The 53,957-nt window shown below is 68.1% G+C and carries 57 protein-coding genes, 7 pseudogenes and 1 riboswitch (2 of these 65 running past the window's edge); of the genes and pseudogenes, 37 read left to right on the top strand and 27 right to left on the bottom strand.

Annotated elements, in window-relative coordinates:
• The 18 genes from ACWPN7_RS33515 to ACWPN7_RS33600 form a co-directional block, all read left to right on the top strand.
• Window positions 1–528, top strand: the 3' portion of a protein-coding gene (locus tag ACWPN7_RS33515) for a replication initiator protein A (protein WP_247891425.1). 489 nt of this gene lie to the left of the window's left edge; only the last 528 of its 1,017 coding nucleotides appear in the window; the start codon falls outside the window, past its left edge; it ends in the stop codon at window positions 526–528.
• A complete protein-coding gene (gene parA, locus ACWPN7_RS33520) occupies window positions 525–1,163 on the top strand; it encodes a ParA family partition ATPase (protein WP_200474821.1) in 639 nt (212 codons plus the stop codon). The genes ACWPN7_RS33515 and parA overlap by 4 nt, the downstream gene beginning before the upstream one ends.
• A complete protein-coding gene (locus ACWPN7_RS33525) occupies window positions 1,160–1,393 on the top strand; it encodes a chromosome partitioning protein ParB (RefSeq protein WP_200474822.1) in 234 nt (77 codons plus the stop codon). The genes parA and ACWPN7_RS33525 overlap by 4 nt, the downstream gene beginning before the upstream one ends.
• On the top strand, window positions 1,390–2,043 hold the full coding sequence (locus ACWPN7_RS33530; RefSeq protein WP_200474823.1) for an AAA family ATPase: 654 nt from the start codon (window positions 1,390–1,392) through the stop codon (window positions 2,041–2,043). Before ACWPN7_RS33525 ends, ACWPN7_RS33530 begins: the two co-directional genes overlap by 4 nt.
• A gap of 357 nt (window positions 2,044–2,400) precedes the next feature.
• Entirely contained in the window at window positions 2,401–3,141 is a 741-nt protein-coding gene (locus ACWPN7_RS33535) for a hypothetical protein (protein WP_200474824.1), read from the top strand.
• Window positions 3,138–3,485, top strand: coding sequence for a hypothetical protein (locus ACWPN7_RS33540; protein WP_137106469.1), 348 nt, complete (start codon window positions 3,138–3,140; stop codon window positions 3,483–3,485). Before ACWPN7_RS33535 ends, ACWPN7_RS33540 begins: the two co-directional genes overlap by 4 nt.
• Window positions 3,486–3,496: 11 nt before the next feature.
• The gene (locus ACWPN7_RS33545) at window positions 3,497–4,975 is read left to right on the top strand and encodes a type IV secretory system conjugative DNA transfer family protein (RefSeq protein WP_137106468.1); all 1,479 of its coding nucleotides are present in this window, start codon (window positions 3,497–3,499) and stop codon (window positions 4,973–4,975) included.
• Between the two features lie 16 nt (window positions 4,976–4,991).
• Window positions 4,992–5,336 (top strand): hypothetical protein, encoded by a 345-nt coding sequence (locus ACWPN7_RS33550; protein WP_137106467.1) that lies wholly within the window; start codon window positions 4,992–4,994, stop codon window positions 5,334–5,336.
• Window positions 5,333–6,370, top strand: coding sequence for a CpaF/VirB11 family protein (locus ACWPN7_RS33555; RefSeq protein WP_200474825.1), 1,038 nt, complete (start codon window positions 5,333–5,335; stop codon window positions 6,368–6,370). The genes ACWPN7_RS33550 and ACWPN7_RS33555 overlap by 4 nt, the downstream gene beginning before the upstream one ends.
• Complete coding sequence (locus ACWPN7_RS33560; protein ID WP_194910860.1) at window positions 6,354–6,644, top strand: hypothetical protein; 291 nt, start codon at window positions 6,354–6,356, stop codon at window positions 6,642–6,644. Before ACWPN7_RS33555 ends, ACWPN7_RS33560 begins: the two co-directional genes overlap by 17 nt.
• A 3-nt stretch (window positions 6,645–6,647) precedes the next feature.
• Window positions 6,648–6,980, top strand: a complete 333-nt coding sequence (locus tag ACWPN7_RS33565; RefSeq protein WP_194910862.1) for a VirB3 family type IV secretion system protein — start codon at window positions 6,648–6,650, stop codon at window positions 6,978–6,980.
• 3 nt (window positions 6,981–6,983) lie between these two features.
• Window positions 6,984–9,455, top strand: coding sequence for a conjugal transfer protein TrbE (locus ACWPN7_RS33570; RefSeq protein WP_200474826.1), 2,472 nt, complete (start codon window positions 6,984–6,986; stop codon window positions 9,453–9,455).
• Window positions 9,452–10,357: a hypothetical protein gene (locus tag ACWPN7_RS33575; protein WP_200474827.1), complete on the top strand. Its 906-nt coding sequence runs from the start codon at window positions 9,452–9,454 to the stop codon at window positions 10,355–10,357. Before ACWPN7_RS33570 ends, ACWPN7_RS33575 begins: the two co-directional genes overlap by 4 nt.
• A gap of 3 nt (window positions 10,358–10,360) precedes the next feature.
• Window positions 10,361–10,555 (top strand): hypothetical protein, encoded by a 195-nt coding sequence (locus ACWPN7_RS33580; RefSeq protein WP_200474828.1) that lies wholly within the window; start codon window positions 10,361–10,363, stop codon window positions 10,553–10,555.
• A 6-nt stretch (window positions 10,556–10,561) separates the two neighbouring features.
• A complete protein-coding gene (locus ACWPN7_RS33585; RefSeq protein ID WP_200474829.1) occupies window positions 10,562–11,869 on the top strand; it encodes a type IV secretion system protein in 1,308 nt (435 codons plus the stop codon).
• Between the two features lie 6 nt (window positions 11,870–11,875).
• Entirely contained in the window at window positions 11,876–12,646 is a 771-nt protein-coding gene (locus ACWPN7_RS33590) for a hypothetical protein (protein ID WP_200474830.1), read from the top strand.
• A complete protein-coding gene (locus ACWPN7_RS33595; protein ID WP_200474831.1) occupies window positions 12,643–13,602 on the top strand; it encodes a TrbG/VirB9 family P-type conjugative transfer protein in 960 nt (319 codons plus the stop codon). Before ACWPN7_RS33590 ends, ACWPN7_RS33595 begins: the two co-directional genes overlap by 4 nt.
• Window positions 13,599–14,603 carry a TrbI/VirB10 family protein gene (locus ACWPN7_RS33600; RefSeq protein WP_137106459.1) on the top strand — a complete coding sequence of 335 codons (1,005 nt, stop codon included), beginning with the start codon at window positions 13,599–13,601 and terminating at the stop codon, window positions 14,601–14,603. The genes ACWPN7_RS33595 and ACWPN7_RS33600 overlap by 4 nt, the downstream gene beginning before the upstream one ends.
• A gap of 65 nt (window positions 14,604–14,668) precedes the next feature.
• On the opposite strand, the gene ACWPN7_RS33605 is transcribed toward ACWPN7_RS33600, so the two are convergent.
• The 4 genes from ACWPN7_RS33605 to ACWPN7_RS33620 form a co-directional block, all read right to left on the bottom strand.
• A complete protein-coding gene (locus tag ACWPN7_RS33605; protein WP_200474832.1) occupies window positions 14,669–15,154 on the bottom strand; it encodes a hypothetical protein in 486 nt (161 codons plus the stop codon).
• Window positions 15,155–15,614: 460 nt separating this feature from the next.
• Complete coding sequence (locus tag ACWPN7_RS33610) at window positions 15,615–16,376, bottom strand: nickel/cobalt transporter (RefSeq protein ID WP_175429847.1); 762 nt, start codon at window positions 16,374–16,376, stop codon at window positions 15,615–15,617.
• A gap of 197 nt (window positions 16,377–16,573) precedes the next feature.
• The gene (locus ACWPN7_RS33615; protein WP_200474834.1) at window positions 16,574–17,161 is read right to left on the bottom strand and encodes a DUF1007 family protein; all 588 of its coding nucleotides are present in this window, start codon (window positions 17,159–17,161) and stop codon (window positions 16,574–16,576) included.
• Window positions 17,158–17,442 carry a hypothetical protein gene (locus tag ACWPN7_RS33620; RefSeq protein ID WP_137106456.1) on the bottom strand — a complete coding sequence of 95 codons (285 nt, stop codon included), beginning with the start codon at window positions 17,440–17,442 and terminating at the stop codon, window positions 17,158–17,160. The genes ACWPN7_RS33615 and ACWPN7_RS33620 overlap by 4 nt, the downstream gene beginning before the upstream one ends.
• 162 nt (window positions 17,443–17,604) lie before the next feature.
• Here ACWPN7_RS33620 and ACWPN7_RS33625 point away from each other — a divergent pair, with 162 nt between their 5' ends.
• Complete coding sequence (locus ACWPN7_RS33625) at window positions 17,605–17,829, top strand: hypothetical protein (protein WP_194910888.1); 225 nt, start codon at window positions 17,605–17,607, stop codon at window positions 17,827–17,829.
• Window positions 17,826–18,128 (top strand): hypothetical protein, encoded by a 303-nt coding sequence (locus ACWPN7_RS33630; protein ID WP_200474835.1) that lies wholly within the window; start codon window positions 17,826–17,828, stop codon window positions 18,126–18,128. Before ACWPN7_RS33625 ends, ACWPN7_RS33630 begins: the two co-directional genes overlap by 4 nt.
• 48 nt (window positions 18,129–18,176) lie before the next feature.
• Here ACWPN7_RS33630 and ACWPN7_RS33635 read toward each other — a convergent pair whose 3' ends face one another.
• From ACWPN7_RS33635 to ACWPN7_RS33650, 4 genes are all read right to left on the bottom strand, one after another.
• Complete coding sequence (locus ACWPN7_RS33635) at window positions 18,177–19,097, bottom strand: metal ABC transporter solute-binding protein, Zn/Mn family (RefSeq protein WP_194910892.1); 921 nt, start codon at window positions 19,095–19,097, stop codon at window positions 18,177–18,179.
• A gap of 31 nt (window positions 19,098–19,128) precedes the next feature.
• Window positions 19,129–20,013: a metal ABC transporter permease gene (locus tag ACWPN7_RS33640; protein WP_194910893.1), complete on the bottom strand. Its 885-nt coding sequence runs from the start codon at window positions 20,011–20,013 to the stop codon at window positions 19,129–19,131.
• On the bottom strand, window positions 20,010–20,804 hold the full coding sequence (locus ACWPN7_RS33645; RefSeq protein ID WP_211112682.1) for a metal ABC transporter ATP-binding protein: 795 nt from the start codon (window positions 20,802–20,804) through the stop codon (window positions 20,010–20,012). Before ACWPN7_RS33645 ends, ACWPN7_RS33640 begins: the two co-directional genes overlap by 4 nt.
• A gap of 114 nt (window positions 20,805–20,918) precedes the next feature.
• The gene (locus ACWPN7_RS33650) at window positions 20,919–21,614 is read right to left on the bottom strand and encodes a DUF1826 domain-containing protein (protein WP_247891426.1); all 696 of its coding nucleotides are present in this window, start codon (window positions 21,612–21,614) and stop codon (window positions 20,919–20,921) included.
• 332 nt (window positions 21,615–21,946) lie between these two features.
• Here ACWPN7_RS33650 and ACWPN7_RS33655 point away from each other — a divergent pair, with 332 nt between their 5' ends.
• Complete coding sequence (locus ACWPN7_RS33655; RefSeq protein ID WP_200777155.1) at window positions 21,947–23,023, top strand: IS5 family transposase; 1,077 nt, start codon at window positions 21,947–21,949, stop codon at window positions 23,021–23,023.
• A gap of 95 nt (window positions 23,024–23,118) precedes the next feature.
• On the opposite strand, the gene ACWPN7_RS33660 is transcribed toward ACWPN7_RS33655, so the two are convergent.
• Genes ACWPN7_RS33660 through folE form a run of 3 tightly spaced genes read right to left on the bottom strand, consistent with a single transcriptional unit; the run spans window position 23,119 to window position 26,032 of the window.
• A complete protein-coding gene (locus ACWPN7_RS33660; protein ID WP_200776704.1) occupies window positions 23,119–23,625 on the bottom strand; it encodes an LbetaH domain-containing protein in 507 nt (168 codons plus the stop codon).
• Window positions 23,622–25,397, bottom strand: a complete 1,776-nt coding sequence (gene zigA, locus ACWPN7_RS33665) for a zinc metallochaperone GTPase ZigA (protein ID WP_459197894.1) — start codon at window positions 25,395–25,397, stop codon at window positions 23,622–23,624. The genes ACWPN7_RS33660 and zigA overlap by 4 nt, the downstream gene beginning before the upstream one ends.
• Window positions 25,394–26,032 carry a GTP cyclohydrolase I FolE gene (folE, locus tag ACWPN7_RS33670; RefSeq protein ID WP_200776706.1) on the bottom strand — a complete coding sequence of 213 codons (639 nt, stop codon included), beginning with the start codon at window positions 26,030–26,032 and terminating at the stop codon, window positions 25,394–25,396. Before folE ends, zigA begins: the two co-directional genes overlap by 4 nt.
• 450 nt (window positions 26,033–26,482) lie before the next feature.
• Between folE and thrS the strand changes: the two are divergent.
• Both thrS and ACWPN7_RS33680 read left to right on the top strand, forming a co-directional pair.
• Window positions 26,483–27,919, top strand: a pseudogene (thrS, locus tag ACWPN7_RS33675) (threonine--tRNA ligase); the annotation flags it as partial.
• A gap of 118 nt (window positions 27,920–28,037) precedes the next feature.
• Window positions 28,038–29,153: a DUF2149 domain-containing protein gene (locus tag ACWPN7_RS33680; protein ID WP_492273738.1), complete on the top strand. Its 1,116-nt coding sequence runs from the start codon at window positions 28,038–28,040 to the stop codon at window positions 29,151–29,153.
• A 107-nt stretch (window positions 29,154–29,260) separates the two neighbouring features.
• A riboswitch (cobalamin riboswitch) is annotated at window positions 29,261–29,478 on the top strand.
• 80 nt (window positions 29,479–29,558) lie between these two features.
• Here ACWPN7_RS33680 and ACWPN7_RS33685 read toward each other — a convergent pair.
• Together ACWPN7_RS33685 and ACWPN7_RS33690 are read right to left on the bottom strand one after the other, a co-directional pair.
• Window positions 29,559–30,526 (bottom strand): annotated as a pseudogene (locus ACWPN7_RS33685) (IS5 family transposase).
• 295 nt (window positions 30,527–30,821) lie between these two features.
• A complete protein-coding gene (locus tag ACWPN7_RS33690) occupies window positions 30,822–31,250 on the bottom strand; it encodes a LexA family protein (protein ID WP_247892024.1) in 429 nt (142 codons plus the stop codon).
• A gap of 423 nt (window positions 31,251–31,673) precedes the next feature.
• Here ACWPN7_RS33690 and ACWPN7_RS33695 point away from each other — a divergent pair, with 423 nt between their 5' ends.
• Window positions 31,674–32,180: a DUF6790 family protein gene (locus ACWPN7_RS33695; protein WP_200777089.1), complete on the top strand. Its 507-nt coding sequence runs from the start codon at window positions 31,674–31,676 to the stop codon at window positions 32,178–32,180.
• Between the two features lie 124 nt (window positions 32,181–32,304).
• Here the strand turns inward: ACWPN7_RS33695 and ACWPN7_RS33700 are convergent, their stop codons facing one another.
• Window positions 32,305–32,538 carry a hypothetical protein gene (locus tag ACWPN7_RS33700; RefSeq protein WP_200777088.1) on the bottom strand — a complete coding sequence of 78 codons (234 nt, stop codon included), beginning with the start codon at window positions 32,536–32,538 and terminating at the stop codon, window positions 32,305–32,307.
• 585 nt (window positions 32,539–33,123) lie between these two features.
• A complete protein-coding gene (locus ACWPN7_RS33705; RefSeq protein WP_349621329.1) occupies window positions 33,124–33,414 on the bottom strand; it encodes a hypothetical protein in 291 nt (96 codons plus the stop codon).
• Between the two features lie 331 nt (window positions 33,415–33,745).
• Here ACWPN7_RS33705 and ACWPN7_RS33710 point away from each other — a divergent pair.
• Window positions 33,746–34,312, top strand: a pseudogene (locus ACWPN7_RS33710) (IS6 family transposase).
• Between the two features lie 262 nt (window positions 34,313–34,574).
• Here ACWPN7_RS33710 and ACWPN7_RS33715 read toward each other — a convergent pair.
• Complete coding sequence (locus ACWPN7_RS33715) at window positions 34,575–35,465, bottom strand: LysR family transcriptional regulator (RefSeq protein WP_200475174.1); 891 nt, start codon at window positions 35,463–35,465, stop codon at window positions 34,575–34,577.
• A 183-nt stretch (window positions 35,466–35,648) separates the two neighbouring features.
• Between ACWPN7_RS33715 and ACWPN7_RS33720 the strand changes: the two genes are divergently transcribed.
• From ACWPN7_RS33720 to ACWPN7_RS33740, 5 genes are all read left to right on the top strand, one after another.
• A complete protein-coding gene (locus ACWPN7_RS33720; RefSeq protein ID WP_200475175.1) occupies window positions 35,649–36,680 on the top strand; it encodes an alcohol dehydrogenase catalytic domain-containing protein in 1,032 nt (343 codons plus the stop codon).
• A complete protein-coding gene (locus ACWPN7_RS33725) occupies window positions 36,667–37,353 on the top strand; it encodes a cupin domain-containing protein (RefSeq protein ID WP_200475176.1) in 687 nt (228 codons plus the stop codon). The genes ACWPN7_RS33720 and ACWPN7_RS33725 overlap by 14 nt, the downstream gene beginning before the upstream one ends.
• A gap of 13 nt (window positions 37,354–37,366) precedes the next feature.
• Window positions 37,367–38,482: a flavin monoamine oxidase family protein gene (locus tag ACWPN7_RS33730; protein ID WP_200475177.1), complete on the top strand. Its 1,116-nt coding sequence runs from the start codon at window positions 37,367–37,369 to the stop codon at window positions 38,480–38,482.
• Window positions 38,479–39,324: a VOC family protein gene (locus tag ACWPN7_RS33735; protein WP_200475178.1), complete on the top strand. Its 846-nt coding sequence runs from the start codon at window positions 38,479–38,481 to the stop codon at window positions 39,322–39,324. Before ACWPN7_RS33730 ends, ACWPN7_RS33735 begins: the two co-directional genes overlap by 4 nt.
• A gap of 147 nt (window positions 39,325–39,471) precedes the next feature.
• The gene (locus ACWPN7_RS33740) at window positions 39,472–40,701 is read left to right on the top strand and encodes an MFS transporter (protein WP_200475179.1); all 1,230 of its coding nucleotides are present in this window, start codon (window positions 39,472–39,474) and stop codon (window positions 40,699–40,701) included.
• 62 nt (window positions 40,702–40,763) lie between these two features.
• On the opposite strand, the gene ACWPN7_RS33745 is transcribed toward ACWPN7_RS33740, so the two are convergent.
• From ACWPN7_RS33745 to ACWPN7_RS33765, 5 genes and pseudogenes are all read right to left on the bottom strand, one after another.
• Complete coding sequence (locus tag ACWPN7_RS33745; RefSeq protein WP_200475180.1) at window positions 40,764–41,147, bottom strand: DUF3024 domain-containing protein; 384 nt, start codon at window positions 41,145–41,147, stop codon at window positions 40,764–40,766.
• Window positions 41,144–41,332: pseudogene (locus ACWPN7_RS33750) on the bottom strand (transposase domain-containing protein); the annotation flags it as partial. The gene ACWPN7_RS33745 and the pseudogene ACWPN7_RS33750, both read right to left, overlap by 4 nt.
• Window positions 41,296–41,799: pseudogene (locus ACWPN7_RS33755) on the bottom strand (ISL3-like element ISAzs13 family transposase); the annotation flags it as partial. The pseudogenes ACWPN7_RS33755 and ACWPN7_RS33750, both read right to left, overlap by 37 nt.
• Window positions 41,798–43,045, bottom strand: a complete 1,248-nt coding sequence (locus tag ACWPN7_RS33760) for a Zn-dependent hydrolase (RefSeq protein WP_307832581.1) — start codon at window positions 43,043–43,045, stop codon at window positions 41,798–41,800. The pseudogene ACWPN7_RS33755 and the gene ACWPN7_RS33760, both read right to left, overlap by 2 nt.
• Window positions 43,042–44,265, bottom strand: a complete 1,224-nt coding sequence (locus ACWPN7_RS33765) for a diaminopropionate ammonia-lyase (RefSeq protein WP_137106425.1) — start codon at window positions 44,263–44,265, stop codon at window positions 43,042–43,044. Before ACWPN7_RS33765 ends, ACWPN7_RS33760 begins: the two co-directional genes overlap by 4 nt.
• A 108-nt stretch (window positions 44,266–44,373) precedes the next feature.
• Between ACWPN7_RS33765 and ACWPN7_RS33770 the strand changes: the two genes are divergently transcribed.
• Complete coding sequence (locus tag ACWPN7_RS33770) at window positions 44,374–44,865, top strand: Lrp/AsnC family transcriptional regulator (protein WP_137106424.1); 492 nt, start codon at window positions 44,374–44,376, stop codon at window positions 44,863–44,865.
• Between the two features lie 118 nt (window positions 44,866–44,983).
• Here the strand turns inward: ACWPN7_RS33770 and ACWPN7_RS33775 are convergent, their stop codons facing one another.
• Together ACWPN7_RS33775 and ACWPN7_RS33780 are read right to left on the bottom strand one after the other, a co-directional pair.
• Entirely contained in the window at window positions 44,984–45,193 is a 210-nt protein-coding gene (locus tag ACWPN7_RS33775; RefSeq protein ID WP_137106423.1) for a hypothetical protein, read from the bottom strand.
• Window positions 45,194–45,433 carry a hypothetical protein gene (locus tag ACWPN7_RS33780; protein WP_200475181.1) on the bottom strand — a complete coding sequence of 80 codons (240 nt, stop codon included), beginning with the start codon at window positions 45,431–45,433 and terminating at the stop codon, window positions 45,194–45,196.
• Window positions 45,434–45,635: 202 nt separating this feature from the next.
• Here ACWPN7_RS33780 and acuR point away from each other — a divergent pair, with 202 nt between their 5' ends.
• The 4 genes and pseudogenes from acuR to ACWPN7_RS33800 all read left to right on the top strand — a co-directional run.
• Window positions 45,636–46,277, top strand: a complete 642-nt coding sequence (gene acuR, locus ACWPN7_RS33785; protein WP_137106421.1) for an acrylate utilization transcriptional regulator AcuR — start codon at window positions 45,636–45,638, stop codon at window positions 46,275–46,277.
• Window positions 46,278–46,310: 33 nt separating this feature from the next.
• Window positions 46,311–47,303 carry an acrylyl-CoA reductase (NADPH) gene (gene acuI, locus ACWPN7_RS33790; protein ID WP_200475182.1) on the top strand — a complete coding sequence of 331 codons (993 nt, stop codon included), beginning with the start codon at window positions 46,311–46,313 and terminating at the stop codon, window positions 47,301–47,303.
• A gap of 198 nt (window positions 47,304–47,501) precedes the next feature.
• Entirely contained in the window at window positions 47,502–48,080 is a 579-nt protein-coding gene (locus tag ACWPN7_RS33795) for a peroxidase-related enzyme (protein ID WP_200475183.1), read from the top strand.
• Window positions 48,081–48,605: 525 nt separating this feature from the next.
• Window positions 48,606–48,800 (top strand): annotated as a pseudogene (locus ACWPN7_RS33800) (IS5/IS1182 family transposase); the annotation flags it as partial.
• Window positions 48,801–48,948: 148 nt separating this feature from the next.
• Here ACWPN7_RS33800 and ACWPN7_RS33805 read toward each other — a convergent pair.
• Window positions 48,949–49,749 (bottom strand): AraC family transcriptional regulator, encoded by an 801-nt coding sequence (locus ACWPN7_RS33805; protein ID WP_137106418.1) that lies wholly within the window; start codon window positions 49,747–49,749, stop codon window positions 48,949–48,951.
• A gap of 124 nt (window positions 49,750–49,873) precedes the next feature.
• Between ACWPN7_RS33805 and ACWPN7_RS33810 the strand changes: the two genes are divergently transcribed.
• Window positions 49,874–50,740 (top strand): alpha/beta hydrolase, encoded by an 867-nt coding sequence (locus tag ACWPN7_RS33810; RefSeq protein ID WP_200475185.1) that lies wholly within the window; start codon window positions 49,874–49,876, stop codon window positions 50,738–50,740.
• Between the two features lie 83 nt (window positions 50,741–50,823).
• On the opposite strand, the gene ACWPN7_RS33815 is transcribed toward ACWPN7_RS33810, so the two are convergent.
• From ACWPN7_RS33815 to ACWPN7_RS33825, 3 genes are all read right to left on the bottom strand, one after another.
• Window positions 50,824–52,116, bottom strand: coding sequence for an adenylosuccinate synthase (locus tag ACWPN7_RS33815; protein ID WP_200475186.1), 1,293 nt, complete (start codon window positions 52,114–52,116; stop codon window positions 50,824–50,826).
• Window positions 52,117–52,226: 110 nt separating this feature from the next.
• A complete protein-coding gene (locus ACWPN7_RS33820) occupies window positions 52,227–52,856 on the bottom strand; it encodes a pyridoxamine 5'-phosphate oxidase family protein (protein ID WP_200475187.1) in 630 nt (209 codons plus the stop codon).
• A 15-nt stretch (window positions 52,857–52,871) separates the two neighbouring features.
• A complete protein-coding gene (locus ACWPN7_RS33825) occupies window positions 52,872–53,324 on the bottom strand; it encodes a RidA family protein (RefSeq protein WP_137106415.1) in 453 nt (150 codons plus the stop codon).
• A 246-nt stretch (window positions 53,325–53,570) separates the two neighbouring features.
• On the opposite strand from ACWPN7_RS33825, the pseudogene ACWPN7_RS33830 reads away from it, so the two are divergent.
• Window positions 53,571–53,957 (top strand): annotated as a pseudogene (locus tag ACWPN7_RS33830) (MFS transporter); its annotated part runs 1,029 nt beyond the window's last position; the annotation flags it as partial.

Raw genomic sequence — 53,957 nt, forward strand, 5'->3', positions numbered from 1 at the left:
CGGCAGGTGCTGACGCTCGACCCCGGCTACTTCGCCCTGACCGGCGGGGTGGCGCGCTGGCTGTACCGGCTGGTGCGCAAGATGGGCGGCCGGCAGCGCGGCGGCGGCGCCATCGGGTTGCACCGCCTGCACGCCCGCAGCGGCAGTCCGGTGCGCCCGGCCGAGTTCGCCCGCCACATCCGGCGGATCGCCGCGTCCGGTCTGCCGGGCTACCGGCTGTCCATCGAGCGGGGCGGTGGTGAGGAGCGCCTGCTGTTCTCCCGAGCGCGACCCTTGGCGAACCTGTCCACAGCCCCCTGTGAGCAACCTGTGAATGATGTTGGGACATCGAAACTATCTAAAAACGGGATATCACTATACCGACTCGCGGGAGAACGCCACCCCGACTCGGAGTCAAACCCTTGCCCCGCCTCACCGATTCGCTCCTATAACTTATATAACTTAAACAATAACAGACTCTTGGCGGCTGACTCCACGAATCCTCTCCCTGTGGATAAGTCCCCCGGAGCGGGGAGGGCGCCGCGATGATCGTGGCCTTCCTCAACCAGAAGGGGGGTGTCGGCAAGACGACCCTCGCCCTCCACCTCGCCGGCGAGCTGACCCGGCGTGGGCACCGGGTGCTGCTGGTCGACGCCGACCCCCAGGGCTCGGCGCTCGACTGGGCCGAGCAGCGCAACCGCGAGGGGCTGCCCCGGCTGTTCGCCATGGTCGGGCTGGCGCGCGAGACCCTGCACCGCGAGGTGCCCGACCTCGCCTCCGGGGTCGAGCACGTGGTCATCGACGGGCCGCCGCGGGTGACGGCGCTGGCGCGCTCGGCGATCCTGACCGCCCAGCGGGTGCTGATCCCGGTGCAGCCCAGCCCGTTCGACGCCTGGGCCTCGGCCGAGCTGCTGCGCCTGCTCGACGAGGCGCGCGGCTGGAAACCGGACCTGATCGCCCGTTTCCTGCTCAACCGCTGCATCGCCCGCACCCGGCTGCTGGCCGATGCCCGCCGCGAGCTGGCCGGGGTGGTGCCGCCGGCGATGGCGGCGTCGGTCGGCCAGCGCGTCGTCTTCGCCCGCTGCGTGCGGTCCGGCCGGCTGGCCTTCGAGAGCGAGCCAGGCTCCACGGCGGCGCGTGAGATCGCGGCCCTGGCCGCCGAGCTGCTGGAGACCGGGCCGTGAGCGGGGAGCGGATCGGCTTCGGCGCGCGTCCTGGCGCGCCCGACGCCTGGGTGCGCCGGGGCGAGGGCGGGCCGGCCAAGGCGGAGGTCTACACCGCGCGGCTGACGGTGGACATCACGCCGGAGCTGCGCGGGCGGATCAGGATCGCCGCCTTCCGCCGGGGTGTCACCATGGCGGCGCTATTGCGCGAGCTGCTGGAAGCCCGCTTCGCCGGGGAGGAGGGGGCATGATCGCCGCCCTGGTCAACCTGACGCCGGGGGTGGGCCGCACGACGCTGGCGGTCAACCTGGCCGGCGAGCTGGCCCTGCAAGGCAAGCGGGTGGCGCTGATGGACGTGGACGGCGCCTCGGGCGTTCGGGACTGGGCGGGGATGCGGCGGCGCAACGACCTGCCGGCCCTGTTCGACACCGTCACGATCACCAGCGCCCAGCTGCGCTGCGGGTTGTGGGGGCTGGGCACCAGCTTCGATCACGTGGTCATCGACACCCCGGCCCGTTCGCCGGCGGCGGTGCGGGCGGCCCTGCTGGCGGCGGAGACCGTGCTGGTGCCGACGCCGCCGGACCGGGAGGCGGTGGTGCGCTGTGCCGCCACGATGCAACTGGTCATCGAGGCGCTGGCGGTGGAGCCGGCGATGACAGCGGCGCTGGTGCTGACCCGGGCGCCGGAAGGACTGGTGGTGGACCCAGGCACCGAGGCGGGGGTGCTGGGGCTGCTCCTGCCGGTGTCGGCGGCGGTGGTGCGGCAGCGGTTGGCGTTCGCGACGAGCTGCAACACCGGGCTGCTGGTGCCGGAGCTGGAGATGGCCGGGCGGGCCGAGGTCGACATCCGCTGTCTCGTCTCCGAGGTCTTCGGCCTGGGATCGGTCCCGGTGGCAGGCTGATCGGGCAGGGCGGCGGCCTGCTTTTTTTCCGGAGCCAAGCCGATCGCACAATGGCGTGCAAAGACAGGAAATCGGACAAGGTTTCCAAGCTTCGGCGGACTTCTGTGAGTGCGTGCGGAAGAAGAGAAGTCAACGGTCAGCAAGATAAAGGGGCGGTTCGCCGTTGTTCGTGGTCGTTGTTTTCCATAAGATTTTCCTGTGTACGCGCTCTCTGAGGCGAACATTGGCGAACATGTCCATCGAAGTCCCGATAATCCCTTTGAATTCTTGTCAGATAGTGGTTTTCGACGCATCGTCGGCCCGGTTTTGTCTTCCGGCCGGCCTAGGGCCGGTCCCGGTTTGCGGAGGAGTACCGGCATGCGGTGGCGTGGGTCGATCTTCGACGGCCTCTCGGCCGACGACGGCTTCAAGGCCCGCATGAAGGCGCTGGCCGACCGTGGCCGGGCGCTCGCCCGCGGCTATGTCCGCCGCCCCGAGCGCCGGGTCAGGATGCGGGCCGCGCCGGCCAGTCCGAACGCCTACGCCCGTCCGGTCAACGTCAAGCTGCTCTACCATGACCGCGCCCGCGGTGCCTTCCCGAACTCGGTCGCCGTGCTGGCCAACTACCTCGCCAAGGACGGCCCGCTGTTCGACCGCGACCGCCTCGGCATCGACAAGGGGGAGGTCGCAGCATCCTGGTCGGACGACCGCCGCGTCTTCCACGTCATCGTCAGCCCCAACGACGGCCACCGCATCGACGACATGGTGGCCTACGGCCGCGAGGTCATGACCGCCTGGGAGCGGCGGGTGGGGGAACTCGAGTGGGTCGCCGCAGTCGAGCGCAAGCCCGACATGGCCCACCCGGACGGCAACCAGCACCTGCACGTGATGATCCGCGGCGTCCAGGACGACCGCGACCTCTACTTCGAGCGCGATGTCGTCACCCACTGGTTCCGTCACGACGCGGTGGAGGTCACCACCCGGACGCTGGGGTGGATGGACGAGCGCGAGCGGCAGGCCTACGAGCGCCAGCTCATCGACATGCAGCGCCTGCGCGAGGAACGCGGCCGTGAGATCGGGCGTGACGGCCTGGACGACCTCGGAGGGCGCGAGCTGTGACGCGCTCCCTGCTCCTCACCCTGCTCGGTGGCGGTGCCGTGTGGCTGCTGACGGTGGCGGTCGTCACCGAGCTGGTTGGCTGGCTGTTCGGCTGGCCGGCCGTCTTCGGCGGGCTGCGCATTGGCACCGTCGCGCTCTATTGGCCCGGCGAGTTCCTGGCTTGGCGGAGCCTGCTGGCCCCCGGCCACCGCTGGATCGTCACCGTCGCCGTTCTGGTCTGCACCGCTGCCGCCCTGGCGCTGGTGGTGCGCGCCGGCCTCGCCCTGCGCGGCGACCGCGGTCCCCGCTTCGGCGCCGGCCGCTGGGCCGACGGCGCCGACGTCCGCCGCAGCGGCCTGTTGTGAAGGAGACGGCGATGACGGACTCCTGCATCGTCCTCGGCGCCTGGAACGGCCGCCCCTTGCGCGAGCGCACCCTGCAGCCGGTGCTGGCAATCGGCCCCACCGGCTCGGGCAAGACCACCACCACGGTGCTGCCCACCCTGTTCGCCGGCTGGCGTGAGAGCGCTGTCGTCTGGGACTTCAAGGGCGCCATGGCCGGCGACAGCGGGGCGGCGCGCGAGCGCTTCGGCGACGTCATCGTGCTCGACCTCGCCCGGCCCGGCGGTCCCCGCTACAACCCGCTGATGGCGGTGCGCCCCGGCCCGCATCTGGTGCCGGACTGCCAGCACGCCGCCCGCATCCTCACCGAGGGCGAGAAGGAGGGGCACTGGCGCAACGCCGCCTTCTCCTACCTCACCGGCGTCTTCGTCTATCTCCTCACCGCGGCGGCCGACGGGGAGAAGTCGCTGGCCGGGGCGCGCCGGCACATCCTGCTCGGCGACGACGGGCTGACGCTGATGCTGGCCGAGGGCGTTCACCCGACCGCGCAGCGCGCCGCCCAGGAGCTGTGGGACAAGAGCGTCGCCGCCGATGCCGAGCCGGACGAGGACGGCAAGAAGGACCCGCCGGCCCGCAAGGGCGGCCGGGGCGGGGCGGTCGACAAGAGCCTGCATTACCGCAAGTCCGTCTACGTCACCGCCTCGGTGCTGCTCGCCGAGTTCGAGGACAGCGTGCTGGAGGCGCAGACCGCCGCCAGCGACTTCTCGATTGCCGACCTCGTGGCCGGAGAGCGGCCGGTGACGCTCTACATCGTCGCCCGGCCGATGGACGCGCGGCGCCTGCGCCGGGTCTTCACCCTGATCCTCACCCAGATGATCGACTTCCTCACCGTCGACCGATCTCTCGCCGACGACGGGCGGGCGCGGCGCTGGAAGCTGCTGGTGGCGCTCGACGAGTTCCTCCAGTTCCGCATGCCCGAGGCCGCGGAATGGATCCGCTACGTCCGCGAGTACGGCATCCGCCTGCTGCTGCTCGCCCAGAGCCTGGGCGAGGTCGAGGAGCGCTACGGCAAGGGACTGACCGCCAACACCCGCCTCGTCGTCTTCCGCCCGAACTCCTCGGACGAGGCCGAGCGGATCAGCCGAATGGTCGGCGAGGCCATCGAGGAGGTGCCGACACGCTCGACCTCCAAGGGCCTGCTCGACCTGTTCCCCACCGTCAGCCGCGGGGTGCGGGTGGACCGCCGCCCGGTGCTGCCGATGCACGCGGCGCTGGAGATGGACGGCAACGACCTGATCGTCTTCGGCTACGGCAAGCCGATCCGCGCCACCCGCCTGCACCCGTACGCCGATCCGGCCTGGAAACCCTTCTACGGCCCGCCGGCCCGTGGCTGGACACCCCGGCCCGAGGCCAACCGCTGGTTCGGCGTCCCGGGCGGGCAGGGGGCTGGACCGGACGTCCCCGCGAAGCCGCCGCGCCCCGTCCGCCCGTCCCGCCGCAAGACCATCATGTGAAGGGAGCCGCTCCACCATGAGCCACGACGCCGACACCCCGGGCAAGCTGCGCCACATCTCCGCCCGCATCCCCGAGGCCCTGGCCCGGCAGATCGAGATCGTCCAGGAGCGCCACCGGCTGCGCCACTTCGCCGAGGCCGTCGCCCTGGTGGTCGACCGCGGCCTGTCGGCGCTGGCCCGCGCCCGCGTCGAGGAGGACCAGATCGAGGCCACCATCCTGCGCATCGAGGACATGATGGTGACGCAGCTTGCCCTGCTCAACGTCGGCCTGGAGGTGGACGACGAGGCGGTGGCCGAGACCCGGGCGGCGATCCTGGAGGAGTGGAAGCGTCGCGGCCGCCGGCCGGGAGGGACGCCATGACCGAACTGGTGGTCATCGACGAGCCGGCACGGCGCGAGATGCTGCTGCTGGCCCTGCGCCGGCTGATGGATGGGCTGTTCGGCGACCTGCTGTCGCGCGAGGACGTCGCCAACGTCCTGGTGCTGCCGCCGTTGCGCGGGCGGGGCACCTGCCGGGTGCTGGTCAAGAACGGCCCGTCGCCGGAGTTCGTGCGCGACGCCGATCCCGATCAGGTCCGTCGTTTCCTCGCCTACGTCGCCGGCTTCCAGCGCAAGGAGCTGCGCCGCGACCGGCCGACCCTCGACGTCACCCTGCCGGAGACCGGCGAGCGCATCCACGCCGACATCGAACCGGTCACCACCGGCCCGGCCTGCTCGATCCGCAAGCCTTACCGTGGCCGCATCACGCTCGACGACTGGGTGGCCTCCGGTGCCGCGACAACACTCCAGGCGTGTCTGATCCGCCGCCTGATCGACGGGCGCCGCACCGTGGTGATCGCCGGCGACGTGGACACCGGCAAGACCACGCTGCTGCGCGCCTGCCTGGAGGAAACCGCCTTCCTCACCGGGCTGCCGGCGGTGTTGCAGGACCCCTACGAGTTCGAGCCGCCGTGCCCGCACGCCTACGCCATGGTCGCCGACCCCTGGGCCGACCCGCCGGTCACCCTGGAGACGCTGGTCGCCAACGCCCTGCGCGTGCCGATGACGCATCTGGTGCTGGGTGAGGTGCGCCGGGCCGAGGCGCGGCAGATGGTGGTCGGCTGGACCACCGGGCACCCGGGGCTGTGCACCGTGCACGCCGGTTCGGCCTGGGACGCGCTCGACCGCATCGCCCAGATGGTCGGCCTCGGTGGCGTCGCCATGGACGCCTTGCAGATGCGCTGGATCGCCAAGGCGGTGCACGCGGTGGTGCACCTCGCCCGCGACCACACAGGTCGGCGCTTCGTCAACGAGATCGTCCAGGTCGAACGCTTCGACCCGGACCGGGGATTCGTCCTCCGCCCGCTGGGGGTGGGGGAACTTGACGGTGGAGGTGTGCATGCAGAGCAACGGTAACGCGCGCCGGGGACTGGCCCTGGCGCTGGTGCTGGCGTGGACGGCGATGCCGGCGCACGCCCAGGTGATCGCCAACCTCGGGGCGGAGCTGCTGTCCTGGCAGGCGGTGTTCGACACCAACTTCGTGCCAATCGCCGTCACCGCCGGACTGCTGCTGGCGCTGGTCGCGGCGATGTTCTCCCGCATCGCCGGGGTGGTGGTGTTCGTCTTCACCGTGGCCGGTGCCGCCGCCTATGGGGCGCGCGACGCCATCATCGCGCTGGCGGGGGGCTGAGTCGTGGAGACCCCGCTGCCGCCGCCCTCCGTTCCCGACGGCTGGGAGAAGCCGGTCCGCCGCACCTCGGTGCGGCCGACCAAGATGCCGCTCGGCGTGCCCATGGAGCTGCTGGCCATCGCCGTCTGGCTGGCAGCGGAGCTGTGGCTGGCGCTGGGCGCCATCCCCCAGGCGGTGGCGGGGTTCCTGCTCGTCTTCCTGACGGCGCGCTATCTGACCCGTCGCGATCCCTGGTGGCTGGAGATCGTCCGCCAGAACGCCTCGGCCTGGCTGCTGCGGGCGCTGCGCACCCGCGGCCGCTCGCTGTCCCTCTCGTCCTACCGCGCCCCGAGGTGAGGCATGCTCGACCTGACCGCCTTCGATGACGGCTTCGATTCCCTGTCGCGGCACCTGCCGTGGGACTGCTTCGTCTGGCCCGGCGTGGTGCTGTTGGAGGAGGACGGCGCGCTGATGGCCGTGGTCGAGTACGGCGGGCGCGACCAGGACGGCCAGGACCCGGCCGAGCGGATGCAGACGGCGCTCGCCGCCGGCAACGTCCTCTTCCCCTTCACCGGCGGCTGGACCTTCCATTTCGAGGTGCAGCGCCGGACCGTTGCCGGCTATCCCCGCAGCACGGGCACACACCCGGTCTCCGAACTGATCGACCGGGAGCGGCGTGACCGCCTCGACGACGCCGGCCGGCAGCTCCGCACCCGCACCTTCGTGGCGATCACCTACACGCCGTCCCGGCCCACCACCCGCACCGTGGCGTCCTGGTTCACCCGCAACCCGCCGGAGCGCGCCAAGCCGGACGTCATGCGCGACCACGTCGAGCCGTTTCGCCAGCTCGTGCTCCAGTTCGCCTCCCTGCTCGGCCGCGCCGTCGGCTGGGCGCGCATGCTGGACGACGACAGCGTGCAGACCCTGCTGCACAACTGCGTCTCGCCGCTGTACCAGGGCCACGTCATCGCCCCCGACATTCCCGGCTTCCCGATCAAGGCCAACCTCGTGGATGTCGGCTTCAAGCCCGGCTCGTTCCCGGCCTGGAGCAACGGCGGGGCCGAGTGGCCGGTTCGCCTGATCGGCATCGGCGGCTATCCCAAGACCAGCCACCCCGGCCTGCTCAACGTGCTGGACACGCTGCCGTTCGAGTTCCGCTGGTCGGTGCGCTTCGAGGCGATGGACCACGTCCAGGCGCGCGGCGTCTTCGCCGCCCTGTGGCGCAAGCACGACGACACCTCCTACGACTGGCGCTCCGTTCTGCTGCGCGCGGTCGGCGGCTACGCCGCCCTGCGCCACGACCCGGTCGGCGTCATGGAGGCGCTGGAGGCCGAGGCCGCCCGCCTGGAGGCCGAGCAGGCCGGCACCAGCTCCGGCTGGATGACGCCCACCGCCGTGCTGTGGGGCCGTTCGGTCGAGGAGGTGGAGGAGCGCCGCGACGAACTGGTCAAGGCGCTGCGCACGCTGGGCTTCACCGTGATCGAGGAGACCTGGGGGGCCGAGCGGGCGTGGTACGGCACGCTGCCCGGCCACGTGCGCCCCAATCCCCGCAAGGTGCCGCTGACCCAGGTCCAGCTTGCCGACTTCCTGATCCTGTCGTCGGCCTGGGGCGGGCCGGAGCGCAACCCGCACCTCAAATGCGATCCCCTTATGCAGGTGGAGGCCGAGGGCGGCACCCCGCTGATGCTCGACATCCACCAGGGCCAGGACGGCGCGGCGCTGGTGCTCGGCCCGCCGCGCACCGGCAAGTCCACCGTGCTCGCCTTCATGGGCCACCAGTTCCTTGCCCGTGCGGCCGGTGCCCGTGTGGTGTGGATCGACGTGGACGCCACCGAGAGCACGTCGCTGGTGGCGACCTGGGCGGCCGGCGGCGAGTTCCTGTCCATGGGCTCCGGCGATGGCGCGCTCAATGACCTCGCCTTGCAGCCGCTGGCCGACGTCGACACCCCCAACGGTTTCGCCTGGGGCCACGGCTTCGTCATGGATCTGCTGCGCCTCCAGGGCGTGCTGGCGCCGGGCAACCTGTCGGCGGCGCAAGCCGGCGACGCGGTGGACGCGGCGCTGCACCTGCTGGCCGTCTCGCCACCAAGCGAGCGCACGCTGTCGCACCTCGCCCACCTGGTGCAGGACAACATCATCCGCATCGCGCTGGAGCCCTACTGCCGCGGCGGTCCCTACGGCGACCTCGTCGATGCGGCGGAGGACCGCTTCCTCGGCTCCGCCTGGACCACGGTGGACATCGGCGCGCTGATCGACCGCGGCCCCGGCGCCGCCCCGGTGATCAAGGCGCTGTTCCGCCGCTTCTATCGGCTGTTCGAGGACGGCCGGCCGACCCTGTTCCTGGTGGACGAGGCGTTCAAGGCCTTGAAGCACCAGCCGGCCGAACTGGACGAGCTGCGCCGGCGCGGGCCGAAGAAGAACGTCGCCCTTGTGCTCGCCACCCACCAGCTCGACGACATCGAGGGCTCGGCCATCGCGGCGATGCTGAAGACCATCCAGGTCCTGGTGCTGCTGGCCGACCCCAACGCCGCCAAGCGGAGCATCCTGCGCGACTGGGGGCTGAACGCCACCCAGGCCGGCCAGGTCGCCCGCGCCATGCCGCGCCGCGACGTCTTCTTCAAGACCCCCGAGGGAAACCGGCTCGGCCAGCTCACCCTCGATCCCGCCGCGCTCGCCGTCTGCGGCTGCGGCGGGGCGGCCCACAAGCGCCGCGCCTTCGAGCTGAGGACCGAGGTTGGGCCGCAGCGCTTCGCGGCCGAGTGGCTGCGCTGTCACGGCTTGGCCGAGGCCGCCGACACCCTGGAGACGCTTCATGAAGGAGAAACCCCATGAGGACCAGCACCCTGCGCGCCGCCACGGCGGCGCTCGCCCTCACGGTCGGCCTGACCGCCGGCCCGCCTCCGGCCCACGCCTTCCTGGGCGGGCTGCTCAACAGCTTCTTCGGCGGTGGTGGCGGAGGCGGCTGCTTCTCCGAGGAGGGCGACGGGCTGTTCGGCACCGCGCTGTCCGCCGTCGCCGGCTACGTCACCGGCGGCCCGGTCGGCGCCGCCGTGGGAGCCGGCTCCAGCCTGACGGGGAACGGCGGCACCCAGGCGCCCGGCTGCCCGATCGTGGAGAGCCGGCCGCGCATCGTCGAGGAGATGGTGCAGCGCCAGGAGGTCGAGATCATCGCCCAGACCGCGCACATGCTGACCCAGATCGACAACATGATCCGCATGCGTGCCCTGGCCGACCTCGACACCCGCGTCGAAGTGGCCGTCCGGCTCGGCGACGCCCGCTGGGCGGCCGGCTTGGTGGACCGGGTGCTGTGGAGCCTGGATGGCGTCGGGCAGCAGTTCGCCGACCTCTACCCCGACAACTTGCCTGAGGGGATGAGCGCCGCGGCCCTGGCGGAGCATCAGGCCGAGCAGGCGCGCCTCGCCCGCGACGCCAGCCGGGCCAGCAAGCTGGTCTCGGCCGACGTCATGACCGGCATCGAGGACTACCCGGCCCGCGCCCGGGCGCTGATGGCGGCGCTGAAGGCCTGCGACGGCCAGACCTGTGCCATCGACGCCGGCACCCAGGCGACGCTGCTCAACGCCGAGGTCGCCGGCCAGTTCCTGATGATGCAGGCCGTCCACCACCGGGCGGCGGAGGCCCAGCTCGACTACGAGCAGGCCGCCGTCGAGCGCGCCCGCCAGCACACGCGCATCAACTGGCAGGGCCTCGACACCTACGGCGCTCCGGGGAGCTGAGCCATGACGATGCGCGGCATTCTCCTCGCCCTCAGCGCCATGCTGTTCGTCAGCATCATCGGCGCCGTGGCCCTGGTGTTCTACGTCCGGTCCGACGCGGGAGCCTCGGCCCTGCAGCGGCTGGAGCGCAGCAACCCGGCCTGGGAGGGCATCGGCCGGTATGAGCGGCCGGTGCCGGCCCGCCCCGTGCGGGAGTGACCGGCCATGGACGTCAGCGCCCTCTCGGTCGTCCTGCACCAGCTCACCGCCGCCGTGGTCACCGGCCTTGGCCTGCTCGGGCCGGACGTGCAGACCGCCCTGCGCCTGCTGATGATGCTGTCCTACACACTGGCGCTGCTGCTCTGGCTGTTCGAGGGCAAGGCGGCGGTGCACGGACCCTTCCTGCGCATGCTGCTGAAGTTCGCCGCCATCGGCGCGCTGGTCGAGTGGTTCCCCGCCGGCTCGGCGGCGCTGATGCAGGCGGCGGCGCAGCAGGGGCTCAACCTCGTGCCCGGCGGCGGCTTCGCCCTCGACGATCCCGGCTACATCGCTCACCTCGGCATCCAGGCGGTGATCCCGCTGATGCAGCGCGTCAAGGAGATGCTCGGGCCGGTCGATTTCTTCCTGAACTTCGTCGAGATCGTCATCTTCCTGCTCGCCGCCCTGGTGGTGATCGTCAGTTTCTGCATCCTGGCCATCCAGGTCTTCCTCGCCTTCCTGGAATACCGCCTGCTGTCGCTGGCCGCTTATCTCGCCATCCCCTTCGCCGTGCTCGGGCCGACCAGCTTCGTGGCCGAGCGCGCTATCGGCTACATCGCAGCCACCGCGCTCAAGCTGCTGGTGCTCGGCTGCATCATCGCCATGTGCAGCGCGACGCTGCTGGCGCTCACCTTCACCGGCACGCCGACGCTGGCCCAGGCGTTCGGGGTGGCGGTGCTGGCAGCGGCGATCTTCGTGCTGGCGATCAAGGCGCCGCGCGCCGCCGCCGGGCTGGTCAACGGCGGCCCGGTGATGGACGGCATGACGGCGCTGGCGGCCCTGTGGACCGCCGGCTGGCTCGGCATGCGCACCATGGCCAGTGCAGCCGCCGCCACCACCGGGGCGCCCGGCAGCCTCGCCGTCGGCGCCTCGGCGCTGTGGAGCGGCCTACGCCATGCCGCCAGCGGCGCAACCGCGTCCGTCGGCAGCACCCGCGGTTCGAGCACCGGCGGCTGCGGCAGTGATTCTGCCGGCGCCTCGGCCGGGCGCCGCTACCCGGCCGGCCGCTTCGGTGGAGCCCGGGTCTCATCCCCGCGCGGCAGCGGCTGGGACCAGCCGATGACCGACGCCCAGCGCGGTGAACTCGACCGCCTTGCGGCCGGCCGGACCTACGACCTGACCCTCACCCGCGGGCAGGCCAGCCGGCTCATCGAACGCTGGGGCGGTGAGGATTCGTGGCTGCGCCGCCCCGCCTCCAACGCCACTGAGCGGCCGCCGGACCCGCCGGGCAAACCATCCGGCCCGGACCGTCCGGCCGGCGACAAGGGAGACTGATCCGTCATGAAGGAGCGCGTCGTCAACGTCTACGACCCGCCGTCGGCGGCCGTGCCCGACAGTGCGAAGTACCTCGCCGCCATGACCTACCGCGCCAGCCGCGAGGCCAAGGCGCTGCGGCTGAAACGCTGGACCTTCGCCCTGGCCGTGCTCGGCCTGTCCTGGGGCTCGCTGATGACCTGGGACAACCTGCGCATCGCCGCCCAATTGGTGGAGATTGCCAAGTACAAGCCCGTGTACCGGGTGGAGCAGGAGATGGACGGCCACCAGCGCCTCGTGCTGCTCGACAACACCATCACCGTGACCAAGGGCGCCCGGGTCAACGCCGTCCAGTGGTTCGTGCGCTGGCAGCGGCAGATCGGCACCGACCCGGTGGTGCTCGCCAAGGACCGCGCCGCCGCCCGCGCCCGGCTGACCGGCGGGGCCGAGCGCAAGTGGGACGCCCTGCTGGCGGCCGACCTCGCCCCGGCCGAGGGCTGGACCCGCGACGTCGCCGACATCCGCGTTCAGGAGCGTGAGGCCGACCCGAAGACCGGCACCTCGGCCTTCTACGTGGTGTGGACCGAGATAGTGTACCGGGACTTCAAGCCGCGCTCCAAGGCGATGATGAGCGCCGCCGTGGTCACGGTGGACGGCCCCTCGCGCGATGGTGCGCTCGACGGCGTGTCGATCTCCGGCTTCTCCGAGCCCAGCGGCACGCCGCTGAAGGCCGAGACCAAGGAGCCGCCCAAAGCCCACCCCATCCCCCGATCCGAGACGATGGAGCCCCAGCCATGAGACTCCCGGTTTCCCTGCTGGCGCTGCCCCTGCTCGCCGCCTGCGCCACCGAGCCGCCCTCGGCGCCGGCCGCCGGTCCCGTCACTCCGCAGCGCCCCTACACCCTGGCCGACCTGCACATCCCGCCAACGGCGATGGAGCGGGAGCCGAGGGAGAAGGCGTCGCCGCGTCCATCGCGGGCGCAGACGCGCAGTTGGGTCGGGCAGGCGAACGAGGCCGCCCTCGACCTGCCGACGCTGACCTGCTTCAAGGGCAAGAGCTGCGAGTACTGGTACCAGCCCGACCTGCAATACCTCGTCTATATGGCGGAGGGGAACCAAACGCTGGTCTGCCTCAAGCCCGGCGAGGTGGTGCGCGACATCGTGGCGCCGGGTGCCCAGGTGTGGATCCCGCACCAACCCTACAGCTTTGGCAAAGGGCCGCAGCGCATCGAGTGCATCGCCTTCATGCCGCGCCGCGCCGGCCTCAACCAGCAGATCTCCCTGTTCACCAGCGAGCGCAAGTACGACCTAAACGTCGAGACCCACAGGCGCACCCACCACGTCGAGGTGCGCTGGCGCTACCCCGAGGACTATCTCGCCACCCTGAACGGTCAGGCCAGGGCTGTTTCGGTCGCAACGGGAGGCGACCGGTGGGACCGCACCACCGAGCTGGCCTACCGGGATCGGCGCTGCACCTACACGCTCGACGGCGACACGCCGGAGTGGCGGCCGGTACCCACCGCGGACGGCCAACCGCCGGTGTGCGACGACGGCGAGGTGACAGTGATCAACTTCACCCCCGGCGCGCTCGGCGCCTACGGGGCGCCGATCCTCTGGCGCATCGGCGCCGACGGCACCCGTATCCCCGTCCAGTATGGCCGGATGAACGCCACCTACCGCGTCGCTGGCATCCACGACCACCTGCTGCTGGCGATTGGCATGCAGGAGGTGCACATCCGGAGGACCCGCCCGTGACATCGGTCAACGACACCCCGCCGCCGCTGCCGCCCGATCCGCTGACCCGTCACCGGGTGATCACCTCCGGTCCGCACGTCGTCCGCATCCTGCTGGTGGCGGCTGCCGTGATCGGGCTGGGGCTGGCCGCCTACATGCTGGGCCGCAGCCAGGGAGGGGGAAGCTTGCCGAAGCTGTCGGTCGCGCTCGGCCCGACCCAGCCGGAGCTGCGGCTGCCCAGCTACGAGGACATGGCGCCCAAACCGGCGCCAGCCCCGCCACCGGCACCCCGCATCGAGAAGAAGGAACCGCCTCCGCCAGCACGGCCGCAGGCCAAGGCCCCGCCGAAGGAGGACGAGCTGCGCAAGAAGGCGATGGAGGCCGGCGTCGGCGGCTGGAGCCGCAAGGAGGAGGGCACGACCGTTGCCGCCGCCCAGGCCGGGACGTCTGACTTCGTCGCCGCCGGCTCCGACTGCCTCGTGCCGCCGGGCACGCCGATCCCCTTGCTCACGGTGAACCGGGTGGTGACCGAGCGTGGCGGAATCGTCACCGCGCACGTGACGCAGGACGTCTGGGATGCCGGCTTCTCTTGCCTAGCGGTGCCCGGCGGCTCCGTGGTGACGCTGGATGTGGGCAGCGGGGTCACCAGGGGGCAGACGCGCATCGAGGTGGCCAACCCGGTGATCACCCGGCCCTGGCCGCGCAACGACACGGTGCGCGTGGCGGCGGTCGGAGCAGACGTCACCGGTGCGGCGGGGCTGGCTGGGTCGGTGGAGGTGCCGTGGCTCCAGACCGGACTGCTGATTGCCGCCAGCACGGCGGTGGATGTTGCGGCGGCGGCGCTGACCGGGGGCGGCAGCCTGATCGGCGGCATCCTCGGACACAGCATCGACCGCCCGCTCGACAAAGCGGCCAAGGATCTGCTCGGCCGGGCGCCTGTCATCACGCTCGACGCCGGAGAGCCGGTGCTGTTGCTGTTGCGGGGCGGCCTGAAGGCCGACGACTTCGACCGGGCTCGCTGAGCGACCGTACTACCACTGGCAACGGTGGCTCATGTCTGGATGCGACACCTCCTTGGCGGCTTCGACTACCACCATCGCTTTGGGTAGGCGACAGGGATCGCTTCCTCGCGCGGAGGATCGACGATACCGACGAGAGCCAGCATGGTGTAGCCACTTTCGACGTCCGCAAAGTTCAGGCGATCCGCCGCGGGGCGGGCTCGCCGATAGGCGAGCGCGAACAAGCGCAATCCCTGGGCACCAGTGTCCGTGGCCATGCGGCGCCAGTGGTCGATGTCGAGCGGACGCCCGCCGCTATGGGTCAGTTCCAGCGAGCACATGTCAAGGATGCTTTCGGGGGCACCTTTGACCACGATCCATGACGAGCCGTCCGCGTCGCGGTGACCCTCACCCGCATCGGCCGGCAGTTGGAACGCCAGGGCGTTCTCACCAAAACCGGGGCGCGGACCTGGGCGCGGTCGAGCGTCAAGGCGCTGCTCGACCGCGCCCGCGAGCAAGGTCTGCTCGATCAGGAGGACGGTCCCGCGGTGCCGTAGTGCGGTCACATCGGCCACAACGATCCGGTCCCTTGCGCGGCGAGAATCCGGCGCATGGCATCGGCTTCGGAGTTGAGCCAGGGCAGCACGTTCCCGTCCATCCAGTCGGTCAGAACCGATCGGGCCCGTTCCAGCACAACCGCCGCAGCCCGCATGCGGCGGAGCTTGAACCAGGGCGGCAACGCTTCGTAGGGGCAGCGCCTCACCGATCGGCAGCGCCAGCTCTACCTGCTGGAGCTGACCCGCACGGCGGAGGAATGGCTGCCCGCCGTGCGGCGCCTCCGGCCGGCGCGCTCCTGGGTGGCGGTGACCCGCGCCGTCCGCACTTCCGTCGCCGAGGGTCTGTACGAGGGCGGCGGCATCCAGGGTGGATACCGCCACCACTGGGGGCCGCCACCGCCGCCGTGGCAACGCCTCTGCATGGGTTTATCCCTGCGACCGCAGCGGCAACGATGGCGGGCACGCCTTGGTCAACTCCCTACCCGATGCCCAAAGTCAGCAGTGAGAGCGTCGCTCCGACCAGCGTGATCAGAGCGGCACCGACCAGCGCCAGTCCGCGCTGCGCCACGGCCAGAGCGCGCGGCCTCTCCATCAGCAGACTTTCCAGCCCATGCCGCGCCCCGATGCCGATCAGGCTGGAGGCCGATGTGGTGAGCGCGACGCCCACCCCCATTGCCAGGACCGCCAGAAGGCCGGCCGGCACGATGTCGTTGGCAAGCGCGAACAGCAGGACCAGCACCGCACCCGAACAGGGTCGCGCGCCGACCGCAAGGCTCGTCAGCGTGAAGCCGGTGTTTTCCCGTCGCAACCCGACGAGGCCGTTTCCAGGGCTGCTTCCATGGCGGCGGCAGGGCGTCACGGCGTGATCGTGGGTGCAGCCGATCTTACCGCGCGCCGCGCGGACCAGCAGGAGAAATCCGATTCCGGTCATCAGGGCATAGCTGCCCAACTCCAGATACCAGGCCCCCGCCATGGCGCTGGCGCGGGTCATGCCGAGCAGCACAACCGGAACGCCGACCAGCAGAATGGCCGCCAGTGCCTGAGCCAGCGCCGCCATCGACGCCATCTGGATACCCCGCATCAGCCGGGCCCGCCGGGTCAGGAAATAGGAGGTGACAACCAGCTTTCCATGTCCCGGGCCAAGCGCGTGCAGAACACCGTAACCGAAGGCGATCAGGCACAGCCAAGCTCCGGCAGCCACCGATCCCTGGTCGCGGATGTCGCTGAGCACCCCCGTCATTTGCCGATTCAGATCGGCCTGAGCGGCGTTGAGGGTCTGTAACGCCCCGCGCAACGGTTCCGGCAAAGCTCCGACGGGTAGGGTGGTCCCCTCGGATGGAGGGGCAAGTCTCCCGGCCAGAGGATTCGCGCCGGCGGTTGTGCCGGCGGCCAGCCATATGGCGAGCGCTGCGGCAAGGAAGAGAAGCCTTATACGTGTCATCCGATGGTGCAGGACAGTCCGGCGACGCCGACGGGGCCGGTGATTTCGGTGTCGCGCTGGAAGCGCCGGGTCTTGCAAGTGTGGCGCGGCGGCTTGCCCCGGATCTCGGGCGGTCCGGCCAAGGTGTATTCGATGAAGTATTCGGGATCGAAGCCGATCAGGTCGAGCGTGCCGGCCGTCATCGGCTTGGGCAGCGGAACCAGGAAGGTGAAGACCAGCGCTCCCCGGTCGACCCGCGCCATGAAACCCGTCGCCTTCACCGGATTCATCAGGACGCCGTCAACACTGACGTCGGTGAAAAAGCGATAGTCCGCCAGAAAGCGGAAAACATCGTCATACAGCCCCTTCACTCCTTGGGGCGACAACTGCTTTTCACCCTTCTTCATGTAATCGGGCAGCATGGCCTGGCTGTAGAATTCGTCGAACCGCCACGTGACGTCGATCGCTTCGAGCGCACGGTCGATGAACTGCAGGCCGAAGCCGACCTCCACGAAAACGTGGGGGTGCGCCTGCACACCGCCGGACGCCGCCGTCAAGCCGGTGGCCAGCGTCAAGGCGATGCCGAACCGACGCGCTGCGCTCAAAAGGAGGTGGGTCCGGTCCCCGGCGGCACTAGCAGGCATCCACAGGTCGGGCAGGCCGTCCGTTGCAGGACGCCGATCAGGCGGGCATCGGGTAAGCTCATGCCGAGCGCCTGTTCCACCGCCGCGATCTGGCGCTTGTGGTCAAGGGACGCGCCGCAGGCGGTGTCCAGCACGGCACCGTAATCCGACCAGGGCCGGGCCGTGATCGCCTGCGCCGCCGTGCCCGGCAGAAGCCAAGTCCCGGCTGCCGCCAAGCCGCACAGCACGCTCCGGCGCCGCATGGGGGAATGCATTCCGGCATCCATATTCCGCTCTCCGCCCGCGATGTTTCGGACCGTCACCGGATGCTACGACAGGGCGCCAGGGAGCTGCAAGACGAGTCGCATCGATGAAAAGATATGTTATATCATAACATATCTAGGGCCATCCGATGGAGATGAGGAATGAGCGAGGCCGATGACGGGCTTGCGGAACTGGAGGATGCGCTGGCGCTGGTGCGGGGCTTGTGGAGTCAACAGGACGTGTCCGAACGCACCGTGGCCTGGGCGATGATGATCGAGGCGGTGGATCGTCTTGTCGCCCTGCACGGACCGGCGCGCACGGGACGCATGTTGGAGGGGCTCGTCCAGGAGGTGAGGGGCTTGCCGATGTCGCGGGCGCTGCAATGAGCGGGGTGACCAACAACCGCTTCTTTGGCGCACGCTCCTGGCGTCAGGCCAAGCCGGTGCTGCTGCATCCCAAATTCTTCCAGGGATTTAACGACTTCCGGCTGAGGCGGCCTTTCGACTATCGGATGCTGGACGAATGGCCGACGCTCGACCAGCACCGCTACGAGAATGGTCGCGAGTTGGCAGCCGAATGCCGCTTGGCCGGCTATTCGGTGATGTGGATCGAGCGCACCCGTGTGCCTCGCTCCTTGAAAAGCGTGGTGGTGGAGCGCGCGTTGGCGCGCCGCTCCACCAACTGAGCGAGGGCTGAGCGGAGCGGGACATTTCCCGCTCCGCCGTATCCGTCGTCAGGAGGCGGGTGCCAGCGCCTTGGTGAACTGGCCCAGATTGTAGCGCATCATGTCGATGTAGGTCGCGGCCGGACCGTCCGCCGCGGAGAGGGCGTCGGAATAGACCCGCCCGCCGATGCGCGCGCCGGTCTCCCGCGTGATCTGCTCCAGCAGGCGCGGGTCGGCGATGCTCTCGACGAAGACCGCCTTGATCTTCTCCTTCTTGATCTGACGGATCAGCTTGGCGATGTCGCCCGCCGAGGCTTCCGCCTCGGTCGATACGCCGACGGGGGCGAGGAAGGTGACGCCATAGGCCTTGGCGTAATAGCCGAAAGCGTCGTGCGAGGTGACGATCTTGCGGTCTTTGCGCGGAATCGGCTTCAGCGCGGTCTTGATCTCGGCGTCCACTGCGTCGAGCTTGGCCTTGTAGGCGGCGTGGTTGGCGCGCAGGGCGGCGGCCTTGTCGGGAGCGGCGGCGACCAGCCCCTTCAGGATGTTGTCGGCATAGATTTTCGCGTTGGCGACCGACTGCCAGGCGTGCGGGTCATGGGCACCGTGATCGTGGCCGTGACCATGATCATGATCGTGCTCCTCCTCCTCGCCGGCGATCGGCTTGACGCCCGTGCTGGTGACGGTGACCGGCCCCTTGTAGCCGGACGCCTTGACCAGCCGGTCGATCCAGCCCTCCATCCCCAGACCGTTGGCGACGACGAGGTTGGCGGAGCCGAGCGCGCGGGCGTCGGCAGGGGTCGGCTCGTAGACGTGGGCGTCGCCGTCGGGGCCGACCAGGGTCGTCACCGCGACCTCGTCGCCGCCGATCTGGCGGACCATGTCGCCGAGGATCGTGAAGGTGGCCACCACCTTCACCGGTTCGGCCAGGGCGGGCAGCGCGAAGAGCGCCAGCGCTGTGGCCAGCGAGGCGGCGAACGTGCGTTTCATGGGTGCTTCTCCTTGGGAGCAATCACGGGAATCAAGCCTCCCGATGCCGGCCGGGGAACCAGCGTGTCCGCAGGCTGCCGACCGGGCCAAGGGTGAGGGACAGCAGATACCCGCCCCCGGCGGCCAGCACGATGGCCGGTCCGGAGGGCAGGTTGAAATGGAAGGACAGCAGCAACCCGCCGATGCCCGAGGCGAAGGCCAGACCCATGGCGATCAGCGCCAGCGCGACGACCCCTTCGGCCCAGAAGCGCGCGGATGCGGCCGGCAGCATCATCAGCCCCACCGCCATCAGCGTGCCGAGCGCCTGGAAGCCACCGACGAGGTTGAGGACCACCAGCACCAGGAAGACGAGGTGGCAGGCCGCCCCCAACCGTCCGCCCGCACCGCCGACCGCGCGCAGGAAGCCGGAATCGAAGCACTCCAGCACCATGGGGCGGTAGAGCAGCGCCAGCGTCAGCAGGGTGACTGTCGCGATTCCGGCGACCAGCAGCAGGCCGGCGTCGTCCACCGCCAGGATGGTGCCGAACAGCACATGCATCAGATCGACGTTGCTGCCGCGCAGCGAGACGATCAGCACCCCGCCGGCCAGCGAGATCAGGTAGAAGGCGGCGAAGCTGGCGTCCTCGCGCAGGGCCGTGACCCGCGAGACCAGCCCGGCGAGCAGCGCGACCGCCAGCCCGGCGAGAAAGCCGCCGATTCCCATCGCCCACAGGGACAGGCCGGCGGCGAGGAAGCCGATGGCCGCACCCGGCAGCACGGCGTGGGACATGGCGTCGCCCATCAGGCTCATCCGCCGCAGCACCAGCAGAACCCCCACCGGTCCGCAGCCCAGCGACAGCGCCAGACAGGCGGCGAGCGCCCGGCGCATGAAGGCGAATTCCAGGAAGGGACCGGCGGTGAGGTCGAAGAGCGTCATGACGAGGACCTCCGGCAAACCTCGGCCTTGTCGTCCCAGGCCTCCGCCATCATGCGGGCGCGGGCGAGGTTGGCGGGATTCAGGGCTTCGTCGGTGCGGCCCCAGGCGACCGGCTCGCGCGCCAGCAGCAGCGTGTCGGGAAAATGGGTGCGGACCTGCTCCAAGTCGTGCAGAACGGCGACCACGGTGCGCCGCTCGCCGTGCCAGCGCCGCACGACGTCGAGCAGATCGGCGGTCGTCCGGGCGTCGATGGCGGTGAAGGGTTCGTCAAGCAGGATCAGCCGGGCGTCCTGCACCAGCAGGCGGGCGAACAGCACGCGCTGGAACTGGCCGGCGGACAGGGCGCCGATCGGCCGCCGCTCGAATCCCGCGAGCCCGACCGCGGCCAGGGCCTCCTCGGCCTGCCGCGTCAGGGCGCGCCCGATGGCCCGGAAGATGCCGACCCGCCGCCAGTGGCCGAGCAGCACGGTGTCGAGCACGTCGATGGGGAAGTCGCGCTCCACCTCGGCCTGCTGGGGGAGATAGCCGATATCCCTGGTGGTCAGGCCGTGCAGAGTGACTTTTCCGTCAAACGGCTTCAGGGCGCCGACGACGGCCTTCAGCAGCGTGCTCTTGCCGGCTCCGTTCGGGCCGACCACGGCGGTGAGCGACCCCTCCCGGAACCCGCCCGACAGATGGTGGACCGCCGGATGCCGCCGGTAGCCCAGCGTCAGGTCGGTCAGCCGGACGATGGCGTCTACCGGGGCGTTCACCGGGGCGTCCGGCGGCCCGTTGTACGATGCGAGGGTCAATCCAACGCTCCCCAGTCCAATGCCCAGGCGACCGTCGCCCAGAGAAGGAAGCACAGGAGGAAGGCCGCAACGATCCGCTCCAGGGCGGAGGCAGCCAGCGGCGAGTGGGGGCGATCAGTGGTCATCATGGTCGAGGCAGAGCAGGAGACGGGGTAGGCCGGAGTGGTCGGCGGGTGGCGAACGGTGGACGAGGCCGCGGCCCCGGTTGCCGGGCCAGGATTCCCCTTTCAGCAGACCGACATGGCCGGCGCCGAACACTTGGAGCCGGTCAGGATCGGCGATCACGGCGTCGTTGTCGCCGCGCCCCAGCGCCGGACGGTTCGCAGCCTCGTCGGGCAGCCACTGCGTGCCGGCCCCCTGGTAGGTACAGAGCAGGCGCAATCCGACATGGTCGGCGTGGAAGAAGCGGCAGCCGTCGTCGGCCACGCTGTCCAGCCGCAGCATCACGCCGGGGCATCCGACAAGATCCGCGTAGAGCCTCACCAGCCGTGCGATGTCGTCCAGCAGCGGGCCTGAGTTGCGGCCGGCCGCCGGAAAGGCGGCGGCGATATCCTCTTCGGCCTCATCCGGTGTCGTGGCGAGCCGGAAGGATGGCTGGTCCGCGTTGGTGAAACGCGCGAGTTGGGTAGCAAGGCCCGTCGGCAGCGTGCGGCGCCACAGGGCCAGAGTCACTCCGGGCTGACGGATGGCCGACAATTCGGTGGCGGTCCGACACAGCACGACATGGGGGGCGGTACTCCGGTCGTCGGATCGTCGGCCGGGAGCATGGCCTGGGGTGTCGGCGTCCATGGCATTGGCGGTGATCGGCATGGCCTTGTCCGGGAGGGTGAAGCCAAAAAGTAATGTTATATCATAACGTGTTTTGCAAGCTTGGCTGCGTTCCACCGGAGCGGAAAGCCGGGTGAACCCCGATGCGTGCGGAGCTTGGACGTGCCGGTTCGCCGCTGACGATCAGAACTCGTTGCGGATGCGGCGATAGGCGGCGGCCAGCCCGACATTCGTAGACGCCACGTCCTCCGAGAAGGTGGTCACGTCCACCGTCACCTGCGGGATGCGGGCTAGCAGGCCGCGGAAAAAGGCTGTGCCCGGCCGTCTGGTCGTGATTCTCTCTGGTGGAAGAGAAAGCGGCCGGCGAGGGGACGATGCGGGGATCGGACGAGCACAGCGATGGTCTGTTCAGCTATGTGAGCTGCGAGGCTCGGGTTCCGGCCGATCATCCGCTGCGGCCGATCCGTGCCATCGTTGATGAAGCGCTGGAGGTGATGTCGCCGGCGTTCGAGGGTCTGTACTCGACGCTCGGCCGGCCGTCGATCCCGCCGGAGAAGCTGCTGCGGGCTTTGCTGCTCCAGGCCTTCTTCTCGGTGCGCTCGGAACGCCAGCTGATGGAGCAGCTCGACTACAACCTGCTGTTCCGCTGGTTCGTCGGCTTGTCGATGGACGCCCCGGTGTGGGACGTCACTGTGTTCACCAAGAACCGTGAGCGCCTGCTGGCCGGCGATGTGGCGGCCAAGTTCCTGGCCGCCATGCTGGGTCAACCCCGGGTCAAGGCGCTGCTGTCGGACGAGCATTTCTCGGTGGACGGCACGCTGATCGAAGCCTGGGCCTCGGTGAAGAGCTTCCGGCCCAAGGATGGCAGCGGCGAGCCGCCGGGGCCGGGGCGCAACGGCGAGCGCGACTTCCATGGTGAGAGGCGGTCCAACGAGACCCATGCCTCGACCAGCGATCCCGAGGCGCGGCTGTACCGCAAGGGCAACGGGCAGCCGGCGAAGCTGGCCTTCATGGGCCATGCATTGATGGAGAACCGCCACGCCCTGGTGGTCGATGTCCGGCTGACGGCGGCCACCGGTCTGGCCGAACGCGAAGCGGCGGTTTCCATGGTCGAGGCCATCCCCGGCCGTCACCGCATCACGGTGGGCGCCGACAAGGCTTACGACACCAGGGATTTCGTGGCGACCATGCGCGAGTTGGGCGCCGCTGCGCATGTCGCGCAGAACACGAGCAACCGCCGCTCGGCGATCGACGGCCGGACCACCCGTCACCCCGGCTACGCCGTCAGCCTGAGAATCCGCAAACGGATCGAGGAGCTGTTCGGCTGGATCAAGGGAGCCGGCTTGCGCAAAACACGTCATCGCGGCACGGCCCGCGTCGGTTGGATGTTCACCCTGACCGCCGCCGCCTACAACCTGATCCGCCTGCCCAAGCTGCTGGCGGCGGCATAATCACGCCCGGAATCCGCCTGAATGGCGGTTCCAGGAGCCGCGCAGCGCGAAAAACCGCTCCATTCCGATAAAAACGGGCTTCAGAACCCCCATTCTCAAGCCTCAGCGGAGGCAAAAAGCCAGAATATGTTCGTTTTTCCGCGACCTGCTAGGTCCGCATCCGAATGCACCGTCGTGGTGGAGGGGACGTGAAAGCCGGGCGGCAGCCGGCAACCCTCGACCACCGAATTGTGCCGGACCGCCGCCCGGTCGCCGATGGTGCAGTTGAACAGGACCGAGTTGAACCCGATGAACACCTCGTCGCCGACGGTGCAGGGGCCGTGCACGATCGAGCGATGGGCGATCGAGCTCCGCGACCCGATGGTCACCGCGGCCCCCGATTTGGAGTGGATGACGACACCGTCCTGGATGTTCGACCCGCGGCCGATGCGGATCGGTTCCATGCCGCCGTCCGCATCGGTCTCATCGGCGCGGATGACGGCGTAGGGACCGATGAAGACGTCGTCCTCGACGATCACGAGCCCGCACAGGATGGCGGTCGGATCGACGAAAGCGGATTCCGCCACAACGGGGAGGTCGCCCCGGGGGTTTCGCCGGATCATCCGGCGTCTCCCCGCTGCCAGACCGGGAAGGGATCGGACAGGCGCGCCCAGCGACGCGGTTCGAAGGCCGGCGTTTCGGCGGAGCCGACGAGGCAGGCGTCCAGCATCGTCCTTATCCCCGCCTCGTCCATACCCGAGCCAATGAAGACCAGTTCCTGCCGGCGGTCGCCATAGACCGGGTCCCAGTTCCGGACGATGGCCTCGCGCCATTCCGGATGGTCGGGCCAGCGTTCGCGCGGGACGCCCGCCCACCAGAAGCCCATGGCCTGATGGCGCACCAGCGCGCCGGCGTGACTCAATTCGCCCACCCAGTCGGGCCGGGTGGCGATCCAGAAATGCCCCTTGGCGCGGATCACCCCCGGCCAGGAGCGGTCAAGGAACTGGTGAAACTTGGCGGGATGGAAGGGCCGGCGGGCGCGGTAGACGAAGCTGCCGATCCCGTACTCCTCGGTTTCCGGCACATGCTCGGCATGGCCGTACAGCTCCTTGTACCAGAGCGGATGCTCCTGGGCCTTCTCATAGTCGAAGCGGCCGGTGTCCAGAACGCGGTCGAGGGAGATGCGGCCTTGTGCCGTCTCGACCAGATCGGCGGCGGGGTTCAGCGCGCGGATGATGGTGCGCGCCGCCGCGACCTGTTCCGGCGTGGCGGTATCGATCTTGTTCAGCACGATCACGTCGGCGAACTCGATCTGATCGACCAGAAGGTCCACGAGCGTCCGCTCGTCGCCGTCGCCCGCGGTTTCGCCGCGGTCGCGCAGGAAGTCGCCGGAGCCGTAATCGCGCAGCAGGTTCACCGCGTCTACCACCGTCACCATGGTGTCGATGCGGGCCAGATCGCCCAGGCTGTCGCCGGCCTCGTCGCGGAAGTCGAAGGTCGCCGCGATGGGCAGCGGTTCGGCGATGCCGGTGGATTCGATCAGCAGGTAATCGAAACGGTTCTCCCCGGCCAGACGGCGGACCTCGGCCAGCAGGTCGTCACGCAGGGTGCAGCAGATGCAGCCGTTGGTCATTTCGACCAACCGCTCCTCCGTGCGCGACAGGTTGCTGCCACCCTCGCGGACGAGGTCGGCGTCGATGTTGACCTCGCTCATGTCGTTGACGATCACCGCCACCCGCTTGCCGGCCCGGTTGTTCAGGACATGGTTGAGCAGCGTGGTCTTGCCGGCGCCGAGAAAGCCGGACAGCACGGTCACGGGAAGGCGGCGGTCCGCCGAGGAACTCCGGGTCGGGGGCATGATGGGAGCCTCGCACGTCTGGAGACGGGTGGGATTCGGTGCGTCGCCGTAGACGGCACGCGGGTCGAAGATCTTTTCGCGTTCGGTGAAGCGCAGCGCGACCGGACCATCCGCGCCTGCGCCGATGGCAACGGATCGGTAGAAGCAGGACCGGTAGCCGACATGGCAACTGGCGCCGCCGCTGACCGTCACCCGCAGCCAGACCGCGTCCTGGTCGTCGTCGATCCTCATCTCCACGATGGTCTGGACCAGACCGCTTGTGGCGCCCTTGCGCCACAAGGTTCCGCGGCTCCGGCTCCAGTAATGGGCTTTGCCGGTTTCGATGCTGCAGGCCAGCGCCTCGGCGTTCATCACCCCCATCATCAAAACATCGCCCGACGCGGCGTCGGTGGTGACGACCGGGATCAGGCCGTCGGCATCGAACCGGGGCGCCAGCGTGGTGCCCTCCTCGACCTGTTCCACCGACAGGCGATCGGTGAAGCGGTGGCGGTACCGCCGGTCCGGCGCGGGCGGGTCGTTCGCGGGGGCATCGGTCATGGTGTCGTCTCCCTGTGGCTACCGATGGCGGCGGTGAAGGCGGCCTTCAACGCCGCGTCATGGCGGAAGGCGCCGAGAAGGCGGGTGGTGACGGTGGCGGCGCCCGGCTTGTGGACGCCGCGCGTGGTCATGCACTGGTGCGCTGCCTCGATCACCACTGCCACGCCCAGCGGTTGGAGCACCCGATCCAGCGTGTCGGCGATCTGGACCGTCAGGGCCTCCTGGCTTTGCAGGCGACGGGCGAAGATGTCCACGACCCGGGCCAGCTTGCTGAGACCGACCACCCGGCCCGCCGGCAGGTAGCCGACATGGGCGACACCCAGGATCGGGACGATGTGGTGTTCACAATGCGATTCCAGACGGATGTCGCGCAGGACCAGCAGGCCGTCGTAAGAGCCGGCGGGTTCCAGCGTGGCGGCCAGCGTGGCGACCGGGTCCTCCCGGTAGCCGGCGAAGAACTCCTCGTAGGCGCGGACGACGCGGCCGGGCGTGTCGGCCAGACCTTCGCGGTCGGGATCGTCGCCGCTCCAGGCGATGAGGGTGCGGACGGCCGCCTCCGCTTCCATCCGGCTGGGGCGGTGGAAGGAAGGAAGCGGCGGGAGCGTCGTCCGTGTGTTGGGCAAGGAGTCGGACATCGTTCTTTGTGCCGGTCAGGGGGCGTTCGGTTGGGTTGCGCCATGCAATGTAATGTTATAACGTTACATATATCAACGACCGGGCGGCCGGCAAGGAGAAGATCGCCATGGACGGCTTCCATGCACCGACCACCCCTCAGGTACCGGTTCCCGCCACGGCCGTGGCGGCGGCTTGCGATCCTCACCTGGATCGGCGGATGACGCCGATCCGGCGGGCGATGCTGGACATCTTCGGACGGGAGCACCGGCCCCTGCGCGCCTACGACCTGATCCCCCGCCTGGAGACAGCGTGCGGGCGGCGGTTCCAGCCGCAGACCATCTACCGGACCCTGGATTTCCTGATGAAGGAGGGGCTGGTGCTGCGGATCGAAAGCTGGAACGCCTACATCGCCCGGCCGGCCGCCGGGCCGGACCACGCCGCCCTGTTCCTGCTGTGTGGGCGGTGCGGCGACCCTCTATCGCCAGGGCGACTTCCGCGACCTGTGCCGTGGCCCGCACCTGCCCTCCACGGGCTGTCTCGGCACCGCCTTCGCGCTGCTGACGGTGGCGGGGGCCTACTGGCGGGGCGATCACCGCAACCCGATGCTGCACCGGATCTACGGCACCGCGTGGCGCGACGCCGGCGAACTGGCCGCCCATCTGCACCGTCTTGCCGAAGCGGAAAAGCGCGACCATCGCCGGCTGGGGCGCGAGATGGACCTGTTCCATTTCCAAGAGGAGGCGCCGGGCGCGGTGTTCTGGCACCCCAAGGGTTGGACGCTGTTCCAGACCCTGATCGACTACATCCGCAAGCGCCAGACCAGGGCCGGTTATCTGGAGATCAACACGCCGGACATCATGGACCGGTCGCTGTGGGAAGCCTCCGGACATTGGGAAAAGTTCGGCGAGAACATGTTCACCACCGAGGCCAAGGAAGACCGCGTCTTTGCCTTGAAGCCGATGAACTGCCCCGGCGGCGTGCAGGTGTTCAAGCAGGGCATCCGCAGCTACCGCGACCTGCCGCTGCGGCTGGCCGAGATCGGCAAGGTCCATCGCTTCGAACCGTCGGGTGCGCTCCACGGCCTGATGCGGGTGCGCGCCTTCACCCAGGACGACGCGCACATCTTCTGCACCGAGGACCAGATCGTCGGCGAGTCCCGCTCCGTCTGCCAGCTGGTGCTGAGCATCTACCGCGACTTCGGCTTCGAGGACGTGCGGGTGAAGTTCTCCGACCGGCCGGCCAAGCGGGTCGGCTCCGATGCCGTCTGGGACAAGGCCGAGGCCGCCCTGCGCGACGCGGTGGAAGCCACAGGACTGCCTTACGGCCTGAACCCCGGCGAAGGGGCGTTCTATGGGCCGAAGCTGGAGTTCGTGCTGCGCGACGCCATTGGCCGGGACTGGCAGTGCGGCACCTTGCAGGTCGATCTCACTCTGCCGGAGCGGTTGGGGGCCGGCTACATCGGGCCGGACGGCGCCAAGCACCCGCCGGTGATGCTGCATCGGGCGCTGTTCGGTTCGCTGGAGCGCTTCACCGGGATTCTGCTCGAACACCATGCTGGGCGGCTGCCGCTATGGCTGGCGCCGGTGCAGGCGGTGGTCGTTACGATTACCGGAGAGGCTGATGACTATGCCCGTGAACTTGTCGGCCTGCTGCACGAGGAGGGCTTGCGGGCCGAGGCTGACCTGCGCAACGAGAAGATCGGCTACAAGATCCGCGAGCACAGCTTGGCCAAAGTTCCGGTGATGCTGGTTGTCGGCAAGCGGGAGGCCGCGGACGGGACCGTCTCCTTCCGTCGGCTCGGTTCGCCGGACAGCGAAACAATGTGGGCGCGGGAGGCGCTGCTGCGTCTCGACGCGGAGAACCGGCGCTCACTTCTGAAGCCGGCTTCGGTCGCCTGGGGGCATTGAGTGCCGTTCGCGGGACAGAGGGGAGTTGACGCGAAATCGATATGTAATGTTATATCATTACATATACCGGTGTGGTGAGCTTTCCCACGTCGGGGGATCAGGGGATTTGGGGGATATCATGGATCGCCGTGCCAACCGCGCCCGCCACCGGGCGGGAACGGTTCTCTCGTGCCTTGTCGTAGCACCACCGGTACTGCTGTGCGCGGCCGGAGCGCTGGCCGATGCGCCGGTCGTGCTGGAACCGGTGGTGGTCAGCGCCACCGCCACCGAGCGACCGCTGGCCGACGCGCCGGCGACCGTCACGGTCATCACGGGCGGCGAGCTTCAGCAGCGCCCGGTGCAGGATCTGGCGGACGCGCTCCGCGACACGCCGGGGATCATGGTCGGCGGCGTCGGGCTGAACCGCCGCGGTATCTCCATCCGCGGCATGCCGGCGGAACACACGCTGATCCTGATGGATGGCATCGCCCGCCTGTTCCTGCTGCCCGTCCTGCTGCTGATCCTGGCGTCGCTGGCCTACAGCTTGTGGGCGCTGGGGGCCTTCGCGGTGGAGGCGTGGCAGCGCCGCCGCGGGGACCACCGCTCGCCGCTGATCGCGTACCGCCACCGCACGGGATGCGGCAGCGACGATCTGGAGCTGTGGATCATGAAGCGGCTGGAGTGGCTGCGGGTGGTGGCCCGCAGCGCGCCGATGCTGGGGCTGGTGGCGACGATGATCCCCATGGGGCCGGCCCTGCTGGCCCTGACCCGCAACGACGCCCAGGGCATCGGCGAGAACCTGACGGTGGCCTTCTCCGCGGTGATCCTGGCGCTGGTCGCGGCCAGCATCGCCTTCTTGCCGCCGCTGGCTGCTGGAGGATCTGCGGGCGGTCGAGCGGTCCCTGGCCGAAGCCGGAGGAGCCGGCTGATGCGCTTTCTCGACCATGACGACGCCGACGATCCGATCCTGTCGGTGGTCAACCTGATCGACCTGTTCCTGGTGGTCATCGGCATCCTGATGATCGTCATCGTGCGCAACCCGCTCAACCCGTTCTCATCCAACAAGGCCGTCGTGGTGGAGAATCCCGGCGAAGCCGACATGCGCATCACGGTGAAGGATGGACAGGAACTGACCCGCTATGAATCGACCGGCGCCATCGGGGAGGGCAAGGGAATCCGGGCGGGAACGACCTACCGTCTGCCGGACGGCCGCTTGATCTACGTGCCCGAAACGGGCGCTCCGGACACGCCGTGATCGGACCCCGTCATCGGACCGGTGCACGCAGGCTTCCGTCATCGGCGAACCGGCTTTCTCCCAAAGTCTTTCGTTCACGAAGCTTGACCGGCGTGTCGCGGTCGCCCATGAATGGTCCCGGTTCTGGTTCTTCCGGCGATCTTCGCCGGAAGCTAAGAGGGAACCCGGTGAGCCGCGTCCCGCGGCGAGGCCGGGGCTGCCCCCGCAACTGTGAGCGGTGAGCCGTTCCGTCGTTATCCGCCACTGGCGCCTCCGGCGCCGGGAAGGCCGGACGGAACGGCGGCGACCCGCAAGCCAGGAGACCTGCCAGTACCACAACGAAACGTCCTCGGGTGGGGTGTCCCGGTGGAGGACGCTGTTGCACCGAGGCAGCGAGAGTTGGAGCCGGCAGGTCGGTGCGCCTGATCATCGGACGCGGACGGCGTCCGGGCGTCCAAGGTCGAGCATGCGGTTCAGGACCAGGACGGCGACACCAATCTCGGTCTGCTGCCGGTCGTCGGTGTGGAAGTGGAGACCCTCCCCGATGACGTGTTTGTAGCGGCTGAAGAAGGCCTCCACGAGCGCGCGCAGGTTGTAGCCGGAGTTGCCTGCCACGCCTTGCGGCCATCAGCGGCGATGGCCTGGAGATGCCGATCCCGCTGTGCTGGTGCGCTCTGCGCGGTATCGCTCGGTACCGCCGTGGAGCGCGGCGGCGCGACCACGCCCGCCCCTGGGTGCCGCTTGGTCACGGCTTCGTAGACGCCGCTCTGGTCGTAAGCGCCGTCGGCGATGACGGCAACCAGGGGCTCGGCAATCCGGTCCAGCAGGGGGCCGACTTGCGAGGCGTCATCGACGTCATGATCGGTCAGTGTCGCGGCGACGATGCGCCCGGTGCCGGCGTCCAGGCCGATGTGCAGCTTCCGCCACGCGCGGCGCCGGCGCGTGCCGTGCTTCTCGATCAGCCAGTCACCGGGGCCGCACAGCTTCACACCGGTGCTGTCGACCAGCAGACGGATTGGGTCGTTGGTTTTCGCCGGCGGGGTCGGGACGGTGACGGTCTTGGCCCGGCGGCTGAGCGTGGAATGATCCGGCACCGCCAGATCGAGCCCGAGCACCTGGACGAGGGAAGCGACCAGACCCTCAGTTTGCCGCAGAGCCAAGCGGTACACCGCACGCAGCATCAACGCCGTGAGGATCGCCAGGTCGGAGTAGGTGCGCTGCCCGCCCGGTGTGGATCGGGTCTCGGCCCGCCAGCGCTCCACCGCCTCGTCGCTGAACCACACGTTCAGGCTGCCACGCGCCCGCAGCGCGGCATCATACTCTTGCCAGTTGCAAACCCTGTATCGCTGCTTGGGGATGTGATGGCGGCGAGCGGCGTTGGCTTTGAACGGCATCGGCTGGATCAGAACAGGGAATGGTCAACGGCGCCTCCCCTACGATGCTGCCCCGCCATCCGCAATCCCCGCCTCGCTGCAACAACGTCCCGCGCCGGCACTCCCGGCAGCGGAAGCGGCGATACCCGTGCGCCGTCCGATCCGAACGCTCGGTCGTGCTTGCCGACTGGCAGTGTGGGCAACGCATCCGTCTCCTCCTCGCTGAGAGGGGAGATCTGGGGAATGGCCAAGCTCCCGGCAACGTGGCGCGACACCTGACGGAACCGCCCGTAGACCCGCGGCGACACCATGGCCATCACCGCCGATGCAAACGGATGGTGCTCGTGATCACGCCCCAGATTTCAAAGTCGAGCCGGTCGGTGACCTCGACCGGACGGTATGCGGTATCATCCGAATCCGGCACCAACCACACTTGGGCGCCACGCTTCAGCAGGCGCTTGCACGTCAGTTCGCCATCAAGCACCGCCACCACGACGTCGTCATGACGGGCAGTCAGCGACCGATCAACAATTGCTAGGTCACCGTCATGGATGCCGGCGCGGACCATGGAATGACCGGAGACGCGCAAGGTGAAGGTGGCGGAAGGGTGGGGCACCAGCACTTCTGCGAGTTCGATTCGGCCTTCCACATAGTCCGCCGCGGGTGACGGGAATCCCGCCGGCACCACGGCCTCAACAGACACGACCGGGCATGACCGCATCACTACCGGCTCTGGCGCCTGCATGCTCCCCTCCACCCACCTGACTTGTTGGGAGGATGGCGCAGGAAAAGAACTTTTCAAGAACAAAGAGTCGTTGACACCAAAGCTGGGATCGCGGTGATCAGCTTCGCTGTCATGCCTACCCTAGCGCCGGGACGAGCGGGGCAGCACCCAGCGACAGGGTTTCGACAAGGCGATAGTCGGGCGCGACTGCGCGCGCCGGGAACATAGCGTTCACGGTTGGTATCCTTTAATTGAAGATGGGGTGGGGTAGTCGGCCCGCCGATCTGCAGATATCAGTTCGCAGGATCGATGCGGTTGTGCACCTCGCCAGAACAGATACAGGCGCGAGGACAGCGCCTACATCGAGGTATTTCCGATAGCCTCTTGGAACGGGCGAGATAAACGCCTCAACGTCTGCTTGTCGTCTCTTCCATGGAGGACGAAATGGACGTCGCTAATTTGATACGATTTGTCCTGACACACATTCCTTTGATCACCTTTCTACTGGCGATCATCATTCCAACTCTCAGCCGGTCTGACCGAACCCCGGAAGGCTACCTGTCCTGGCTGCTGCTGCTCGCCGTTGACGTTGATGCTCTCTGGGCGGGGCTGTTCCATGTGTTCGCTCCGGAGCGCGCGGCGGCGTTCATCGGATGGACGACAAGCCCGTTTCAGTTCGAGATCGGCGTCGCTGACATAGCGCTGGGCGCCATGGGGGTGCTCGCCTTCCGGAGATCGCTCGACTTCAAGGCGGCGGTCGTGACCTACGCATCACTGTTCTACATCGGCGTGGCGTACGGCCACTTTCATCAGATTTGGGTGGCCGGGAACTATGCGCCTGGGAACGCCGGCATTCTTCTCGTTCTCACCTGCATCCGGCCGTTCCTCCTGATCCTGCTCCTCATCGCGGCTCAACGGAAGGCAGTCCCGGCGATGGTTCTCGGGAGGTAGGGATTGGTTAGCGGAGCGCGTCAGCGTCATGTTTCCGAGGCGCACCAAGGCGATCCCGAATCCAGGCAGCATCGGGTCCGGCCTTGTACAGCACAGATTGCGGCCCGGTCATGGTCAAGCCGGGTTATCCCCTCTCGGGTCCCAGCACCCGCTCCCGCTCGTGGATCAGCAGCGCGAGAGCCGCCTGGACGATTCCCTCCCTGGGGATGTCGCTCAACTCCAACTCCCGGACGGCTTGCTGGACATATTGGGAGACCGCTCGCTCGGCCTGCTCTGGGGGCATTCCGGCGAGTGTAACCGCCAAGCGCTCCGCCACCGGCTTCATGGCTACGGCAACGATGGCATCGTTCGGTGTCATGGAGCGGCCTCCTCACGGGCTTCCTGGTTGCTCAATCTACTTTCAGTTTAGCGACAGCGAGGCAGTGAAGTGTAGAGGGTTGATCCGCGTGTTTTCAACTGCGTGCGAGCGGGCCGACCAAGCAGCCCACTCCATAGGGACGATCTCAGCACCCACCAGAGAAGCCAATCCAGCGCGGAACACTCATGGCCCCAGATATGGCGGGAACGCTCAACAGCGCACATACCCGGGCATGCAATTTCTGGCTGTGATATTTCGACAGAAGCTCAATTTCGACTCGACGGTTCTTGGGTTATGGCCTTACCCCTTTTTCGCAGAGCAAGGCATTTTAGGAACGGCCATGTGCCATTATGTTTCGTCAGCGTGCAGCTCGGCTTGCCGAGCACTCAAGACGTTGCGAGAGCACAATCAAGCCGCCATCGGCTTTGAAGCCCGGGAATACCTGATTGGTGTTGAGCGGTGGATAATAGCTTGGACATGCCGCACTCCATTCACCATGCAGGAAATTTCTGAGGGTGCCAGTCACCTGCACGAGTGCTCGTTATGCCTGGAACAGAAAGGTGAAGAAGGGGCACAACAAGTCCCTCACTTCCGGAGCAGCTTGTCCTTGGCGGCAGACCCGGCGCTGGAGCCGACCCAGTAGGACACCACCGCCGAGGCCATGGTGGTCAGGGCGCCCAGCATGAGCGTGGCGTTCTGGTCGATTGCGCCGGTCGGCTGGCTCAGCACCCGGTACAGCACGATGCCGAACGTCACCAGGACGATGGTCGACACGACCGGGGCTCCCCAGGAGATGCGGCTGCCGGCTTGGGCAAGCTGGACGGTCTGCGCGCGGGCGTCAGCCCGATCCTCGTTGTCGAGCCGGAGCAGCGCCACGGGTTCCGTCAGGTGTCGCGCCACGTTGCCGGGAGCTTGGCCATTCCCCAGATCTCCCCTCTCAGCGAGGAGGAGACGGATGCGTTGACCACACTGCCAGTCGGCAAGCACGACCGAGCGTTCGGATCGGACGGCGCACGGGTATCGCCGCTTCCGCTGCCGGGAGTGCCGGCGCGGGTTCAATGAACGCACCGGCTCGGTGCTGAACCGCCTGCAGCTGCCCTCCGACGTGGTGTTCCTGATCGTGCTGTGGCGGCTGCGCCTGAAGCTGAGCTTGCGCGATCTCGCCGAGATCCTGCTGTTGCGCGGACTGGTCTTCTCCCATGAGGCGGTGCGGGACTGGGAAGCCAAGCTGGCGCCGTTGCTCACGGAGGCTCTGCGTCAGCACCGGAAGGGCAAGATCGGCCGGAGCTGGTACGTGGACGAGACCTACCTCAAGGTCGCCGGCCAGTGGCAGGACTTGTACCGGGCCATCGACAGTGATGGCAATTTGGTGGACGTTTTTCTCAGCCCAACGCGCGACCAAGTTGCGGCCAGAGCATTCTTCCGCTCAGCGATCTAGGTGACCGGGATCATCCCCAAGACCATCACCTCCGACAAGCACTCCGGCTACCCGCCGGCCCTCAAGGAGATGTTCGGTGAGGATGTCGAGCACCGCACTTCGAAATACAAAAACAACCATTTGGAGCAAGATCACCGCGGAGTGAAAGGCCGCACCCGGCCGATGCGCGGCTTCAAGTCCTCAGGCAGTGCTGCTCGGTTCTGCCGGGCTTACGACGAGGTGCGCAACTTCCTGCGCCCGTCGACCCGGCGCAAGCAGCACGTCCCAGCAGCGCGCCGACGGGCGATCCATGTCCAGAGGGTCACTGCCCTGCGCGACATGCTTGCTGTCGCGTAATTCACGCTGTCCGCCTCCGGGGCCCCTGCATCGTCAGCTCAGGCGTGGCGCGACACCTGACGGAACCCCCCTTTCCTGACAATCAGTCCACACATCCTGGATGCGGTCCGGCAGGTTCTGGAGGCTCATGGACCGTTGCCGAAAAAACTCCGTGCCCGTGAACGCCGGGCTCTGCTTCGCAAGCTGTCCGCCGCAGCCGCCAGGCACCTAACCGAAGCAGCGGGGCGGGAAGCACCCGGCGGCCTGGAAGGCTTGTCTGGAGTCAGTGCCTGATTCGACCCGCAAGCTCGATGAAGCCCCTGAGGTAATCAGTTTCCACGTCGGTGGCGCGCAGGCCGAGGTTGATGCTCTTGGGAAGTCCCGCCGGCCCGATCCGCAACGCAGCGATCGGCATGCCCGCGCCCTCCTCCTGCAGCAGCCAGTCGGGCAGCACGCTCACCCCGCGCCCCGCCGCCACGAGCTGGAGCATCAGTTCGGTCGTCTCGATGCCGACGTGGCGGCGCGGCCGGCAGCCGGCGGGGATCAGGAAACGCGTGTAGATGTCCAGCCGGTCCGGTGTGACCGGCACGCTCAGCAGGCTCTCGTCGACGAGGTCGGCGGGCTCGATGAAGGCGCGCCCGGCCAACCGGTGCGCGCGGGGAACGGCCAGCACCAACTCATAGTCGAACACAGGTTGGAAGCGCAGGTCGGGCGCGTGCACTGGATCGGGCGTGACCAACAGGTCGATCTCGTGCGCCTGAAGCGCGGCGATGCCGTCGAAACGGAAGGCGGTGCGGACCTCCAGGTCGACGTCCGGCCACTCGACGAGGAACGGGCCGGTGACCCGCATCAGCCACGTCTCGCAAGGATGGCACTCCATCCCGATCCGGAGCGCCCCCCGGCGGCCGCGCGCCATGTCCGCCAGCACGCGCTCGGCATGCTCGAACTCGGGCACCAGCCGTTCGGCGAGTGCCAGCAGGTACGCTCCCGCCTGGGTCAGTTGCAGGGTGCGCCCCGTCTTGCGCCAGACGCCGACCCCATGCTGCGCCTCGAGCTTGGCGATGGCGTGGCTTATGGCCGGCTGGCTCAGGTTCATCCGCTCCGCCGCCGCCGTGACGCTGCCGGCGCGGCTGACTTCGCGCAGGATGACGAGGTGATGGCGATCAAGCATCATGCAAATCATTCATGGTTCGATAAGATCATCGCATTTTTGTTTATGATGACCGTCTGATAGGACGAGGTCAACGCGCCCCGTGACCAGACCGGAGATCAGAATGAGCACCGCCTCCAATTTCCGTCTCGACGAAGCAATCGCGCGGCTGACGGCGGGCCTGAACGCTCTCGGAGGGCATGGACGATGACGGCAACCCATCGCGCGATGGCGATCACCGCTCCGGGCCACCTCGCGCTTGTCGAGCGGCCCGTCCCGGTTCCGGAAACGGGCGAGGTGCTGATTGCGGTCGAGGCCTGCGGCGTCTGCGGCGCCGACCGTGGCGACATCGAGAGGGCCGATCCGGCGCTGCGCCGGGTTCCCGGTCACGAAGTGGTCGGGCGGATCATGGCCCTCGGGCCACAAGTGCCGGCGATCTGGAGCGTCGGCCAGCGTGTCGGCGTCGGCCGCTTCGGCGGGCACTGCGGCAACTGCCGGGAGTGTCGCCAGGGCAAGTTCCACCTGTGCCGGCAGCAGCCGGTCATGGGCTCGACCCGCGACGGCGGCTATGCCGAGAGGATGACCGCGCGCGCCACCGGCCGCGTCTCCATCCCCGACGACCTCTCTTTGGCGGAGGCCGCGCCGATCCTCTGCGCGGGACTCGCCACCTTCAACGGGCTGAAGGCCTCGGGCGCCGGACCGGGCGATACGGTCGCCGTGCTCGGCATCGGCGGCCTCGGCCACATGGCGCTGCAGTACGCGCGCCGGATGGGCTTCCGCGTGATCGCCATCGGCCGCGGCGCGGATATCGCGGCCGACGCGCTGGATCTCGGCGCGCACCGCTATGTCGACACGGAGCGCGAGGACGCCGCCGCGGTGCTGACCGCACTCGGGGGTGCCAAGGCGCTGCTCTCGACCATCGGCGACACGGGCGTGGTCGCGTCGGTGATGCCGGGGCTGGCGCCGGAGGGGCGGCTGGTGCTGCTCGGCATCGGCAAGGACCCGCTGGCCGTGGCGACGGCGCCGCTGGTGAGCGGCGAACGGTCCGTCGTCGGCTCGATCACCGGCTCGCCCTACGACAGCGAGCGGACGCTCGATTTCAGCGTGCTGACCGGCGCCCGCCCGCGGATCGAGACCCTGCCGCTGGAACGGGCCAACGAGGCCGTCCACCGGATGCTGTCCGGCGCGGTGACGTTCCGGATGGTGCTGACCATGGGAGGATCCGTTGCGCCTCAATGACGATCTGAGCCGGCCCGTCACCGTTCAGGCCGGGACCCACGACTGGGTGCCGAGCCCGGTCGCCGGCGTCGAGCGCCGGATGCTCTACCGCGAGGGCGGGGAGGTGGCCCGCGCCACTTCGATCGTCCGCTACGCCAGGGGCAGCGCCTTTCCCGCCCATGTCCATTCCGGGGGCGAGGAGTTCCTCGTGCTCGGCGGCATTTTTCAGGACGAGCACGGCGATTATCCCGTCGGGACCTATGTCCGCAACCCGCCCGGCACGAGCCACCGCCCCGCCGCGGCGGACGGCTGCACGATCTTCGTGCGGCTCTGGCAGTTCGGCGAGGGCGACCGCACGCCAATCGTCCAACAGCCCGGCGAGGGCGAAGCGGCGCCGCTGCACGACGGGGTGATGGCATCGCGGCTGCTCTTCAGCGACAGCGCCGAGCGGGTCGTGATCGAGGATTGGAGGCCCGGCGCGGCGGTGACGGTCCCGAACCGGCGCGGTCTTGAACTGCTTGTGGTGTCCGGCCGCCTCGTCCATGGCGGCGAAACGCTCGCGCCGCAATGCTGGTGCCGGCTCCCGGCGGGGCAGGATTTCACCGCCAGCATCGGACCGGAGGGCGCCCGCCTGTGGATCAAGGACGCGCCGCTGCAGCACCCCGACATCCTGCCGATGCCCGAACGCCGCTGAGGAGACAGCCGACATGACGGAGACAGAGGTCGCCATCCTCGGCGGCGGTTTGGCCGGGCTCAACGCGGCGCGTCTGCTGCACCGGGCCGGTGTCGATGTCCGGCTCTACGAGGCCCGGGACCGGCTCGGCGGCCGCATCCTGACTGTGAACGCGGCGGGCGAGCCGGACACGGACGGCTTCGATCTCGGCCCCTCCTGGTTCTGGCCGGAGATGCAGCCCGCCATCGGGGCGCTGGTCGCCGAGCTGGGTCTGCCGAGCTTCGCCCAGCATGGCGAGGGCGACGTGGTGTTCGAGCGGATGTCGCGCGAACCGCCCCATCGCCTCCCCGGCCTCGACCAGGAGCCGCGGTCGCTGCGCCTCGCCGGCGGTTCCGCCGCGCTGATCCGGGCTCTGGCGGCGGCGATCCCGCCCGACCGGCTCCGGACCGGCGCCCGGGTCACGGCCCTGCGGCTCCGCGAGGATGGCGTCGAGCTGTCGCTGCGCCTCGCCGACGGCCGTGACGAGACCATGCGCGCCGGACAGGTTGTCGCCGCCCTGCCGCCGCGCCTGCTGGAACGCACCCTGCGGTTTTCTCCCGACCTGCCGCCGGAGACGCGGGGACTCTGGCGGGAGACGCCGACCTGGATGGCGCCCCACGCCAAATTCTTCGCCCTCTACGATCGTCCGTTCTGGCGCGCGGCCGGCTTTTCCGGCACGGCGCAGAGCATGGTCGGGCCGATGCCGGAGATCCATGACGCCACCACCGCCTCGGGGCAGGCGGCGCTCTTCGGCTTCCTCGGCGTCGCTGCGGCCGAGCGCGCCCGCATGGGGGAGGCGGCGCTGACCAAGGCGTGCCTCGCGCAGTTCGCCCGCATCTTCGGACCGGAGGCGGCCGGCCCGCGCGCTACACTGTGGAAGGACTGGGCCGCCGATCCCCTGACCGCGACGGAGGCCGATCCGCTGTCCGCCGGCCACCCCACGCCGGCCGAGACCTGGGTACAGGGCCCGTGGCGGGACCGGCTGACGCTGGCGGGCAGCGAGGTCAGCCCGCGCGAAGCCGGCTATCTCGCGGGCGCCGTGGAGGCGTCCGAACGGGCCGTGGCGGTGGTGAGCCGGCGCTTGCAGGACCAGACGGGAGCAGGGGCATGACGTTTTCGCACCGACGGATCGACCATCTCGTGCTGGCCGTCCACGACCTCGACCGGGCCGCCGCCGTCTACGAGGGGCTCGGCTTCCAGGTGGGCGCCCGCAACCGCCATCCCTGGGGCACCGAGAACCGGCTGATCCAGTTCCGATCGTCCTTCCTGGAACTGATCACCATCGGCGACGGCGCGCGGATCCCGCCGCACGCGCCCGGCCGCTTCAGCTTCGGCGCCTTCGTGCGCGACCGCCTGGAGAGGCGCGAGGGGCTGGCCATGGTCGTGCTCGATAGCACCGACGCGCCGGCCGATGCGACGGCGTTCGCGCGGACGGGGATCGGCCGGTTCGAGCCCTTCCACTTCGAGCGCAAGGGCCGCCGGCCCGACGGCCGCGAAACCGTGGTCGCCTTCTCCTTGGCCTTCGCGCTCGACCCGCGCCTGCCCGACACCGCCTTCTTCGTCTGTCAGCAGCATCATCCCGAAAACTTCTGGAACCCCGCCTTCCAGCAGCACCCGAACGGCGCCCTCGATGTCGGATCGGTGACCCTGGAGGTGCCCGACCCGTCGGAGCACGCGGATTTCCTCGCCGGCTTCACCGGCAGCGTCGGCAGGCCCGGCGGTGAGCGGGGCCTCGTCTTTCCGCTCCGCGGCGGCGGCCGGCTGATCGTCGCCTCGGGGGCGGGCGCGTCCGGCGGCACGAGCTACCGGGTTGCCACCGCCGATCCGGCCGCCGTGGCGGAGCGTCTCCGGCGCCGGAACATGCCGTTCCGGACCGACGGCGATGCCGTGACGGTTGGACCGGCCGAGGCGTTTGGCGTGGCGATCCAGTTCGGCACAGCCGGGACGCGGTAGCAGGGGCCTGAGGACAAAGCTCAGGCGCGGCCGTCAGGCCGTCGTGAACCGCCGCCATTTCCGCTCGTGATCCTTCACCAACAAGACAGCCTTCGGCTCGTCGGCCTCCGTCGGAGGCCGACCTCCAGGCGAAATCAGAGAACCGCAATGTCATCACTCGAAGCCGGCCCCGACACGGCCGCTGCGCCCGCGCGCCCGCATGCCCACGAGCGCGGCAACGTCCTGCGCCTTGCCGTCGCGCAGGCGCTCGCCGGCGCGAACGCGGTGGTCATCTACGCGACGGGCGCCATCGTCGGCAACACACTGGCGCCCGACCCGGCTTTGGCGACGCTGCCGATCTCCATCTTCGTCGTGGGGATGGCGCTGTGCACGCTGCCGGCCGGCGCCATCGCCCGGCGCCACGGCCGCCGCGCCGCCTTTATGGCGGGAACGGGATGCGGTGTGCTCGTCGGCCTGCTGTCCGCCCTCGGCGTCGCGCTGGGCTCCTTCTGGCTGTTCTGCGCAGCGATGATCTTCGGTGGGGCCTACGCTGCCGTGGTGCTCTCCTTCCGCTTCGCCGCCGCCGATTGCGCCCCGCCGGAGCGCCGGCCACGCGCCATGTCCGCCGTGATGGCGGGCGGGGTGTTCGCCGGGGTCATCGGTCCGCAGCTCGTCATCCACACGATGACCCTGTGGCCACCGCACCTGTTCGCGGCCACCTATCTGGCGCAGGCCGCCGTGGCTGCCGTGTCCGCCCTCGTCCTGGTTGGGGTCCAGCTTCCGATGTCGAGCGCAGCGGAGGTCGCTGGCGGCCGTCCGCTCGGCGCCGTCGCGCGGCAGCCCTGCTTCATCACTGCCGTTATCTGCGGGCTGGTGTCTTATCTGCTGATGAACTTCCTTATGACGGCCGCCCCCCTGGCGATGCGGCTGTGCGGCCTGCCGCAGGAGACCGCGAATCTCGGCCTGCAGTGGCACGTGATCGCAATGTACGCCCCCAGCTTCTTCACCGGGCGGCTGATCACCCGCTTCGGCGCTCCCCGCATGGCGACCGCCGGGTTGGCGCTGATCGCCGCCGCCTCCGCGGTCGGGTTGGCCGGGATGGATGTGGCGCATTTCTGGGTCAGCCTTATCCTGCTGGGCGTCGGCTGGAACTTCGGTTTCCTGGGTGCGTCGGCCCTCGTGCTGGAGTGCCACCGCCCCGAGGAGAAGACGCGGGTCCAGTCGCTCAACGACTTCATCGTGTTCGGGACGATGGCTGTCGGCTCCTTCGCCTCCGGCGGCCTGCTGACGGCATACGGTTGGAACACCGTCCTCTGGGTGTCGTTCCTTCCCCTCGCGGTGGCGTTGGCCGCTCTCGCCGCCACAGCGGTCCTTCGCCCCGCACGCCAAGTTGGCTGAAGCTGGCGCCCTACCGACGCGGGCCTCAGCGTATCGCTCCGGTGAGCGCCGCGGAGATTGTGCTATAGGGGATGCAAGATCCCGTCGGTTTCCAGGATTTTCAGGGCTTCGGCCAGCGACACGTCACGATAGAGGCAGTGCCACGTTCCGGTATGGCGGAACCATTGGATGTCGAAGCGGTCGCGGCCCCTCCAGTCGAGGCGGGTGGATGGGCTGTCGAACTCTTCGCCGAGGTTCTCGGGAAAGCCGGATCGATAGCGTTGCAGGAAGCGATAGCGGTTCCCGCGCCATTTGCCCGAGATGTCGATCGGATAGTTGAACGCGGTCGGGCGGATGATCGGCAGGAAGCGGGGCTTCAGCACCTCGTCGATGAAGTTCTGGCAGGCCGCGATGATGGCGGCCTTTTCGGCTTCTGATGGTCCGGCGGAGCGACGCGGGGACGTCATGCGGCAGCCTCCTTCATCTCCGCCGCCCGCGGCCAGTTCCAGGGGAGCAATTCGTGGAGCCGGGTCTGTGGGATGTCGGCGATGCGGGCGAGGACGTTGGCGAGCCATGCCTGGGGATCGACGTCGTTCATCTTGGCCGTGGCAATCAAGCCGTAGAGGATCGCCGCCCGCTGCCCGGAATGGTCTGTCGCAGAGGTCGTGCCCAGTCCCGGACCGTGGTCCGCTGACCGTTGAAGCCGAGGGCCTTGATCTCCCGCCAGGGTCGGGCGGCGTTGTGGCACCCTTCGTCCCAGCGCCGACGCAGATGGCCGAGGACCGGATCGACCTGGCTGCCCTTGGCCGGTTGGCGCCAGGGAGGTGGCTGCCCGGACCGCAGCCATACCCGCACCGTCTTGCGGTCGAGGCCGAGCGTCTGGCCGATGCGGGTTTGCGACCAGCCGCGAGCGTCCAGCGCGACGACCTCCTCGAAACGGGGTTGGCGGGCGGCTTGGATGCCGGCGCTCCGCTGTTCACGACGGGTCGGTGGTTTGCCACCTTCATCGGGCTGCGGTGCGGGCGCCTCTTGTCCGGTTTCGTCGACGGGAGCGATGGCCAGCTTGGCCGCCGCCCGCAGATCCCGATGATGACCAGTGAGAATCTCACGCAGCCAATCAGGGCGCAGCGCAGAGTTGCATGACGACGTCCAGCAGCACATCCGCTCCGGCAGCCAGATCCTGCGGTTCGGTATGTTCGCGGGGGTTGTGGCTGATCCCCTGATGGCTCGGCACGAAGATCATCGCCGAGGGCGCGATGCGGGCGATCATCTGCGCATCGTGGCCAGCCCCCGAGGTCATCCGCCGCGAGGGCAGGCCCCGTCGGCTCGCGGCCTCCTCGATCCGTTCGACCAGAGCCTCGTCGAAGAGGACCGGCTCGAAGCGCGCCAGCCGTTCGACCGAGATCCGCACCTGCTCCTCGACGGACAGCTCGTCGAGGAAGCGGGCGAGCGCGGCTTCCGCGTCCCGCAGCCGGCTCTCGTCGGGATCGCGCAAGTCGACGGTGAAGGTCGCACGCGACGGGATCACGTTGATGACGTCGGGCTCCAGACGCAGGCAGCCGACCGTCGCCACGGATTGCGCGTGTGAGCGGGTCACATGGTCGCGTAGGAAGGTCATGACGCGGGCGGCCGCCTGTCCGGCGTCCCGGCGCATCGACATCGGTGTGGTGCCCGCGTGGTTGGCCGTGCCTTTGATCGTCACGCGCTGCCAGGAGATGCCCTGCAGGGTCTCCACCGCGCCGATTGGAAGACCCACCTGCTCCAGGATGGGGCCCTGTTCGATGTGCAGTTCCACATAGGCGTGAGGCTTGAGGAACCCGGGCTCCCGGTCGCCGGCATAGCCGATGCGCGCCAACTCCTCGCCGAGAACGCTGCCATCGGTGCCGACGGTCGCCAGAGCCTCCTCGACGCCCAGGCCGCCAGCATAGACGAGCGACCCCATCATGTCGGGTGCGTAGCGGGCCCCTTCCTCGTTGGTGAAGGCGACGACGACGATCGGCCGCCGCGGCACGAATCCTGCGGCTTGAAGCGTCTCGATCACCGCAAGCCCGGCCAGGACGCCATAGGTGCCGTCATAGATGCCGGCGTTGACGACCGTGTCGATGTGGGAGCCGACCATGACGGGACGGGGATCGGCCGCCCCCGCCCAGATGCCGAAGACGTTGCCGATCCGGTCGACGGCGATCTCCAGCCCGGCCTCCTTCATCCAGCCGACCAGCCGGTCGCGTCCCGCCTTGTCGGCGTCGGTCGCGGCCACCCGGGCAAGGCGGCCCTGTTCGTCGTGGCCGATCCGGCCCAACTCCTGAAGGCGACCAAGCAGCCGTCCGGCATCGATCGACAGCGTGTTCACAGACCGTGTGTTCACCGGTGGTCTCCTTCGCTTGCGGGCAGGGTGTGCGGCAACGGTCCGTCGGCTGGGTCGAGGCCGACCAACTGGCGGTAGCGCCCCGGATCGGTCGGCCCCTCGGTGTTGATCGCCAGCACGCGGGACCGGTGATCGAGGCCGAGTGTCTCGCGGGCACCGGCGTCCCGGGCGACGGCCAGGAGCCCGGCCAATCCGACCCCGCCGCTCTCGCCGGCGACGATCGCCGGGTCGTTCCCGTTTGGACGCGCGAGGCGGTTCATGATCCCGACCGCGTCCTCCTCGTCCACCGTCATGAAGGCATCGGCGGCCCTGGACAGGATACGCCATGCGACCAGCGACGGCTCGTAGCATTCGAGCATCGCCATGACCGTCGGTTCGCCATGGTCGATGCGCAGCGGCCGGCCCGCCTTCGCACTGTCGAACAGGCAGGCAGCCCGGGCCGGCTCGACAACGACGACGGCCGGGCGCTCCTCGCCGAACAGGACGGCCAGATGTCCGGCGACCGCCGCGGCGAAGCCTCCGACGCCGGCCTGCAGGAACACATGGGTGGGCGGCGCGGGCATGCTGCGCAGGGCCTCGCGGATCAGCGCGGTGTAACCCTGCATGACGAGGCCGGGAATGCGCTCATAGCCCGGCCAGGAGGTGTCCGATACGGTGATCCAGCCCGTCTCCGCACAGACGCGCGAAGCTTCCGCCACGCTGTCGTCGTAGGTGCCCCGAACCCGAACGATCTCGGCGCCGTACCGGGCGATCGCCGCCACCCGTCCATCGCTGACACCGGAATGGGCGAAGATCACTGCGCGGGCGCCGACGAGCTGGGCGCCCTGGGCGACTGAACGGCCGTGGTTGCCGTCGGTGGCACAGGCGACGGTCATCCCGCCGGCAACCGCCCGCACCTCGGGCGCGTGCAGGTCGCCGATGTCCACCGGCCGGCCGAGACGGCGGGTGGCCTGTTCGAGCACGAGGCGGATGACCGCGTAGGAGCCGCCCAGCGCCTTGAAGCTGCCAAGGCCCAGGCGCTGCCCTTCATCCTTGATGTGGATCGAGCCGACGCGCAGCTCGTCCGCGAGCGCCGGAAGCCCGTGCAAAGGGGTCGGCGCATGGTTCGGGCGATGCGCCAGGAAGCGCTCGACCTCATCGGCCGCAGGGGCGCCGAGCAGAGCGGCGTGGGCAGGAATTAGGGGCTTGCGGTGAGCAGGGTGGCGGTTGAGGAGGAGCATGGCCGTTTGTCATGGCTGAGGTGCTGCAAAGTTATTGCATTGCCAGCGAGACAGGCGCGCTAACTGGAGGCGGGAAATGCAAGTTTGTATCGTTTGAGGGAGGGTTTCATGGGGCGCCGCACAGGATCGCCGGCGGCCGGACTGGACGGGTTCGATCTTGCCATCCTGTCCATCCTGGAGCGCGACAACACCACGCCGCAGCGCACGATCGGCGAGGCGGTCAACCTGTCGGCGGCCGCCGTCCAACGCCGAATCCGGCGTATGGAGGAGGATGGGGTGATCCAAGCCAATGTGGCCATTGTCGACCCGGCCTGCGTCGGGCGCCCGCTCACGGTTCTGGTGGCGGTCGACGTGGAAAGCGAGCGGGTCGACCTGCTTGACGCCGCGAAGGCCAGCTTCGTCGCGGCACCGGAGGTGCAGCAATGCTACTACGTCGCCGGCGACACGGATTTCCTCCTCGTGCTGACGGTCGGCAGCATGGGTGAGTACGAGGCCGTCACCCGCCGGCTGTTCTTCGGGAACCCGAACGTGAAGAGGTTCCGCACCTTCGTCGCGATGGACCGCGTCAAGGTGGGGCTCTCGGTCTTGGTCTCCACCTGATGCCGACCCCAAGCTCAGGTCCCGGCCACCACCCGGCGCGGCTTTCCTGATCAAGCCGCGTCGGCGACGCCGCCGCCCAGGCAGGATGGCCGTTCTCAGGACACCAGGGAGAGGCTGGTCAGAACCAGGAGGCGCGTGCCGCCTCGGCCAAAGCGAGAAGCGTGTCCGGTGGCAGTTCGGCGCAGAGCGCGTAGAGGTGCTGCCCCTGGCGCCAGTACACCACCGACACGCCGTTCAAAACCACCGCCACCGGAGCGGTCACCGCGAAGCGGTCGTCGTCTGCGGCGAAGAGCGTCACCCGCTCAAACCCCTCGGTTGCGTACACCACCTACACGGCACCTCCTCCGTCCCCGGGCAGAAGGCGCAAAACCAGCGGGATCAGACGATCGGGAAAGCTGGGAATCGGCAGCGTCCCGGCGATGGCACGCGCGATGGCTTTGGCCAGACCGGAGACGCTTTCCGGGGCCATCCCGAGATCGACCGATCCGGTGGTGAGCGCGGCGCGGTGGGCTTCGACCGCTTCGCTGCCGAAGAGCGGGGCCGGGTGCACGGCCGGGAAGGGGGCCATCAGAAGCTCCCCAACGCTCGTAAGCAGCTGCAGAGCCCCGCCTTGCCAGCGATGAGCGAGGCACGGTAGCCGGTTGGTGCGGAGCGGTGGACGGCGGTGTCGGGGTGCTGGAGCAGTGCCGCACTCCAGCCACAGCCGACCGGCCGCGATCGGCATATATTCCTGTTCCTATTTTATAGACGACCGGTCTAAATTCGCCGCCATGACCATAGCCGATCCTCCTCCCACGCACCGCCGCCGAGGGCGCCCTCCAAAACAGGATGGGTCTTACCAAGGCACGAAAGAACGACTTATCAACACCGGGGTCGCCATACTTACGGAAAAAGGGTTTTCCGCAGTGGGCATTGATGAAATTCTCACTGCTGCCGGTGTACCAAAGGGATCTTTTTATTATTATTTTGCAAGCAAGGAGGAGTTCGGCGGCGCCCTCATTGCGGCCTATGCAAGCTATTTTGCCAGAAAGATTGATCATTGGTTCATGGACGAGACACGCCTTCCGCTGCAGCGTCTCCTTGATTTTATCGAGGACGCCAAGGCGGGCATGGCGCGGCATGGGTTTCGCCGAGGATGCCTCGTGGGCAACCTTGGCCAGGAGATGGGTACGCTTCCGGAACCCTTCCGCGAGAAGCTGCATCACGTCTTCCTGGATTGGCAAGAGCGCACAGCCCGCTGTCTTCAGGCGGCGAAGGAGGCTGGGCAACTAGCGGCTCATGAGGATTGCGACCATCTCGCCGCCTTCTTCTGGATCGGGTGGGAAGGCGCCGTGTTGCGGGCGAGGCTGGAGCGGAGCCCGGCACCGCTCGACGCGTTCGCCCGTGGGTTCTTCGCCGCGTTGCGGCCTTGAAAATCAAACAAAACCAACTCTCTGGAGAATTCGATGTTTCAGGCCATCTTGATCGAGAAGGACGGTGGAGACGTCCGTAGCAGCTTGTCTGACGTGGACGACCAGCGCCTGCCGCCAGGCGACGTGACCGTCCGCGTTGCGTACTCGACGCTGAACTACAAGGATGCCCTGGCCATCACGGGGAAGGCCCCGGTCGTCCGCAGCTTTCCGATGATCCCAGGCATCGACTTTGCCGGCGTTGTCGAACATTCGGACCACCCCGCCTACAAAACCGGAGACAAGGTCGTTCTCAACGGCTGGGGGGTCGGTGAGCAGCACTGGGGCGGCCTTGCGCAACAGGCACGGGTCAACGGCGACTGGCTCGTCCCGCTGCAAAGCCCGTTCACGTTGCGCCAGGCGATGGCGATTGGAACGGCCGGCTATACGGCCATGCTCTGCGTGATGGCGCTTGAGTGGCATGACGTCACGCCGGACAAGGGGGAAGTCCTCGTCACGGGTGCGGCCGGCGGGGTTGGCAGCGTCGCCGTGGCGTTGCTGTCAAAGCTCGGTTACGATGTCGTGGCCGTGACCGGCCGCCCGGAAGAAGCGGTCTACCTCAGGGCGCTGGGGGCGAAGGACGTGCTCGATCGCGCGCAATTCACGGAGCCCGGCAAACCGCTGGCCAAGGAGCGTTGGGCCGGCGCCGTGGATGTCGTGGGCGGCCAGGTCCTCGCGAATGTCTGCGCGGCCATGAAGTATCGCGGCACGGTGGCCGCCTGCGGACTCGCTGGCGGAATGTCGCTGCCCACGACCGTGGCGCCATTCATTTTGCGCGGTGTAACCCTGGCCGGGGTTGACAGCGTCATGTGCCCCAAGGAGTTGCGCATCGAGGCTTGGCGACGGCTGTCCGAGGACCTTGATTTGGACAAGCTGGACGCGCTGACGGAGGAGGTCGGCTTGCCCGATGTTATCTCCGCGGCGGCTCGTCTGCTCGACGGCCAAATTCGTGGCCGAATCATCGTCCCGATTGGGACGGAGATGGCGTAAAGCATTTCCAGGCGTCTTCCGCTCCTCCATATCGCCCGCTCTCGAACAGGCTGGTATCTGCCTGAATATTACCGGCGCGAAGCAGCTTTAGGACTCTCAAGTCAAATCGCCCACGCAGCGCGTCGCTCCGCGTGACAAGGACCTCGTCATCGTTTCAATCCGCCGGCCGTTGCCGCGCCTCAGTTGGAGAGATGTCCCATGACCAGCTCAGCCCAAATGCCGATCAGCCGCTTCCCCGTTCCCGCCCTGTCGGAGATGCCGGCGGACATCCGCGATCGGCTGCTCGCCGTTCAAGAGAAGTCCGGCTTCATACCCAACGTCTTCCTCGTTCTTGCTCACAGACCCGAGGAATTCCGCGCCTTCTTCGCCTACCATGATGCCCTGATGGATAAGCCGGGCAATCTGAGCAAGGCCGAGCGTGAGATGATCGTTGTCGCGACCAGCAACGCGAACCAGTGCCAGTATTGTGTTGTCGCCCACGGCGCCATCCTGCGTATCCGGGCGAAGAACCCCCTGATCGCCGATCAGGTCGCCATCAACTACCGCAAGGCCGACATCACGGAGCGCCAAAAGGCGATGCTGGATTTCGCTATGAGAGTTGCCTTCGAAGCCTACGCAATCGGAGACGACGATATTGCCACCTTGGCCGGCCATGGCTTTGACCAAGAGGATGTGTGGGATATCGCCGCAATTGCCGCATTCTTTGGAATGTCGAATCGCTTGGCGAATGTCACGAGCATGCGACCGAACGACGAATTCTACACGCTGGGCCGCTGAAGGCCCCCACGACGACCCTGTATCGCGGGCTGAGGCCAACAGGAGCGGCCCCGAAACTGAGGCTTCCGCTTCCGTTTTGTTGCGCCTCACGCCCCTCCCTCAGCGAAATCGCGAGGGCAGGTTTGCCTTGGCTTCAGTTAGGCACCGTCAACTTGGCGGCCGACGGGTTGCCGGTAGCCGGCGTACATCGGATCGGAGCGCGTTGCCATGGCGCTCCATAACCCGCTTCGCCCGCCGCTGGCAACCCGTCGGCCGCCAAGTTGACGGTGCCCCGTGGCGGCGTGCCACCGCGGCGACGGCGCCACGTCCAGCGTGGGCTTCGCCCACCAAGCGGATCTTCTCCTCGGGCGAATAGGTCCGCCGCCCGCCGGCGCCAGTGATGACCTCGATACGCTGGACTGCCACAGTGCAAACCACGCTGCTTGCCACGATGCCAAGCCGGCCACACCCTCCGGCGTCGCCGACGCCCAGCTTTCAGCACGCGGCCCACTGCTCCCGCAAGGCAGCCCACAGACAACGCTTACGTTGGGCTGGCAGCGGGCGGTCCACTATGGCCGCCGCTCCTTGGGCGAGGTGGCCATGATGCGCTACAAGCAACTGATCGGGCGCAACCTCCGTGCTCGGACTTTGCCTGCCCAGAAGGTCGAGGCCACTGTCGGCTGCAAGGTCATGAACATCATGACCCGCTTGGGCATGCCGACCACCCGCAAGGTCGCCTGATCACCGCCGCCAGCCGGCCGACTCCGCCTTGACGTTGATTTGTGCGCCAAAGTCGCTTTCGTCGAAATCGCCTTTGCCTCAATCCTCGCACGGCGCCTGACGCGCCTGACGCGCCCCGCAGTTACTGCGTGACGTCTACAAACATGCTCTAAAGTGCTTCTATTTTTCTGGCGTCGATCATCTGGAAATATTCGGAAGGCGCGATGCCAAGCGCCCGCCGGAACATGGCACTGAAGGCACTGGGACTCTCATAGCCCAAGTCGATGGCCACTGTCGAGATCGCCATACCTTCAGCCAGCATGCGGATGCCACACAGCAATCTCGCCTGCTGGCGCCATTTCGAGAATGTCATGCCCGTTTCCAGAGGGAACATCCGCTCCAGCGTGCGTTGGCTGGCGCCCGTCTGTTTGCCGAATTCCGACAAGGTGGTGGTGCAACTGGGCTCCTCCAGAATGGCTTGGCAAATCCTCAACAGCCTCCGATCGCCGGGCAGGGGCAGATCAAGCGGCAGGACCGGCGCCGGACGGATCTCGTCCAGAATCAGACTCATGATCCTGTCCTCCCGTCCACCGTCCGGATAGTCGTTGTCGAACCTGACGGCTGCAACGATCAATTCCCGCAAGAGCGGGCTGACTGCCACGACGCAGCAGCCTTTCGGCAAATTCCCGCACGCGCTGGGATCAACATAGACCGTTCGCATCTCAACGCGCCCGGACGTCTTCATCTCGTGTTCGACGCCGCCGGGCACCCAGACGGCCCGGAGTGAAGGAACTACCCAGGATCCCGCCACGGTCGTCACGGTGATGACGCCGCTGCAGCCGAAGATCAGTTGAGAACGGTGATGGCTGTGCATGGGAATCACAAACTGATCGGGGAGATCCCTGGCCATGGCTGCAACCGCACGGGGGGTGTTCTGGTAATCGTTCCGGTCTTCGCTTTTGCCGAACATAACCCCTCCTGCCGCAAGAGTTGGCGTGTTTAAGGCATAAATTGGCGAGAGCGCGAGGGCGAATGTCGCGCAACGAATGTACTGTATCGTTATAGATTAAACATCAAACTTTGGGAAGAGCCCAATGAACATCTACCGCAGCTTCACGCAAGACCAGCTAGACTTGGAATACAATGTTCGCGCCGGAATTCCTGACCATCTCGACATTTTCGATCGTTGGAAGAATGATAGCGAGAAGTTCCGTCAATCTGCAAATCTCCACGAGAATCTCCGATATGGCGCCGATGCGGCCCAATCCATCGACCTGTTCTGTTCGGCTGGGGAAAACGCTCCAATCGTGGTGTTCATCCACGGCGGCTACTGGCAATCGCTCGACAAGTCGGACTTCAGCTACATCGCGAAGTCCTACATCGAAGACGGTTTCAATTTCGCTGCGGTCAATTACCGGCTGGCTCCGTCGGTGAGTATGGCCAACATCGTCTCCGACGTGCAGAACGCCTTGCTCTGGCTTTATCGGAACGCTCAAACCTACCGCTGCGATCCCGGCCGGATTTACGTCACCGGAAGCTCGGCCGGCGGGCATCTGACGGCGATGATGATGTCGACCGACTGGCGGAGTCTGTCCGCGCCATCCGACCTTGTGAAGGGCGGCTGCGCCCTGAGCGGCCTTTACGACTTGGAGCCGATCCGGCTGTGCTATCTCAACGAAAAGGTTCGTCTGGATCAGAACAGCGCGCGGGAGTTCAGCCCGATCCTCCGCGTTCCGGCCGCGGCGGCGCCGCTGCTGATTTCCGTCGGAGGTGGTGAATCCAGCGAATTCCATCGCCAGCAGGCCGTCTATGTCCAGGCATGGCGGGAAGCCGGCCTCACCGTCCAGGAGATCGAGCAGACGGACGGCCATCATTTCGACATGTGCGATCGGCTGGGCAATCGCCGTGAGCCGCTGTACCAGGCGGTCGTCGGACTGATCCGCTCGCACGGCGCGGCCTGAGGTCGCCCCTCCTCATCTCCGGCCAATGGCCGGGAGATAGCACGCGCTCCGGGCTTTCCCCACCCGGAGCGCGGGTTCGTCCGTCAGCTGGCGAACGGGTCGTTCATCAGGACGGTGTCGTCGCGTTCCGGGCTGGTGGAGAGCAGGGCGACCGGGGCCTGGATCAGTTCCTCCACGCGGCGGACATATTTGACCGCCTGCGCCGGCAGCTCCGCCCAGGAGCGGGCGCCGCGGGTGCTGTCCTTCCAGCCCTCGAAGGTCTCGTAAATCGGCTCGACGCGGGCCTGGGCGCCGGCGTTGGCCGGGAAATAGTCCAGTTCCTGCCCGTCCAGGCGGTAGCCGACGCACACCTTGATCTCGTCGAAGCCGTCCAGAATGTCCAGCTTCGTCATCGCGATGCCGTCGATGCCGCCGGTCTTCACGGCCTGGCGGACCATGACGGCGTCGAACCAGCCGCAGCGGCGCTTGCGCCCCGTGTTCACCCCGAACTCTCTGCCGCGCTGGCCGAGCAGTTCGCCCACGTCATCAGTCAACTCGGTCGGGAACGGGCCGGAGCCGACGCGCGTCGTGTAGGCCTTGCAGATGCCCAGCACGTACCCCACGGCGCGCGGGCCCATGCCGCTGCCGGCGGCGGCGTTGCCGGCCACCGTGTTGGAGGAGGTGACGTACGGATACGTGCCATGGTCGATGTCGAGCATCTGGCCCTGCGCGCCTTCGAACAGAATGCGCTTGCCGGCACGGCGCAGCTCGTCCAGCGTCTTCCAGACCACCGACGCGTACGGCAGCACCTGCGGCGTGATCTCGCGCAGCGGGTCGAGCAGGTCGGCCGGCTTCATCTCCTGGGCGCCCAGGCCGCGGAGCAGCAGGTTGTGGTGGGCGAGCAGCGCGTCGACCTTCTCCTCCAGCACGGCCTCGTCGCCGAGATCGCAGAGGCGGATGGCCCGGCGGGCCACCTTGTCCTCATAGGCCGGGCCGATGCCGCGGCCGGTGGTGCCGATCTTGCCGGGGCCGCGGGCCTCCTCGCGCGCTTTGTCCAGGGCGCTGTGCACGGGCAGGATCAGCGGCACGTTCTCCGCGACCAACAGCGTCTCGGGCGACACCTCGACGCCCTGGCTCTTGATCGCCGTGACTTCGCGGATGAAGGCCCAGGGGTCGAAGACGACGCCGTTGCCGATGACCGATAGCTTGTTCGGCCGAACCACGCCCGAGGGCAGCAGGTTGAGCTTGTACGTCACGCCGTTGATCACCAGCGTGTGGCCGGCGTTGTGGCCGCCCTGGAAGCGCACCACCACATCGGCCCGGTTGGACAGCCAGTCGACGATCTTGCCCTTGCCCTCGTCGCCCCACTGGGCGCCGACCACCACGACGTTGGCCATGGGATTCTCCGTTATGATGTCAAACCGTGTCTGAAAAGCCCCCGGCCGTGGTCTCGGGCCACGACGGGGGGAGCGGCGGCGTTCCTCGCCCATTCGGCACAAGCGGAACGTTAAGCCTTGAATCGGTTGGGGTCGAAGGCGCCCGGCGGCAGCGATGACAGGGCTGCCGGCGGTGGAAACGGGTACCGCAGATAGGGAGCCTGCGGTTGGCCGGGAGGCGAATACTGGCCATCGGCGAGGATGCGCTTCTTCGCGGACATCTGCATGACGTTGCAGCGGAACGTCATGATCTGTGCCGGCGCGAAATCATCGATCGGCGTGTAGTCGCGTTCCGGGCGGTATTTCTCCAGAACCTCATATTGCTGGCGCCGCACGGCTTCAAGATCCTCCGACAGATCGACGCAGCATCGCGCGAGCACGCTGTAATATTCGAAGCTGGTGTTCTGTCCTTTCGGTGCCTTCAGCAGGGCGACCAGATGATCGATTTCGATGGTCACGTGCGGGTTGCGGCGGATCAGCCCGGCCATTCGCCCGAAACGGGAACAGTGAAGAAGGAAAACCCCGTCGATGAACCGATAGCTCTGGGCCAGAACATAAGGGAAAGGATCGTCATGGATCGCGATGCGGCAGACGACTTGGTCGGCGAGAAATCTCGAAATGGCTTCCCAGTCGTTCCACGCAAGGTCGGAACGCCTCATGCCATTGTCAAAATAGCCGGGTAGGGAGGTGGCGTTGTTCATTCTGCTTCGTCCCGATCAGCGGATGGCGAAGACGGCCTCAACCTCGACGGGGGCATCGAAGGGAAGGCTCATGATACCGATGGCGATGCGGGCGTGCTCCCCTCGCTCGCCGAAGGCCGTGGTCATGACCTGTGAGGCCGCGTTGATGATGGCCGGTGCGTCGGCAAAGCCTTCGTCAGCGGCGACGAAACCACCCAGCCGGACGCAGCGCTCGACGCGGGCGAAATCGCCCTGGCAGGCGTGCTTCAACCAAGCCAGGACGTTGAGGGCGCACAGTTCAGCGGCTTCCCGAGCCTGATCGACGGAGACGGCGCCCGGTACGCGGCCCACCCAGACGGGCTTGCCGTCCCTGACCGGCAATTGGCCGGACACATGAACGATCCCGCCATGCACGACATAAGGTTTGAAGGCCGCTGCAGGCATTTGGAGATCCGGCACGTTCTGAAGAAAATCGCGGTTCAAAACCATGTGAAACCCACCTTGCAACAATGAGGAAGGGATGTCGGAGACGCGCGACTATGGCAGTCTCGCCGTGCCGCCGCGCGCGCAAGGGCGCCATGTTTGCGCGTTCTCCCGCCAATCGCGGCGAAGGCCCTCGACAGCCACGGGGTCCGCGTCAGCTGGGGCGGCCATTTTGGCACTCTTGCGACAGAGGTTGGCGCCTGCTCGCGGGCAGGATCGACAGAAGGCGGATAGTCTCCTGTGCGAACAATTATGGGAGGCCACAATGAAAATCCACGCGAGCGATCGGCTGGAAAGGCTGCCGCTTTGTGGTTATCACCGGTTCCTTCTTCTGATCATTGGCCTGGCGTTCTTCTTCGATAATCTCGATCTGGCCATGATGACGTACCTTTTGGGATCGATAAAAACGGAATTCGGACTGACGACAGCCGAAGCCGGCATGTTGGGAAGCGCCAGCTTTGTCGGAATGGCGATCGGCGCGGTGTGCTCGGGACTGTTCGCGGACCGGTTCGGGCGGAAACCGCTCTTTCAAATCAGCATGATCGTGTGGGGTGTGGGCAGCTATCTGTGCTCCACGGCGACGGATCCTCTGATGCTTGGGGTGTACCGATTCATCCTTGGGATCGGCATGGGGATGGA

This window comes from Azospirillum sp. UENF 312511, from assembly GCF_058780635.1.

What these genes read in the sequence shown, in the direction of transcription:
- parA (WP_200474821.1), top strand. Translation starts at nt 525, where the DNA reads ATGATCGTGGCCTTCCTCAACCAGAAGGGGGGTGTCGGCAAGACGACC.
- ACWPN7_RS33530 (WP_200474823.1), top strand. Translation starts at nt 1,390, where the DNA reads ATGATCGCCGCCCTGGTCAACCTGACGCCGGGGGTGGGCCGCACGACG.
- ACWPN7_RS33535 (WP_200474824.1), top strand. Translation starts at nt 2,401, where the DNA reads ATGCGGTGGCGTGGGTCGATCTTCGACGGCCTCTCGGCCGACGACGGC.
- ACWPN7_RS33545 (WP_137106468.1), top strand. Translation starts at nt 3,497, where the DNA reads ATGACGGACTCCTGCATCGTCCTCGGCGCCTGGAACGGCCGCCCCTTG.
- ACWPN7_RS33550 (WP_137106467.1), top strand. Translation starts at nt 4,992, where the DNA reads ATGAGCCACGACGCCGACACCCCGGGCAAGCTGCGCCACATCTCCGCC.
- ACWPN7_RS33555 (WP_200474825.1), top strand. Translation starts at nt 5,333, where the DNA reads ATGACCGAACTGGTGGTCATCGACGAGCCGGCACGGCGCGAGATGCTG.
- ACWPN7_RS33560 (WP_194910860.1), top strand. Translation starts at nt 6,354, where the DNA reads ATGCAGAGCAACGGTAACGCGCGCCGGGGACTGGCCCTGGCGCTGGTG.
- ACWPN7_RS33570 (WP_200474826.1), top strand. Translation starts at nt 6,984, where the DNA reads ATGCTCGACCTGACCGCCTTCGATGACGGCTTCGATTCCCTGTCGCGG.
- ACWPN7_RS33575 (WP_200474827.1), top strand. Translation starts at nt 9,452, where the DNA reads ATGAGGACCAGCACCCTGCGCGCCGCCACGGCGGCGCTCGCCCTCACG.
- ACWPN7_RS33580 (WP_200474828.1), top strand. Translation starts at nt 10,361, where the DNA reads ATGACGATGCGCGGCATTCTCCTCGCCCTCAGCGCCATGCTGTTCGTC.
- ACWPN7_RS33585 (WP_200474829.1), top strand. Translation starts at nt 10,562, where the DNA reads ATGGACGTCAGCGCCCTCTCGGTCGTCCTGCACCAGCTCACCGCCGCC.
- ACWPN7_RS33590 (WP_200474830.1), top strand. Translation starts at nt 11,876, where the DNA reads ATGAAGGAGCGCGTCGTCAACGTCTACGACCCGCCGTCGGCGGCCGTG.
- ACWPN7_RS33595 (WP_200474831.1), top strand. Translation starts at nt 12,643, where the DNA reads ATGAGACTCCCGGTTTCCCTGCTGGCGCTGCCCCTGCTCGCCGCCTGC.
- ACWPN7_RS33610 (WP_175429847.1), bottom strand. Translation starts at nt 16,376, where the DNA reads ATGACGGGGGTGCTCAGCGACATCCGCGACCAGGGATCGGTGGCTGCC.
- ACWPN7_RS33620 (WP_137106456.1), bottom strand. Translation starts at nt 17,442, where the DNA reads ATGCGGCGCCGGAGCGTGCTGTGCGGCTTGGCGGCAGCCGGGACTTGG.
- ACWPN7_RS33625 (WP_194910888.1), top strand. Translation starts at nt 17,605, where the DNA reads ATGAGCGAGGCCGATGACGGGCTTGCGGAACTGGAGGATGCGCTGGCG.
- ACWPN7_RS33630 (WP_200474835.1), top strand. Translation starts at nt 17,826, where the DNA reads ATGAGCGGGGTGACCAACAACCGCTTCTTTGGCGCACGCTCCTGGCGT.
- ACWPN7_RS33635 (WP_194910892.1), bottom strand. Translation starts at nt 19,097, where the DNA reads ATGAAACGCACGTTCGCCGCCTCGCTGGCCACAGCGCTGGCGCTCTTC.
- ACWPN7_RS33640 (WP_194910893.1), bottom strand. Translation starts at nt 20,013, where the DNA reads ATGACGCTCTTCGACCTCACCGCCGGTCCCTTCCTGGAATTCGCCTTC.
- ACWPN7_RS33650 (WP_247891426.1), bottom strand. Translation starts at nt 21,614, where the DNA reads ATGCCGATCACCGCCAATGCCATGGACGCCGACACCCCAGGCCATGCT.
- ACWPN7_RS33655 (WP_200777155.1), top strand. Translation starts at nt 21,947, where the DNA reads ATGCGGGGATCGGACGAGCACAGCGATGGTCTGTTCAGCTATGTGAGC.
- ACWPN7_RS33660 (WP_200776704.1), bottom strand. Translation starts at nt 23,625, where the DNA reads ATGATCCGGCGAAACCCCCGGGGCGACCTCCCCGTTGTGGCGGAATCC.
- zigA (WP_459197894.1), bottom strand. Translation starts at nt 25,397, where the DNA reads ATGACCGATGCCCCCGCGAACGACCCGCCCGCGCCGGACCGGCGGTAC.
- folE (WP_200776706.1), bottom strand. Translation starts at nt 26,032, where the DNA reads ATGTCCGACTCCTTGCCCAACACACGGACGACGCTCCCGCCGCTTCCT.
- ACWPN7_RS33680 (WP_492273738.1), top strand. Translation starts at nt 28,038, where the DNA reads ATGGATCGCCGTGCCAACCGCGCCCGCCACCGGGCGGGAACGGTTCTC.
- ACWPN7_RS33690 (WP_247892024.1), bottom strand. Translation starts at nt 31,250, where the DNA reads ATGCAGGCGCCAGAGCCGGTAGTGATGCGGTCATGCCCGGTCGTGTCT.
- ACWPN7_RS33695 (WP_200777089.1), top strand. Translation starts at nt 31,674, where the DNA reads ATGGACGTCGCTAATTTGATACGATTTGTCCTGACACACATTCCTTTG.
- ACWPN7_RS33700 (WP_200777088.1), bottom strand. Translation starts at nt 32,538, where the DNA reads ATGACACCGAACGATGCCATCGTTGCCGTAGCCATGAAGCCGGTGGCG.
- ACWPN7_RS33715 (WP_200475174.1), bottom strand. Translation starts at nt 35,465, where the DNA reads ATGATGCTTGATCGCCATCACCTCGTCATCCTGCGCGAAGTCAGCCGC.
- ACWPN7_RS33720 (WP_200475175.1), top strand. Translation starts at nt 35,649, where the DNA reads ATGACGGCAACCCATCGCGCGATGGCGATCACCGCTCCGGGCCACCTC.
- ACWPN7_RS33730 (WP_200475177.1), top strand. Translation starts at nt 37,367, where the DNA reads ATGACGGAGACAGAGGTCGCCATCCTCGGCGGCGGTTTGGCCGGGCTC.
- ACWPN7_RS33735 (WP_200475178.1), top strand. Translation starts at nt 38,479, where the DNA reads ATGACGTTTTCGCACCGACGGATCGACCATCTCGTGCTGGCCGTCCAC.
- ACWPN7_RS33740 (WP_200475179.1), top strand. Translation starts at nt 39,472, where the DNA reads ATGTCATCACTCGAAGCCGGCCCCGACACGGCCGCTGCGCCCGCGCGC.
- ACWPN7_RS33745 (WP_200475180.1), bottom strand. Translation starts at nt 41,147, where the DNA reads ATGACGTCCCCGCGTCGCTCCGCCGGACCATCAGAAGCCGAAAAGGCC.
- ACWPN7_RS33765 (WP_137106425.1), bottom strand. Translation starts at nt 44,265, where the DNA reads ATGCTCCTCCTCAACCGCCACCCTGCTCACCGCAAGCCCCTAATTCCT.
- ACWPN7_RS33770 (WP_137106424.1), top strand. Translation starts at nt 44,374, where the DNA reads ATGGGGCGCCGCACAGGATCGCCGGCGGCCGGACTGGACGGGTTCGAT.
- ACWPN7_RS33780 (WP_200475181.1), bottom strand. Translation starts at nt 45,433, where the DNA reads ATGGCCCCCTTCCCGGCCGTGCACCCGGCCCCGCTCTTCGGCAGCGAA.
- acuR (WP_137106421.1), top strand. Translation starts at nt 45,636, where the DNA reads ATGACCATAGCCGATCCTCCTCCCACGCACCGCCGCCGAGGGCGCCCT.
- acuI (WP_200475182.1), top strand. Translation starts at nt 46,311, where the DNA reads ATGTTTCAGGCCATCTTGATCGAGAAGGACGGTGGAGACGTCCGTAGC.
- ACWPN7_RS33795 (WP_200475183.1), top strand. Translation starts at nt 47,502, where the DNA reads ATGACCAGCTCAGCCCAAATGCCGATCAGCCGCTTCCCCGTTCCCGCC.
- ACWPN7_RS33805 (WP_137106418.1), bottom strand. Translation starts at nt 49,749, where the DNA reads ATGTTCGGCAAAAGCGAAGACCGGAACGATTACCAGAACACCCCCCGT.
- ACWPN7_RS33810 (WP_200475185.1), top strand. Translation starts at nt 49,874, where the DNA reads ATGAACATCTACCGCAGCTTCACGCAAGACCAGCTAGACTTGGAATAC.
- ACWPN7_RS33815 (WP_200475186.1), bottom strand. Translation starts at nt 52,116, where the DNA reads ATGGCCAACGTCGTGGTGGTCGGCGCCCAGTGGGGCGACGAGGGCAAG.
- ACWPN7_RS33820 (WP_200475187.1), bottom strand. Translation starts at nt 52,856, where the DNA reads ATGAACAACGCCACCTCCCTACCCGGCTATTTTGACAATGGCATGAGG.
- ACWPN7_RS33825 (WP_137106415.1), bottom strand. Translation starts at nt 53,324, where the DNA reads ATGGTTTTGAACCGCGATTTTCTTCAGAACGTGCCGGATCTCCAAATG.